This is a genomic window from Acidimicrobiia bacterium (genome assembly GCA_016650365.1).
GTDB lineage: Bacteria > Actinomycetota > Acidimicrobiia > Spongiisociales > JAENVV01 > JAENVV01.
This window is the reverse complement of sequence record JAENVV010000099.1, coordinates 1-41,556: the sequence shown is the minus strand read 5'-3', so window position 1 is coordinate 41,556 and position 41,556 is coordinate 1. Positions and strand designations below refer to the sequence as shown.

Sequence of the window (41,556 nt, the reverse complement as noted above, 5' to 3'; positions counted from 1 at the left end):
GAATTGCCTGGCGATGCTGGCGTCGGATGATGACTGGCGAGTTCGGAGCCATGACGTAGGGAGCGGCGGCCAACGTGACCGTCAGCTTGGGTTTCACCCAGAACGCCGACGAGGCGAGGATCCCGATGTGCGAGACCTGGCTGCCGAGCTTGCGGCCGACCAATAAGGCTATGGCCCCGCCCATCGAATGCCCGACCAGCACCGGATCGTCCAGCTCGGCATGCTTGATGATTCGGATGATGGCCTCGGCGGCCAGGTCGAGGGTGAAGGGCCCTCTGAGCCGCGAGCGACCATGACCGGGGAGATCGACCAGAACCATCGTCCGGTCGGTCTTCCAGACGATCGTCCACCAGGCCGAGTCACCCGTCCGTCCCCAACCGTGAATCAATACGAGCGGTGGTTTATGGGGATCTCCTGTGATTGTGCGGTAGGAGATGGTGCCGAAGGTGGTCGGAATCGTGTGCAGGGTTCCGGGGAGGACGGGCGACGCAGGCGGATATCGGTCGAGTTCATCGACCGCCTTCTGATATCGGGCCCAGCCGTAGGCAAACAGCATCGAAGGTATGGCAGTGATCGCCAGCGTCTTTTTCATACTCATCTTGTGGAAATTATCGACCATTCTCGGGCATAGCTGAGCGCTTATCGGTCATGGCTCTACGGTGACGTCCAAATCGGTAGGTCGACATCGCAGAGGGTGTTGAGTTCGTTGGCGAGTTTGGCGGTCGACCAGATTCCCGCGGTGAGCGTGACCTGGAGCTCGGCCCCGTATGCCACGAATGTCGCCCGGTTGATCTCGTCAAGCACCGATGCGTTCTCGGAGATGGAAACAACCACGGCCCGAACCGTGGCGATGTCTGATGGGTCGATTTGTTCGTAGGCGGCCGTGACCGGGTTGCAGAACGAAGCCCGGTCGACATCTGATGGTCCGGCTGCCGGTGAGTTCGAACAGGCGGCCAAGACGACGGCGGTGATCAGAAGGCATCGTTTCATGGACATAGCGTACGCCTGCGAAGAGCGCCGTCGGTGTCTTTCGGCGACTCGCCGTTCGGCCGAAACCCGCGGCCCTTTAGGGCAATGAGGCACTTCCGGGAGAGGTGACCATGGCATTTCCTGCCCGGGTAGCCGTATATGCGGATGTACGCATAGGTCCTTTGGCCTTACGACCTGGGCCGTTTTGGCGTAGTACTGGGATTGTAAATGATGCATAATTCAGCTTGTGAAATAAATCACAAAGTCATAGATCTCAACAGTAGATCGCAAGCGGTAGGAAAGGATCGCACCATGAACAGCCGCATGAAGAAGTTAGGTTATGTGCTGGCAGTCGTCGGCCTAGGATTTTTGATCGGAGCGGGAGTCGCTTTGAACATGACCATGGCCGGGAATCGCTCTTTGCAGAAATTCGCCGAGGCCCAGAACGTAACCCTGAGCTACAACGAAGAGGGTCAGCTAGTCGACCGGGGCGCCACCGAAGGCGCAGACGCCATCATGACGTTGCTCACCGATGACTGGGGCTACCCGGTCGTCATGTCGCAGCTAGACCCAGCCGACCCGCTCGTCAATACGCCGAGCGAGTACATGTACCAGATGGCCACCATTGGGTATCACACGTTGCATGGCTCGACCACGATTGTCCTGGACGAGGATGTTGAGTACAACGGCGAGACCTTCAAAGCTGGTACGTACGACGTTCCCACCGAAGGCAAGTACTGGACCGATTTCGACCGGGAGCACCCGCTCGAAGGACCGGCCCGTGCCGCGGTATGGACGGGTACGGCTCACGGCTTGATCGCTGAACTTGGCGTAGGCACCGTGACGGCATCGGCGCTACAACTTGCCACCGCTCTGGCTGGCTTGTTCGCCGGCGTTGGGTTGGTTTCGATGCTGACCGGTTTCGGCCTGGTCTGGGTTGCCAAGGAAGAGGGCAAGAAAGAGATCGTAGAGCCACGAGTTCTGGCTGGTTCAGGCGTCTAACGACGTCTCGCGATCCCGCTAGTGAGAATCCCGGGCCTGGCCCGGGATTCTCTTGTGTCTGCCCATCGACCATCATGGAGACATGCTCGACATCACCTACCCCGATCTACCGATCACCAACCGGCGCGACGAGCTTTTGGCGGCCATCCGTGACCATCAGGTCGTCGTGGTGGCGGGGGAGCCCGGGTCCGGAAAGTCCACCCAGCTTCCGAAACTCTGCCTGGAACTCGGTCGCGGGCAAAAAGGTCTCATCGGGCACACCCAGCCCCGTCGAATAGCGGCTCGTTCGATCGCTGAACGGGTGGCGGAAGAACTCGGCTCTCAGCTCGGTGACCTCGTCGGATATACGGTGCGGTTTACGGATCAGGTGGGAGATGCCACCCGGGTCAAAGTCATGACCGATGGGATCCTCCTCAATGAGACCCATCGCGACCGCTTGCTGTCCAGGTACGACACGATCATCATCGATGAAGCGCATGAGCGCAGCCTCAACATCGACTTCTTGCTCGGCTATCTCAAAACCGTGCTTCCCAAACGACCGGACCTGAAGGTCATCATCACGTCGGCCACCATTGATACCGAGCGATTCTCGGCTCACTTCAATGGGGCTCCGGTCGTGGAGGTATCCGGTCGCATGTACCCGGTTGAGGTTCGATATCGGCCACTCGACGACCCCGGCCGCGACGAGGTCCGTGATCAACCTGAGGGGATCTGTGACGCGGTCGTCGAGCTCGTCGCCGAAGGGGACGGAGACATACTGGTGTTCTGTGCCGGCGAGCGAGAGATCCGCGACGCCGTGGATGCCCTTGAGGAACTCGATCTGTCTCACACCGAGGTCGTTCCAATGTTCGGTCGGCTGTCGGCGGCCGAACAGCATCGGGTCTTCGAAGCGCACACCGGTCGCCGGATCGTTGTCGCCACCAACGTTGCCGAGACCTCGCTCACGGTGCCGGGGATCAGATTCGTCGTCGATTGTGGAACTGCCCGGGTGTCGCGCTTTTCAAAACGAACCAAGGTGCAACGGCTCCCGATCGAGCCCATCTCACAGGCGTCTGCTTCCCAGCGGGCCGGAAGGTGTGGGCGGCTCGGTCCGGGCGTTGCCATCCGGCTGTACTCACTGGATGACTTCGAGAGCCGTCCGGAATTCACCGATCCCGAAATCTTGCGGACCCAGCTGGCGTCGGTCATTCTTCAGATGGCGTCGCTTGGCATCGGGGAGATCGAAACATTCCCTTTCCTGGACCCTCCGGACGGCCGCACCATACGCGACGGGGTGGCTCTCCTCGTCGAACTGCAGGCGGTTGACCCGGACCGCATTGGCACGACCCGTTGGGTCACAAATGTTGGGCGGACCCTTTCCCGGCTGCCGGTTGACGTTCGGTTGGCAAGGATGTTGGTCGAGGCGGACCGCAACGGTTCGCTCAAGGAAATCCTCATCATCGTTTCGGCGCTCGCGATTCAGGACCCGCGCGATCGGCCGACGGGTGAGGAGGCGAAGGCAGATCAATTGCATGCTCGTTTTCGGGATGAGCAGTCCGATTTCGTGACCTGGTTGAATCTGTGGCGCCACCTCGGTGCGGAGCGTAGGAGCCGATCTTCCAATCAATTCCGCAAGATGTGTCGCGAGGAGTTCCTCAACTACCGGCGGGTTCGTGAATGGCAGGATGTCCACAGCCAACTAGCCAGGGCGACCGAGGATCTCGGGATGAAACGCGTCAAAGTTGCGGCGAGTCCCGAGCAGATTCATCAAGCACTGCTGGCCGGGTTGCTATCCCAGGTCGGCACGAAGGACCCGGAAAGCTACGAGTACCGCGGGGCGCGCGGGGTGAGATTTGCGATTTCCCCGGGGTCGACGTTATTCAAGCGCGGTCCGGCGTGGGTGATGGCGGGCCAGCTTGTCGAAACAGCCCGGATGTGGGCCCGTCAGGTGGCCGGGATCAGTCCGGAAGAAATCGAGAGGGCGGCTGGTCATCTGGTCAAACGAACCCACTCGGATCCGTGGTGGGACTCGACCCAGGGTGCCTCACTGACAAATGAGTCCGTAACTCTGTATGGCCTTCCCTTGCAGACGACCCGACCAGTTCAATTTGGTCGGATCGATCAGGAGCAAGCACGGGATCTGTTCATTCGTCACGCCCTGATCGTCGGCGAATGGGCCGCCACCCACGACTTCGTCGAGCACAATCATGCGGTCATGGCTGAAGCGCTTGAGCTCGAGCGTCGTTTCCAGCGGACCGACCTCCTCGTCACGGATGAAACGCTGGTCGCGTGGTTCGCCAGCCGCATCCCGAGCGACGTGACGACGGTGCGACATTTTGATCGTTGGTGGAAGGATGAGCGTCACCGGCGACCCCGGCTACTACACCTGAGTGTCAACGATTTGCTGGATCCGGATGTCGAGACGCCGAATGCTCAGGACTTCCCCCATACCTGGGTTTACGGAGATCTTTCGCTTCCCATCCAATACCTCCAGGACGGAGGAATCCAGGTTGAAATCCCGCTGACGGCCCTTGAGCGCGTCGAAGCGGGGGCTTTCGGATTTCTGGTTCCTGGGCTATTGCCGGAATTGCTCGACTCCATCGTTCGGGGACTTCCCAAGGGTGTGCGCAAAGTGGTTGCGCCCATCGCCGATACCGTCGAGGTCATGGTGGTCGCGGCCCGGATCGCTGACGCCGACCTGGCTACTTTCGTCCGGTCGGAGGTGCAGTCGAGGGCCGGGGTGGTCGTGTCGCACGACGACCTGGGTTTGTCTGCACTGCCAGATCGGCTCCGGACCACCTTCAGTATCCGCGACGACGAAGGCCGAGAAGTCGCCAGGGGATTTGATCTCGCCATGATCAAGGAAGAGTTACGAAGCCGTTCCCGCGCCCGTATGTCCGATAGTAATCATCCGCTGGAGCGATCCGGTGTCACAGCGTGGGACTTCGGCGAGTTGCCGAGGGAACTCGATCTCGGTGACGGAACCCTCGCCTATCCGGCGATCGTTGACCAAGCCGAGACTGTGGGTATTCGCCTCGTGGCCAGTCGCGACGAGCAAGGGGCAGCCAGCTGGGCCGGCATGAGGCGGTTGATGTTGCTGAGCCTGCCGCTGGCTCACAAGCTCATCAGGCTTACGAACGAGGAGAAGCTGGCTATTGCGGCGAGCCCGTATCGGTCGGTCGGGGCTTGGAGCGACGACTGCCTCCTGTCGGCGCTCGGATCGATACTCCTCGACTTTGGATCGATGCCTTTCGATGAGGCGACGTTCATGGGGCTGATCGATCATGCCAAAGACCAACTTGATGACGCTCTCACCGAGACCGTCGATGTGAGCCTCGTCGTGCTGGAACGGTATCGCTCGGTCCTCAGACAGCTCGCCCAGACCCCGGCCCGTTATGGCGAGGCCGTCAAGGACATCACCGACCAACTGGATCAGCTGGTTTATGCCGGGTTCGTAGCCGAATTGACGGTTGAACGAATCGGCCACATCGGCCGGTACCTCGAAGCTGTCGCCGTGCGGCTGAGCAGATTGGAAGGTAATCCAGAACGGGACCGCCGCCAGATGGGTCTGATCCAAGAACTCGAAGAAGATCTGGCGGCGGTCTCAGCGTCAGTAGGGGTTCACTGGCCGGGTCGGGAGAGTGAACTCGTTGATATCGCCTGGTCCATTCAGGAACTCCGGGTGAGCCTGTTCGCTCAGTCCATCGGAACCGATGGGCCGGTTAGCGAGAAACGAATCCGCTCCCGTCTGGATGACCTCCGTTAGTCGTCGCTGCCGTGGTCACCACCGTGATCATCGTCGTGATCATCGTCGTGATCGTCGTCATGGTCGTCGTCATCGTCAGAGCCCCGGTTGGATGAGTCGTCGTCATCATCGTGGTCGTCGTCGGAGTCATTGATCGATGAGTCGTCCTGGTTGTTGTCGATGTCATCGCTACTGTCGTCGTCGATAGTGGTGCTGGTGACGGTCGACGTGTCGGTCATGGCGTTTTCGACCATGGTCGTGTCTGTTGTGACAGTCGTCGTTTCGTCGTTGATTCGATCCCGAACCCGGATTCGTATCCCGCCGTCTTCGAGCTCCGCGTTGAATTTAATCTCACGGTTGCCGTTCGAGAAATTGACTTCGATCTCCTGGCCCGATGTCTGTTCGCTAAAGGCAGTCCACGGATCATTGGCATCCGCCGAAGTGAGCCTTAGCGATGAGCCGTCGTAATTGATCGTCACACTTCCGGCTTCACCAACCATATAGGTCGTGGGGCCGACCACTGCGGCGTCCAGAACGCTCGTGTCTGACGATGAGGTGGTCGTGACCGTTGATGTGTCTGGCATTGACGTGTCTGGCATTGATGTATCCGAGGCGAAGGTGATGGCGGTCCTGGCATTGTTGGTTGTGGCAGGCATCGCGTTGGCGATGCCGAAAACGAGCATGCTGGCAACTGCGGTCAGCACTCCGATGAGAGTCATTCTTCGATACATGTGTTTGCTACCTCCTGGTGGTCTATGGCAACAGAATGCCCTATCCAGGGTTTTCGAGTCCTCATCCGAACGTTAAGAAAACGTCTAGATCTGGGGGACCACGATTCGGACGGTCGTGCCTCCGGAGGAGCCTGACAACCATTCCGCCGAGCCACCGGCGGCTTCGGCTGTATTCCTCACGATGTCAATTCCCAGGCCAGTGGAGTCTCCGCTACTTCGCCCTCGTTCGAGCAAATCCCGATTTGCGACGCCGGGTCCGTCATCGGCCACCTCCAGTACTGCCATTCCACCGTGCTCGGTGACGGCCAGACGGTACGGGGTACCGACGGGAGTATGGGCAAAGATGTTGCCGATGACAGCATCGATCGCGGCGGTGAAGTCGGTGTCGCGACCGGCCACCCGACAGGGCACGGGGGGCAGGTCGACCTGCCATGGGCGCCCCTGGTCCTCGGCGAGGGCCCCCCAGTACTCGGCCCGGGCACCAACGACAGTCGTGAGGTCGGTTGTTGCCCCGCCTCCTTCGCGGATGGGTCGTCTTGCCTCGTTGATCAGATGGCTCACCGTACGTTCTAACTCATCGATGTCGTTCTGCAATCGAGACGTGTCTACTGCCGGCTCAAGCGCTTCTACATCGAGCTTGAGAGCCGTCAGAGGGGTACGGAGGCGATGTGATAGGTCTGCGATCGCCTCTCGTTCACCGGCGAGAAGTTGAGCTACCCGGTGGCTTAGGTGGTTGAAGGCAGCGCCGACCTGTACGAGCTCGGCTGGCCCTGAGGGGGTTACTGAAGCATCGAGTTCTCCAGACCCCAACCGTTCGGTGGCCCTGACGAGATCTTCGATTGGCTGAACCACCGATCGCCCCAAACGATCGGCCACGAGTGCCGCGACGGCGATGAGTGCCAACCCGAGAGCGGCTAGGACGACCCACGACGTAACGACATTCTCCATAAGGGCGGCGGTTGGAACGGTCACCACCACGATCCAGGAGCCCGTCTGTTTCAAGACCGGAACCACGACGGCCTGGCCGCCATCAATCGGTTGTCGTGATGCCTCGCCGAGCGTTGCAGCCTCAGTCAGGTCAAGGCCGGATGGCAGGGCAGCACCGATGATCTCTCCGGGGGCCAGCTCAAGCGAGACATTGGGAGGGAGTGAGAGGTTTAACGTGCGGATCGCTTCGGGGCTGTCGTCCAAGATGGAAGCTAGCTGGGCGACGGTCTGAGCATCCCTTTCGGCCGATGCCAGTGCCCGGTCGGCGGCGAGATCCCTGATCATCGCAGCCAAAGGAATAAGAAAGGCCAACACCACGATCGAGGTGGTCGCCACCGCCGACAGGCCCAGCCATCGTCTCACGAGGTCGGATCGACCAGCTTGATGCCAACGCTATGGACGGTTTGCAAATAGCGCGGTTCGGCAGCGCTTTCGCCGAGCTTGCGGCGAAGCACGCTGAGATGAACGTCGATCGTTTTGTCGGCGCCCCCATAGGGCTGGCGCCACACTTCTGCCAATAGGTCCCGTTTGGAAACGACCACGCCAACTCGTTCGGCAAGAAAGGCAAGGAAGTCGAACTCCTTGCGGGTGAGATCGATCACGCTGCCGGCCATCGAAGCCTCCCGTTTCCCCGTATCGATTGTCAGCGCCCCAACCTTGATCGGGCCGGCAGTCGCTCCCGAGTTGATGCGGCGCAGGATCGCGGTGATCCTTGCGTCGATCTGAGCTCCGGAGAACGGCTTGACGACATAGTCGTCGGCCCCGGCTCCGAGGACAGCCACGATCTGTGCTTCGTCGTCTCGGGCGGTGGCTACGACGATCGGCACGTCGCTCACGGCCCGGATCATCTTTAGGACCTGAGTCCCATCGACGTCAGGCAACCCGAGGTCCAGAACAATGATATCGAAGGCCGAGGACGTGGCTCGATGGACGGCGTCCATACCGGTGGCCGACGTCTCGATGCTGAACCCGCGGTCCGTGAGATACTCGCTCAGGCGTTGGCGGATGGCTTGGTCATCTTCGACGAGGAGAACAGAGGGCATACCGGTCATCCTATCGGCGGGGGAGGGGCGATCCTGGATCGTTGGGTCGGTTTACCAATTCCTAACCTTGGCCAGAGAGTTTCTGAAGACGGGTGGTGGCATACTTCCGGTATGCCCGCATGGACTCGACTTATCGGTGGATGGATTCTCGCTTTGATTGTGGCGTTGGCGCTCTCGTGGGGAGCCGTTTCGATGGTCCGGGGAGGGGTCATCGAAACGAGCGGGGCCGTACGCCGCACCGTTCCCAACGCGAGTGAGACGACGAGTATCGGCTCGTCCCTGCCGTCGACTTCTTCATCTTCGGTGTCCGTCGACATTCCTGGGACCATTGATTCGGCGCCCGATCCCAGCTCGACTACACGAGACACTGCACCAACATCGGCTCCACCGACCCCACTCACAACCAGGGCCTCGACCGGAACCAGTTCGACCACTGCGATCAGCTCTCCGACGAGTTCGTCGTCGACGAGTACCTCTACCTCGTCGACTACCAGCACCACGGTCAGCCAGGCATTGACGACCAAGACCTATCAATTGAGCGGCGGTAGCGTCACCATCAGCTTCGCCCCGGGGGTCGTGAACTTCAAGGCAGCGGTTCCACAAAGTGGTTATACGACCGATGTAAAAGACGTTGGACCCGACCGCGTTCGGGTCGAATTCAACAAAGATGGCTCGCACTCCAAGTTTCAGGCGGAGTGGGTATCCGGCAAGTTGGCGGTCACCGTCGAAGAGTAGGTCGAGGGGCGGCTTACGAGTTGTGGTCCGGCCTGGCTAATATTGCGATCTCTCGCCTTTTCGATTGGATTCACGATGCTTTCCGTTAATGCCTTCAAGGTTGCCGATCTGTCCCTGGCCGAACTGGGCCGCCATGAAATCCGACTCGCCGAGCACGAAATGCCCGGGCTGATGGCGCTTCGTGCCGAGTATGCCGATTCTCAACCGCTCAAGGGTGCCCGGATTGCCGGCTCGCTTCACATGACGGTTCAAACCGCGGTTCTGATCGAGACCTTGACTGCCCTGGGAGCCGATGTCCGATGGGTCTCGTGCAACATCTTCTCGACGCAGGATGAGGCGGCCGCGGCGATTGCGGTCGGCGACGGGACTCCTGATTCCCCGAATGGGGTCCCCGTGTTTGCCTGGAAGGGCGAGTCACTCGAGGAATATTGGTGGGCTACCTATCAGCTGTTTCGCTGGGCCGACGGTAAGGGACCCAATTTGATCCTTGATGATGGCGGTGACGCCACGATGATGGTTCACAAAGGTCTTGAGTTTCAGGAAGCCGGCGAAGTGCCAAAACCTGATGAAGGCGACTCAGAGGAATGGGGAATCTTCCTCGACCAGTTGCGGGCCATTCTGGATGAGGATCCGGAGTTCTGGACGGAGATCGCCGCAGGAATCCGGGGCGTCTCGGAGGAGACCACCACCGGTGTCCATCGTCTCTATCAGATGTTGGAAGCCGGCAGCCTTTTGTTCCCGGCTGTCAATGTCAACGATGCCGTCACCAAGTCGAAGTTCGACAACCTGTATGGGGTTCGCCATTCACTCATCGACGGCATCAACCGGGCAACCGATACGATGATGGGCGGGAAGCTGGCCGTGGTCTGCGGATTTGGTGATGTCGGTAAAGGATCGGCGCAGTCGTTGCGGGGTCAAGGCGCCCGGGTGGTCATCACCGAGATCGATCCCATTTGTGCCCTGCAAGCCGCCATGGAAGGGTTTGAGGTCGTGCTGCTCGAAGACGTGATTGAGCGGGGCGACATTTTCATTACGACCACCGGCAACCGCGACATCATCACGGCCGAAGACATGAAGAAAATGAAGCATCAGGCTATTGTCGGCAACATCGGTCACTTCGACAACGAGATCGATGTCGCCGGCGTGTATGCCCTACCAGGCATCGTCCGTACGACAATCAAACCTCAGGTGGATGAGCTCACATTCCCTGATGGCCACTCGATCATCTTGTTGTCGGAAGGCCGACTTCTGAACCTTGGTAATGCCACCGGACATCCCAGTTTTGTGATGTCATGCAGCTTCTCCAACCAGGTGCTTGCCCAGATTGAGTTGTATCGGAATGATCTGGACATCGACGTCATAACGTTGCCCAAGCACCTCGATGAGAAGGTCGCTAGGCTCCACCTCGACGCCCTCGGAGTCAAGCTAACGACCCTTACCGAGGCTCAAGCTGCTTACCTCGACGTTGCCGTTGAGGGACCCTACAAACCCGATCACTACCGCTACTAGGTGGTAAATGCCTGGACGATACGATGTCAATCAGTTTCTGGCTGATGCACGGTCTCGTATCGTCAGGTTGTCACCCCTAGAACTCCAAGACGCGATGGCCTCGGGGGCGGTGGTGCTTGACACGCGAAGCGGAGGTGATCGTATCCGTGAGGGAACGATCGCGGGATCCTTTCACGTGCCGCTGTCGTTGCTCTTGTGGAGGGTTGATCCGGTGGCTGAGTACTCAGATCCACAGATCAATGATCTCGATAAGCCGGTGGTGATTGTGTGCAGTGACGGTTACTCGTCGAGCTGGGCGGCGGCAACGCTCCTCGATCTCGGATTCTCCCACCCCATGGATCTGGCAGGTGGGTTTCGTGCCTGGTCGGCTGCTGGATTACCGGTCGTCAGAATCGCCTGACGATTCGAGTCCGAACTGGGCCCCGGTTGGTTCGTCAAACTGGGCCCCGGTTGGTTCGTCAAACTGGGCCGCGTAGAGGCTGGCGTACAGGCCCCGGGAAGCCAGTAGCCGATCATGGGTCCCTTCCTCGACGATTCGCCCTTCGTCAATCACGATGATGCGGTCGGCGTCGCGGATCGTGCTCAGGCGATGAGCGATGACGAGGGTCGTTCGCCCGACCATCAGTGCCTCAAGGGCATCCTGGACCAGGCCCTCTGACTCGCTGTCTAGTGAGCTGGTGGCCTCATCGAGGATGAGAATGCGCGGGTCCTTCAACAGGGCTCTGGCGATGGCTACTCGCTGCCTTTGGCCACCGGAAAGCTTTACCCCCCGCTCACCGACAATTGTCTGGTACCCGTTCGGGAAGGCCGAAATGAACTCGTCGGCGTGGGCAGCGTGCGCCGCGTCGATCAACTCTTCATCGGTCGCGTCCGGATTCCCAATCCGGAGGTTTTCGGCGATGGTCCCGCTGAATAGCTGGGTTTCCTGGGGGACGGCCGCCATGTGCTGGCGGAGTTCTCGAACGCCAATCTGGCGAACATCGACGTCATCAATCAGGATCCGGCCGGAGGCCGGATCGTAGAAGCGAGGGACCAGCTGCACCAGGGTCGACTTGCCGGCCCCGCTTGGTCCGACGATGGCAAGTCTCTCACCTGGTTCGACAACTAGATTGATGTTCCTGAGGACCGTGACATCGCGGTCCGTATACGAGAAGTTGACGTCTTCGAGGGTGACCTTTCCCAGCACCGCGGGCATGGCCACCGGACTGTCAGGTTCGGCGATTTCGTTGGTCTCTTCCAGCAGGTCGAAGATGCGACGCGAGGCTCCGAGGGCTTCCTGGAGTTGGCTGTACAGTCCGGTGAACGTCCCGATGGCGCCGGCCACCGCCAGCGTATAGAGCAAGAAACTGATCAGTTCGCCACCAGTAAGTTGACCGGCCAGAACCTGCCGGCCGCCCAGCCAGACGACCACCGCCAGGGTTCCAAAAGCCACAAAGGTGACAATCGAAATGAAGATGGCTCGCAACTTGGCTCGGCGCCTGGCCACCAGGTACGACTCATTGACCGCGGTCCCATACCGCTCCGCCTCCACCTGTTCGGCGGTAAACCACTTCACGACTCGATTGGCGGCGATGGCTTCTTCGGCGTAGCTGTTTGCTTCGGCGACCCGATCCTGAAAATCCGTCGAGATGCGGCGCAAACGTCTACCGAAGACGGCCGCGGCGACGATGGCTATTGGTAAGAACGATAGAACGGCGAGTGAAAGGGAGATGCTCATGACGATCATCAGGACGACGCCACCGATGAGCGTGACAGCCTGGGCAAGTGTCTGGGCGACGGATTGTGAAACGGTTGTCTGCACGACGGCCACATCAGATGTCAGCCGTGAGGTGATTTCCCCGGTTTTTCGATTGTCGAAAAACCGGACCGGCAGGGTCATGACCTTGCTGTACACGGCCCGTCGCAGGTCGGCAACCACGCCCTCGCCGGTCAGAGTTATGTAGTACGACCGGAGAAAGTTGAATGCTGCCTGTGCGGCGAAAACACCGATGAGCAGGAGAGCAACCCGGTCGAGTTGGCTGGTGCCTGCCGCGTTTGAGATGGCTTGATCAACGAGATCCCCGACGATCTGTGGGAATACGAGGCCGAGACCGCTCGCCACGACCGTCCCAAACGTCGCGACCAGAAGATACGTGCGGTAAGGGCGCACGAAACGCATGAGTCTGGCCACTTCTTGGAGGCCTTGTCGATCGATCCGGGGACGATCGTCTGCCTCTGTCGAAGGGCGCCGTGGGTTGCGAAGCATCAGGCGATGCTAGGTCCTGGCGGATTACCGGGCGAAGTCGGGTCGTTTCTGCTGCCGATCACCGGCCGCAGGAATCATCGGAGGTGGTCTCCTGTTCTCAGCCCGGGGCGTTTTTCTTCGCTACGCTTGGTGGTGCAGGCTCATGGGAGAGACCGATGAAACACCATATTGTTGCTCGTTTTCAGGACGGGACGGTCCTGAAGGGAACCTCGTCAGATTTCGTCCCCACCCGGGATCGATTTCATTTGCAGCCGATCGATCAAGCTGGCGTGGCGGCCGTTGAGGTCGACGATCTCAAGGGGGTCTTTTTTGTCAACAGCTTTGAAGGCAATCCAGATGAGCGTGGCCGAGCTGACGTAGATCGGTTCGGTCTCGGCAAGAAAATCAAGGTCGACTTCAAAGATGGAGAGACCATGATTGGATATACGTCCGGCTATTCACCCGATCGGAGGGCGTTCTTTGTCTTTCCGGCGGACCCGAAATGTAACAACGACCGGGTGTTTGTGGTGACGGCGGCTACCTCCGAAGTGGCATTCGTTTAGGCGGATCGGTCGGAAGGCTCCCGGCTAGCCCCCCAGTTGGGCAAGCGCGTCACGGAGCGCCTCAAGCCCTTCCCGGAGTGATTCGGCGAATACCGCCAGTTCTGTACCGGCGACGTCTATCTGCACGGGAACGGCCAGCGAGATGGGGACTTCGGTGTCGATCGGTATCGTTTCGTTCACCGCGATCGGAACCTCGATATCAACCGGGATGACGATGTCAACCGGTACCGAAATGTCCAGGGGTATGGCGGTTCCGAGCGGGCCATCGATCGTGATCGTCGTATCGATGGTCTGATTGATTGGAAAATTCGTTTTGATGGGAACGATCAGGTCACGTTGCAGCAGGAACTCGGTGCGGATCGGGACTGACTCGTCGAATTTGATGTCCATCGTGATTGTCGAGGTGGCAAATGCGTCTAGCCCGTTGATTGCATCGTTCAACGATGTGCTGGTCTCCGGGCCAAGGTCACCAAGTGCGGCTTCGAAGACACTCAACTGAGCTAGTGCGAATGCAGCTCCAGATTCGACCTCGGTGAGTTGGTTGCTCAGTTCCTCCACCCTCGCTTCTGCCTGGCGGACTCGCCCGAAGAGGACGGCCCCGAAAACCAAAGACAACACGAGAGCTGCCGAAACTGCGATATAGGCTTGCTTCACGTCTGGTCTCCTGGTGGGGGTGGTTGGATCGTAGACGGACTAGGTGGCTATTCGAAGGCTGCCCGGGGTTCAGACGCCTGGTGCCGGGGGAATACAACGGTTGGCCTCTATGGTTGGACCGGTACGAATCAACCACCTAGGAGCCTCCGTGCCTGCCGTCAACGTCGATGACCTTCTATCCCTACCAAGGGTGCAGACCCTGCCGGTCCAATCCATACCTCGTCCGGTGCGGTCTGTCACGACGGCTCCGCGCGGTTTTGAAGGGGAAGGTTTCCCGGTACATCGTGCGTTTGAAGGAGTCGACCTCGTCGACCTGGATCCGTTCGTCCATCTGGACCAGATGGGCGAAGTCGAATATGCGCCGGGGGAGCCGAAAGGAACGCCCTGGCATCCGCATCGCGGGTTTGAAACGGTCACCTACATGATCGACGGGATCATGGAACACCAGGACACCAACGGTGGTGGGGGAGTCATCACCAACGGCGACACCCAGTGGATGACAGCCGGCTCGGGCCTGCTCCACATTGAAACACCACCCGAGCATTTGGTCATGTCGGGTGGTCTGTTTCACGGATTCCAGTTGTGGGTGAATCTGCCGTCCGCAGACAAGTTCATTGCTCCGCGCTATCAAGATCTTCGAGGTGGTGACGTCGCGTTGCTGACGTCCCAAGATGGCGGAGCGATCATCAGGCTGATCGCCGGAGAAATTGGCGACGTTCGAGGTCCTGGCTCGACGCACACGCCGATCACGATGGCGCACTGCACCCTTCATCCCGGTTCCCGGTTGGAGGTACCCTGGCGTCCGGACTTCAACGGTCTCGCCTACGTCCTTGGCGGAAAGGGATCGGTTGGTATCGAGCGTCGCCCGATTGTCAGTGGTCAGCTAGCCCTGTTCGGACCGGGCGATTCAATCGTCGTTACCGCTGACTCCATCCAGGAGACCCGGAGCCCTGATATGGATGTGCTCATTCTGGGCGGCCGGCCGATTCGTGAGCCGGTGGCGTGGAGTGGGCCGTTTGTTATGAACACCCGGGACGAATTGGTGACGGCGTATGCCGATTATGAGGCCGGTCTGCTCGGGATAATTCCTGCACAACATTGACCTGGTTGCCGAGGCGTTGAACCGGAGAATGGCGGGGGTTCCCACTACGGACCCCCGCCATTCTTGGTTGTGTGAGCTCTACTGAGCGTGTCGCTTGCCGTGATCCCAAGTGAGTCCTGTCCAGTTTGAACCCGTCCAGGAATTGCCAGTCCATCTACTCGCCGACCAGGTGCTGCGTGACCAGGCAGAGCCGGTCCAGTAGGCATCTGACCACGTGGATCCTGACCACGTCGAACCCGACCAGGTGCTTCCGGACCATGTAGACCCTGACCAGGTACTCCCTGACCAGGTGCTGTCGACCACGTAGAGCCATTCCATACCCCACCGCTCCACGTTGATCCTGACCACGTGCTGTCTGACCAGGTCGAGCCGTCGAACGCCATGCCGAAGATGTCCATCTCCCCATTGAGGACGATCCCGGCATTCTCGAGGTGGTCCGTCCCGCGGGCGGCTTCCAGTGACCCGGTACCGGTTGCTGGAGCGAAGTTCTGAGTCGGGTCACCTTCGGCGGTCCATCCGGCAGCCGCCCCGATGTCGATCATGCCTCCCCCTGGCAGGTTGTCGAGCCTGACACCGGGGAGGCGGTCGCGATGAGTGCGGCCTTTACCTGGTCCCCAATGCTCTTGCAAGTCATATCGTCACTCTGAGTGGTTAGTTGGGAACCAAACTCTTCGGCACCTAACTGACTAGTCACTGCTGATCTCCTTCAAACGTGACTGAGCCCCGACGAGGCGAGGCTCAGCTGACCTTCTTTATTTGTCGGCTAGCGGATACGCTTTCCGTGGTCCCAGGTGAGGCCGGTCCAGTTCTTACCGGACCAAGTGCTGCCCGACCACGTGGATCCGTTCCAGGTGCCGCCGGACCAGGTCGATCCGTTCCAGTTGGCACCGGACCAGGTGCTGCCGCTCCACGTTGACCCTGACCAGGTGCTGCCGCTCCAGGTGCTGCCGGACCAGGTCGATCCGGACCAGGTGCTGCCCGACCACGTGGATCCGTTCCAGGTGCCGCCGGACCAGGTGCTGCCGGACCAGGTGCTGCCAGCCCACACCGGCGAACTGAACGGCTGACCGAAGATGTCGATCTCGCCTTGGAGGGCCACGCCATTGTCGGCGAGGTGATCGGAGCCACGGGCCGCCTCAAGCGAGCCAAGCCCGGTTGCCGGTGCCCAGACCTGTTGGATGGCGGTGCCAGGACTGGTGCTGGTGACAGACTGGAAGGCGGTAACCAGTCCGGATCCTTGGCACGTGGACAGGATGCCCCAAAGGCTCTTGGAGGTGCCGGTGATGACCCGCTTGACCTGATCTGGGGTGTACTCCGGGTGGGCATCGAGCACGAGAGTCGCAATACCTGAGACAACGGCAGCCGCTTGGCTGGTGCCGGATCCTTTGAACAGGTTGTTGTCAAGTCGGGCACCGGGATAGTTCACGTCGGCGTATGAACCCGGGACTCGCAACGAGGCGATCGTCTTGCCGGGAGCAACCACGTCGACAGAGCGGCTCAAGGTACCGCAGTTTGACCAATCGGGGACATAATCGTCGTTGGTGCGGGTGGTTCCACCGGTGGCGTCGGCGCCGACCGCGATGACGTACGGGTTGGTGGCTGGCGAGCGCAATGCGGAGCCGTTGGAGTCGTTGCCAGCGGCGACGACTACCACGATGCCGTTCTTCCAGGCAACCTGAACGGCGTAGGAGAGTGGGTCGATGGTGTAGGCCTGTGAAGAGTTCGTGCCGAACGACAGGTTTAGGACACGAACGTTCATGCCGTTGTCATTGCGGTGTTCGATGACCCAGTTGATGCCGGCTAGGACCTGGCTGACGTCGACGGCACCGTTGGCGGCTCCGACTTTGACGTTGAGGATTCGCGCGTCAGGAGCGACACCGAGAAAGCTCTTTTTGGCGAGGTGAGAGTAAACCTGACCAACGCCCGAAGCCCGACCGGCGATAATGCCAGCCATATGTGTGCCATGGCCGTAGGCGTCGAGGTACTGCATGCCGGCGTATTGTGAGTCGAACGAAAGGTCGGGACCGTTGATGATCTTGCCGGCCGTGGCCAGTCCCTCAACGGGGGTGACGCCGGAGTCGATGAGTGCCACGGTGACGCCATTACCGGTTGCTCCGTTGTCCCATGCGCTGCCGGCCTGGGTGACGTTGGCTACTTCGGCGAGGTTCGTGACGTCTTTGCCGTTGTCCCAACCGCCACCGGAGAGGTCGACGCTCGAGTCCTGAGTGACCGAAATGACGCTCGGATGGGCTTCGAGACGACCGATCGAGCTGGCTGGTACTTGGGCCGTGACCGAATCGATGGCTGTCATGGTGCCGGTGATGGTGCCGCCCATATCCTCAATGGTGGAAGCGACGGATGCACCCTCCATGGTCCGGATGATGACCTTGACCAAATCGGTTGACGGCGTGGCGGCTGGTGCGGCCAGCAGCGATCCGAACAGGGCAAAAACGAGAACGAGCCCGATGGCTCGTCCTTTCGTTAAAGCTGAGGTGATGCTCACGAGTTGTCCTTTGGAAGGTCCCAGTGTTCTTTGGTCTCTCATCGGTCACTCTCCGCGATCTCCCGCGAACCATCCTTGAGCAACGCACAATGACTAGTCATCATTCGAGCATCCGGCCGTCAGCCTCTGGCAATCTCCCAACCAGGGTTCGTCCGGCTAACTTGAGGGCATGCGCCGAACTCTTTTGCCTCTCCTTCTGCTTGCTCTCCTCGGATCAGCGTGTCAGGTGAAGGTCGATCAAACCACCCGGATCGAGGACGACGGCTCCGGCCAAATCGTTCTCGATGTCCTACTCGACGAAGAACTGAGAACTCTTACGGGATTCGAGGACGCTGCCGGCGCGTTTGAACTGGCCGGGGGAGTTCCGGAGGGATTTGTCGTGGAGGATCTCGTCGTAGACGATCTGGCCGGTGCCAGAGCGGTCCGAGACTTCGCCGATATCGATGAACTGAATACGGTCCTTCAAGATGCGACCGCCGCCGGCCTGGCGACCGACGTGACCGTCGTTCGAGAAGGCAACGAGTATCGCTACACAGCCACAATTGGCGATCTCAGCGCGGCCGCCGAAGGTCTGGGTGGGTTCATAACCGCGGATACGTTCGACGACTTCTTTGATATTGTCCTTGCGGTCCATATGCCAGGCGACGTCGTGGACAACAATGCCGATGTGGTGCGTGAAGATGGCACCCTCGTGTGGGAGATCGGCATCGATGACTCAGGCAAGACCATTTCAGCGACCTCACGGGTTGCGACGGATTGGGCTCCGGTGACGATTGGCGTGATTCTGTTACTGGCCCTCCTTGGAGGTGGGGTAGTGCTTGTGCGGAATCGCATGTCGAAACCCTCGCCGGACGCCCCACCGGCGGACGGCCCGTTCGAATCACCTACCATATAGGTTGCAATCAATTTTCTGGAGCATGAGTGGCAAAGCAAGAAGACGTAATTCGGGTCCAGGGTGTGGTCGTGGAGACACTGCCCAACGCGACGTTTCGGGTTGAAGTCGACGGTGGACTCGAAGTCTTGGCGCGGGCCGCAGGCAAAATGCGTCGGGGTCGTTACATCAGGATTCTGCCAGGAGACCGTGTCGACGTAGAGCTGTCTGCCTATGACCCGACCCGCGGTCGGATCGTCTGGCGTTACAAGTAAGCCTGTCTGCCATACTGCCCGGCTATGGCCGGTAAGATTATTCATGGCGAGAACCTCGCCGTTCTTGAATCGCTACCTGACGGTTCGATTAACCTCATCTATATCGACCCACCCTTCGGGACCGGGCAGGTTCGTACTCATCGACGGATCAAGACGGGGTCTGGCGAGGCAACTCGCTCGGGCTTCGGTGGTCGGACCTACCAGTATGAAACCGTTTCCGAGCTGGCGTACCGCGATGACATGCCCCTCGACGATTACCTTGCCTTCTTGCGAGTTCGTCTCATTGAGATGCACCGCGTCCTGGCGCCCGACGGTTCGATATACGTCCATGTTGACTTCCATGCCGTCCACCACATCCGGCTGATGATGGATGAGATATTCGGCGCCGAACGATTTCTCAACGAGATCATCTGGGCGTATGACTATGGCGGGCGTCACAGGGACCGATGGCCTCGAAAGCATGACAACATTCTCTGGTATGCCAAGGGGTCGACGTGGACGTTCAATCGCCATGACATCGACCGGATTCCGTATATGGCTCCGGGCCTGGTCGGACCCGAGAAGGCTGCCATCGGCAAACTTCCCACCGACGTGTGGTGGATGACGATTGTGCCAACGAGCTCGAAGGAACGTACTGGCTATCCCACTCAGAAGCCTCTCGGACTTGTGGAGCGAATCATCCGTGCGTCCTCAAACGAAGGTGACCTGGTGGCCGACTTTTTCGGCGGATCGGGGACCACGGCCGTCGCTACTCAACAACTCGGCCGGGAGTTCTTGTATGTCGATACGAACGAGGAGGCCGTGGCGATCGCCAGGGTGCGTCTGGCTTCAGGTTCGGCGGGCGAGGGCTAGCTCCATCAGGTGTCTCGCGGCGTCGCCCATGACCGCGAAACGATCGTCCTTGGTCTGTCCCCGCACATATCGAATGTAGATTTGCTGGACGATCACAGCCATCTTGAACGAACCGAATACGACGTAATAGTCAACGGTGTCGGGGTCGATTCGAGACCGTCGTGCATACCGCTCAATCGCGGCGCGCCGGTCCATGAATCCCGGTGCGCCGGTTGGCATCGGGTTGAGGGCGCTGGGGGCTTCGTCCTCGTCATACCAAACCGACAGCAACGTTCCTAGGTCGGCCAGCGGGTCTCCCTGAGTACACATGTCCCAGTCGTATACGGCAACGCACACGCCGGGATCGCTCGGCGAGACGGCCATGTTGTCGAGGCGCCAGTCGTTGTGGACCAAGGCTGGCGGAGGAGAGGCAGGCAACTCGGCTCGGAGCCAGGTGATCAATTCGTCGGCCACAGCCCAGTCGTGTTCCTTGGATCCGTGCCAGCGTTGTGCCCAGCCTTCTACCTGGCGTTCCAGAAACCCTTCGGGGTGTCCAAGATCTGCAAGCCCGGCATCAGCCGGTGCCACCGAATGGAAGTCGACCAGCGTGTCAATGACGACTTCGGATAACTTCCGATTGGCGGTCGGGTCCTGACCGCCCCCAAAGCCGTCAGGGACTTCGCGGCGAATGACTATTCCGTTCTTGCGCTCCATCACAAAAAATGGGCTGCCGATGATGGTCAGGTCCTCACACAACAAATAGCTGCGGGGCGCCTGGGGGAACGCTCTCCACAGACCCTTGAGAACGCCATGTTCTCTGGCCATGTCGTGCGAGCCGGGAGCGACCGGTCCGAGTGGAGGGCGTCGAAGCACGTATTCGGCGCCATCGGAATAGCGCAGCAGATAGGTCAGGTTGGCATGGCCGCCGGCGAATTGGCGAACCGTCAGTTCACCGTGATCGATATCAAGTCGATCTGACAGATACGCCGCGACCACTGCGGTGTCGAAGCGTTCGTCGGTCCGAACCGGGATGAGTTCTTGTGCGGCCATCTGGCAGCCAGCCTACCCGGCTACCCCTTACAGGCTGGTACCAGATAGGGATACGGGTTGACGGTTTCGGTGCGGTTCAGGGCGATCTCGAAGTGCAGGTGGGGGTTGGAGCCCTTGGCGTTGCCGGAGTCGCCAACGTATCCGATGACCTCGCCGGCTACGACCTGGCCTGACTTGCCGAAGCTGTCCATGTGCGTTCCGATGTACCTATTCCCGTTATCGCCTTCGAGTCTGAACTGAATGCCGCCGATGGTCCCCTCGATTTGATGGACAAATCCGCTGACCGGTGCCAGAACCGGAGTTCCGCGGGGCGCGAACAAGTCGTTTCCCTCGTGGTAACGACTGTCTGAGCGGGGAAAACCCCAGTCATTGAAGAACGTTGCACCGGGGACGGGGCATACAAACCCTCCGGTGCCGCTTACCTTGAGAACCTGACCAACGTAGATGCGGTCCGGGTTGGTAATCGCGTTGGTGCTGGCAAGGTCACTGGATTTCATACTGTACTTGGCGGCGATCTGGGAGAGGCTTTCGCCCGCCTTGACAGTGTGGGTGGCAGAACTGGTGGCGGTCGGGGAAGGTGCCGCCACGACGGGTTCTCCACTTACCCTCAGGCGAGTGCCGGCGTAGACGACATTCGGGTTGGTGATGCCGTTGAGTGTGCTGATTGCTGACACCGTGGTCTTGAACTTCCGGGCGATCTCGCCGAGCGATTCGCCTGGTTGCACGACGTACACGACCGCCGCGGCGCTCGAATTGGCCGAACTCGTCGGCACCTGGAGGACTTGCCCGACCCAGATCTTGTTCGGGTCGCTGATACCATTTGCCGATGCCAGGGCAGCCGTGGTCACGCCGTTGCTTGAGGCGATCTGCGACAACGTGTCGCCGGCTCTAACTGTGTACCCGGACGCAGCGGCCAGAACCGACAGGCACAGCACTATGAAAGCGGCAACGGGACGGCGATCAACGATCAGCCGTTTGAGGTATGCGAGCATGAACTTGTCTCCTGAAGCACCGCCCGCTTCCCTCGTACCCTATCGTCTCACAAGTTTGTAATTCAAGCTTTGAGCGGGATTCAGCGCTTGCCAATTTCGACTCGTTGTGCCGAGCCGCGTTTGGGTTCAGACCGGGCCCGGAGTTGTCCGCAGGCCGCGTCGATGTCCTGACCTCGCATGTGGCGCAAGGTGCTATTCACACCCAATCGGTTGAGTTCCGACATGAAGGACTCGATTCGCTCCGGTCGGGACGGACGGTCCGGGCTGAGCGGGGTGGGATTGAGGGCGATGACGTTGACGTGTGATTGCAGGCGTTCGGCGATCGGGGCAAGTTTGCGGGCCTGCTCAAGGGTATCGTTCACGCCGTCGATGAGCGTCCACTCAAGAGAGACCCGTCGGCCCTTGGCGTCAAAGAACTTGGCGGCGGCCGCCTCGACTTCGGCGATCGGATAGCGCTTGTTCAGGGGCACCAGGGTGGATCGAAGTTCGTCGTCGGCGGCGTGCAGGCTCACGGCCAGCGTTACCTGCCAGGGTTCCTCTGCCAAACGGAGCATGCCAGGGACCACCCCAACCGTCGATACCGTGATGGATCGTGCGCCAAGTCCCCGGACCTCGATGATTCTTCTCAGGGACTCCCGAACCCGGGTGTAGTTGGCGAGGGGTTCACCCATCCCCATATAGACGATGTTGGTCAGATGATCAGGGCAACCCTCAAGCGGCGATGCTGCCAGGTAGGCAGAGGCGTATGCGACCTGGGCATAGATCTCACCGGGTTCGAGGTGCCGGTCGAATCCGAATTGTCCGGTTGCGCAGAACGTGCAGCCGAGCGCACAACCCGCTTGACTTGAAATGCATAGGGTGTTGCGCTTCGGGTATCCCATGAGAACTGCCTCGATGGCGTTTCCGTCAGGTGCTCTGAACAGCCACTTCACGGTCGTCCCGTTGTCGGCAGTTTGCTCGGTCTCAACCGAGAATGGGAAGAGCTTTTCGGAAATCTCATCTCGCATGTGTGCCGGAAGGTTCGTCATCTGATCGGCCGAGAGGACGGGGTGCTCATAGAGCCATGAGCGCAACTGGTCGGCCCGGTATGAGGGCTCATTGGGGAACAGACTTCCCAGATCGTCCGGGTCGACCAAATAGGGCACGCTTCCATAGTAGGCGTCGCACCGGTGGCCCTAGGATGACAGTCATGGAGAGTAGGGAACTATCACCGGTCTCGAACCGCGAGCGGTTTTTCACCAACCCCGGTTTCGTGGCGCTCTGGGCCTCGCTCGGTATGGGGCTTCCCGCGGTCGCCGTTGGAGCCAGACTCGGTTCTGACCAGGCGATGGGCCTTACCTATATTCAGGTATTGCTGGTGGTCCCGATCGGGTTACTCATCGGCGGGGCGATTATCTCGGCGGTTGGGTGGATGGCCGCCGACATGGGCGTACCGACCGGCCTGCTGTTCCGGCCGAGCCTTGGAATGGTTGGCTCGTGGGCGGCCTCCGCCTTTCAGGCACTTCTTTACATTGGTTGGACCGCTCTTGAGATTCAGATCGGGGCGGCGTTCCTCGAGCGAGTAGCCAGTGAGGTGGACTATCCAATCTCGACCGGTGTCGCGATCACCATTGCGACGACCCTGGTTGCCGGGTTGGTGTGGATGGGCATGTCATGGGTTTCGGGGGTTCTCATCCGACGAGTTACGTTCTGGATCGCTCTGGCGGTGGTTATCTGGATGGTGGTCGATGTCGTCTCCGGCGCCGATCTGGCAGGTTTAAGCGACCGGGTTCCTGATCAGAGTCAGTTCTGGCTGGCGATCGACATGGTGGTGATGTTCACCATGCTGTGGGTTCCACTGGCCGGTGATACGGCCCGATTCGCCAAGGACACCAGTGCCGCGACGTCGGGCGTCGGGTTTGGTTTTGGTATTGGTTTCGGCGTCATGCTCCTGGTGGGAGCAATCGTGGGGCTGGCAGGAGAGATGGACGGAACGATGACTGGTTCGATCGATTTTCTGGTCGGCACGGCCGGGCCATTGGTCTTGTTGATCGGGGTCGCGTGGCTGTTGGCCGGCGAGATCGATCAACCGTTCGGGTTTGTATATGGTGCGTCGACGGCGCTGGCGACCACCACCCTACGCCGGGCTCCACTCTGGCTGTCTCTGCTCGTAGTGGGGTTGGGTGGCGTCACCTCGTCACTGGCCAGCGCCAGTTCGTTGCTCGGCGTGGGTAAGTTTCTGCTGGCGATGTTTGTCCCCCTTCTCGCCATTCTTATGGCGGACTTCTTCGTGGTGAGGCGCCGCCGTTACCTGACGGACGGTTTGTTCCAGTCAGATGGGGGACCATACGGCAAGGTGAACCTCTACGGTCTGCTGTCGTTCGTGGTGGCATTTGCGATCCAACAGTGGATCAATCCGTCCGGTCCGGTCCCATGGATTGAGATTGTGGAGCGGATTCCGGCGGCCGGAACCTGGGGGACGGCCGGGGTCCCGGCCATGATCGTCAGCCTGTTGGTCGGCTTTGGTTTGTATTCAGGTTTGGGTAGATGGAAGATCGAGGAGTGGGAGTCGGTTTCCCATATCAGGCTTTGACCTGATCTTGTAGATCAGGCTTTGACCTGATCTTGTAGATCAGGCGTTGACGAGGCGGGCGGCATCCTCAATCCATTTGCCAGCCCGGGCTTCGGTGACGTTGATGATCCCCGCCAATCGCCCCGGGGTGGCCCCTGCCAGGTTCTCGTAGGTGGCGATCCCGACTTCCATGAGGCGCCGTGCGAACACAGGGCCGATGCCGCCGATCACCGTTAGGTCGTCAGGATCAGTCGCCACCGAGTCTGGCGGCTCGGGTGGCAGGGTGAAGGTCGGGTGTTCAGGCTCCCGGCTGAGCGCCAGAGTTACGAACCGATCGCGCATTGCCCAGGCAACCGCGCCGATACCACCGACTATGCCAATAATGCGGGCCGCTTTTGCTAAATGCATCTCGCTAACCCCAGCAATGGGCGGATGGATTCCAGTGGCGCCAACCACCACCGCTGTAGACCAGCCAGGCTGCGACGGCCACGTTCGAGTCGGGGTCCAGGATGTTGGCACCGGCAAGCCCGGCTTTGGCCGACCGATCTTCCCAGAATTTAGGAAGATGCTGAAACAATCCCGAGGCGTTCGACGCACCATGGACGGCATTGGGATCGCCGCTGCTTTCACAATGAATAACCCACAGTGCTCGATCGACGTCCGCCGGTGAGAAATACGCCTCAACCAGGCTGCGCCACGGAGCGGCATCGGCGGGGATGTTGCTGTATTCACGAGGAGACGACGCCGGGACGGTCGTGATCGGCGCCTTGACTGTCGTCAATTTCGTGCGGGGGGCGGCTGAGGCGACTGTGGTTGTTGTTCGGTTGCTGGCAGCCTGGGCCGAGATCAGGGCGCTCACGTCAGGGGACTTCGCAACAGTGCTGTCGGTCAGGTCTACTTCCGGGGCGAAGTTCATGGCAGCCACCCGGCCGGCCAACAGTCCGACTGATGTGTCGGCTTGGCTCACAATCGAGTCGCTAACGACGGCGCCGGTTTCGTTTTGTGGCCCAACCGCGGCCACTGCCTCAATCGAAACGGCTGGCCCAGTGGTAGGGGCGAACGCAGCAAAGCCAGCTACTGCAAATGATGCCATCGCAGCCCAGCCCACGAAAGCGCCCAATCGAATAAGTCGCAATTTAACAATCCGCCCTTGACATTAAAAGGCTCCCAGCGAGGAGCTACCACAGGATAGAGGTTCGGGGTATGACTAAGCAAGCCACTTACATCCAAATAATGGAAATTGGCGAAGACCTACCGGACGGCGGCGCTGGCGGTTCCCACCCGCGGGTCACCGGCGCCAACTCGAAGACCGGAGGCGTTGACGCGAATGGCCGATACGGGGCCCCAACCGGCCTCCAGAGGCGCCCCCATTTCGATGTGGTGTCCGCGGGCTCTCAGCTCGTCCACGACTGCCGGGAGCATTCGCGACTCGACGCTCAACGTCGACGGGTGGCCGGGTACGAGCGACTTGGTTGTCCACCTCGGCTCCTGTTGTGCCGCTGATGGGGAGAGTCCGGCGTGGAGTAGGTGGGCGGCCATCTGGGTCAGAATCTGGGGTTGCTGATTACCCCCCCGGGTTCCGAGAATGAGCGACAACGCGTCGCTTTGGGTCCACAGGGAAGGGGCCAGCGTGTGAGCCGGTCGTCGCCCGGGGACCAGCTCGTTGCGGTGTCCTTTTTCGAGCGTGAAACCCGCCCCCCGGTTGTGCAAGAAGAAGCCGGACTCGCCGGCCCCGATGCCGCTTCCAATGCCATGGAAGTTCGATTGGATGAGCGACACCCCCATCCCTGACCGGTCGACGACCGATAGATAGGTGGTCCCACCCGGGCCGGGCGAAGGATGGTTCCAACTGCCTGCTCGGGATCGATCGATCCGGGCGGCCGCGGCTTCCAGCAGATGAGTGCCGAGCAGCTCCTCATGGCCGGCCGCCGTCGACGGGTCGGACAGTAGAGCGTCCCGCCCGCCCGCAACCGACCGATAGGCCTCGATCGTGAGATGGACGTAATCCGGATCGCCGGGATCGGTTGGCGGTTCACACAATTCGAAGATGCGGGCCGCCGCCAGGGTGAGGTAGCCCTGACTATTCGGTGGGATCGTCCATGCTCTATGCCCGAAGACATCAAGTGACATTGGCTCAACCCAATCTGGTTGATAGCCGGCAAGATCTTCGATCGTGATGTACCTGTGTACCGCAGCGGATATGTCAGCCGCCACGGTTCCCTCATAGAAAGCGCTGGCTCCCTCGGACGCAATACGGGTGAGGGTCGTTGCGAGTTGGGGTCGGTTGATCCACGTGCCTGGCGGCGGTGCCGACCCTTCCCGGTACAGAGGTCGAGAGGCCGACTGTGGAACCAGTTGTTCGGAACGATCGGTGAGGGCTTTGCTGAGTTCGACGCTGACCGGGAACCCGTTTCGGGCATAGAAGATCGCCGGTCCAAGAACTACGTCAAGAGGAAGCGCTCCGAGGTCCCGTGACAACCATTCCCAGCCCCGTACACAGCCAGGGATCGTGACTGACACCGGGTCCGTGATCGGGATGACGTAGCCGGTCAGATGATCGGCGTTCGCACCTGATCCGGCCCAGCCTGAGGCGTTGAGGCCGACTGGCTTCTTGTCGCCAGACCGGTGGACCAGGGCGAACAGATCGCCGCCGATTCCGCAGGTCTCGGGAGCAACGACTCCCAGCGTGGCGTTGGCGGCGATGGCGGCGTCGACAGCATTGCCACCTTTGCCAAGCATCTCCAAACCAGCCTGAGTAGCCAGTTCGTGAGAGGTGACGACAATGTCGCCGAAGGTTTGCCGGTTCACCGCTTGAGCTGCGGTACAACTCGATTGATCGCGTCGAGGGTGGCCCTGACCGCACTTTGAGCTTCGTCAGGGCCGACCAAAGCACAACCGACCAGAAGTCGTTCCTCGCCCCCTGAGACCATCACGACCTGGGCGATGGCCACCGGCCGGGATCCGATGGTCGGGGTTTCCAGGGCGGCCAGTGCGAGAGCAAAGTCCTCACCGAGGGCCTGCTCGACCGCTCCCAGCGTTGCCTCCCCGACGATCCGAACGCGCGACGTCGGACCGACCGGTCCGCTCGCCGACCCGACATACACTTCGTTCTTCCAGGCGAGGGTGACTTCAACCTGGGACTTGGCCCCTTCGGGGCGTTCGGTGATGTCGATTACGGCCGGCCGATCGCTCCGGCCCATCTCGTCGTTCTCGATCTGGACGACTGACACGATCCGCCGATCGATCGTTATTCCAAAAGAAGCCATCGCCAGGCTTTGGACGTCTCGCACGACTTGTTTGGCCGGCTTGCCCGGAGTGGCGAGGACGTGGACTTCGGCGATAGTGTTTCGGTCTCCCACCACTCGAACGGCATCGACAGTGGTCAGTCGGCACAAAGATTCTTCAAGTTCGGCGTAACGCATGCCGCAAACTTAGCCGTGATGGTGGCACTTTCTGTGGTTTGTCCTTGGGTTCTTGAATGGGTAACTGCTACATTATTTTGTACCCACCGTGGTTGGACCTCGGTGGGTGAGCTGGATTCGACAGGATGCTGACCCTGTTCCAGGCTCGGTGCGGGCTAATGGGAGCCACTGAATCGAATATGTTCGATGAGGTTTCCTCGGAAACGAGGGGAAAAGGAGTCTGCTGCCCAAGCCCGATTAGTCCCTGGACTTAACAACCCCCAGCGAAGCGGAATTTCTGGCCGTCCATCTAGCGTGACGCGCCAAAAAACTCAAGAACTGGGTGATGTCCCCGATGAAGATCAAGATTGCACGGATGGTCGCTGCTGCCAGTGGTTTGGCAGCAATGATTCTTGCCGGCAGCGCGTCATTGCGGATTAGCTAAGAAACAGTACGACGCTTGGGCAGCGGACCTTCTTTTAGGGGAGGATGCAATTTGCAGGCGGTGAAGGTCAGATTGGCCATCGCATATGCGGGCTTGGGGGCGGTGGCGCTTGGCGTCGCTGTGGCAACCCAGGAGTTTCCGCCGTTACGAGATTGGGCGCCGTTCGCCGTAGTGGCCTTCCTGACGGTCTATCACGCCGTTGAGGTCAACGATCACCTCACTGCCTCACCAGCCGCCATGATCTTCCTGGCGACGGCGGTCGCCTTCGGGGCTGGCCACGCCGCACTCGGAGCCGCTGCCATTTCGGCGGTCAGTCCGGTAACCAAGTCGGACATCGCCGAACGTCGAGTTGCCCTGTCCGTCATCAACTGGGGCCAAACCGTCGTGGCGGCGGTCCTGGCCGGTTTTGTGCTCGAACCGTTCTTTCCCGCCGGTGCTTGGAGCCAACGGGACTTTCCGCTGGTGGCGGTCGGCGCCATGTTGGCTTCCATGGTGTATCACCTCGTGAACTGGGGTCTGGTGAGCCTGGCGGTACGGATTGTGTATCGGAAGCGAGAAGTACGGCCTTGGTCACGTATGGGATCGATTCTCCGATCAACGGTCGTGATGGGGTTTGTCGGCGGCTTGCTCGGAGCGACCTACCATCTTGTGCCGGTGGCCTTGCCCTTCATATTCGCTCTGTTCGGGGTTGGTTATCTGGCGTTTTCGTCGCTAAGTGAACTGCGAGAAGCCCAGGAGGCCACGCTGCGAGGGTTCATCAAGGCGCTCGAAGCCAAGGATCTCTATACCCGTGGACACACCGAACGGGTGGCCTATTTCAGTCAGCTGATTGCCGAGCGGATGAACTATCGAGGCACGAGGTTGGAGCGGGTGCGCTGGGCTGCCCTCATCCACGATGTCGGGAAGTTGGCGGTGCCGCGAGACCTCATCCGAAAGCGCGGTCGTCTTGAAGACGGCGAGTACCAACAGCTGCAAGTGCATGCGCATGTGGTTGAGGACCTACTGGCAGAGGTCGAGTTCCTGCGGCCAATGGTGGAGATTGCCTCAGGACACCACTCACGTTTCGACGGAGGCGGCTATGGAGGCACCGGGCACGCCCATGGCAATCCTCCGTCCCAGGAAGCTCGGATTCTTGCGGTGGCCGACGCGTTTGACGCGATGACCTCGACCCGATCCTATCGGGTGGCCCTTAGCCAGGAATTTGCATTCCAGGAGCTGCGGGCGAACGCCGGCACCCAGTTCGATCCGGAGGTCGTCGAAGCGCTGGTTCAGAGTGTCGTCGAGACTGGCGAACGGTACGGGTCGCCGAACCTGGGATCAGAGGAAGCAGCCAGGCTGATCGCCGAAGGCAAGGGCAGGCCGTGACTCGTCTTCGGCACCTGGAACCGGTCCTATGGGCGCTTACCATGCTCGGAATTGCCTTTATCGGAGTCGGACAGTCCGATTCCTCGCTCGTGGCCGTGTCAATCGCCGGCGTGCTCATTGCGGGAGCGGCCCTGATAACCGTCCCTGCCTCGAGTGGCAATCGTTTCTCTCTCGCCCTGGCGGCCGCTACGGCGGTGCCGCTCCTCATCGGACCCATTTTCGACTTTGGAGGAGCGATCGGTGCGGTGGCGGTCGGGTTTCTGTCCGGATGGGTTGTCCTGCAACTCTTCGGGTCGGACGAACAAACCGCCACGGCCGACAGCGACTTTTTGCGGCAATCGTTTGGGGCATTTCTATTCGCGGCTTTCTACGTGGCCCTGGAGGGTGCGGCCGGTCTGTGGATCGGACCGGCCGGCGCCAACCTGGTGGCGGCGGTTGCGGCTGCCCTGGTCTGGTTCGGATTTGAGACCGGAGCCTGGGCTATGACGACGTACGATCGCGTGTCGCGCCGGTACCTGCTGAGGCTGGCGGTTGAGGATTGGCCGGTTGCCTTCAGCCTGTTCGCGGTTGGGGCTCTGTTCGCCTACGTCCTACCTGAGCTGGGCTGGTGGGCCCCGGTGGTGGCGTTGTTGCCCTACTCGTTTGCTCACATCGCGTTCTACCGATCGCACCTCGCCAGGGTGACCTATAGCCAGACGATTCGTTCCCTGGCCCGGATCCCTGAGGTCGCCGGCCTATCCCCGGACGGCCACTCTGACCGGACCGCTGACCTGTCGGTGGCGGTCGCCACCGAACTGGGTCTCAATCCCCACGAGGTCCGGATGGTCGAGTACGCGGCCCGGCTTCACGATATCGGGCGCATTACCCTCAACGAACTCAACATCATCAAGGTCGGTTTTACCGATGATGACATCGCCAGGTGGGGTTCTGAGATCATTTCGGAAGCACCGTTTCTAACGGAGGTGGCAGCTCTCGTTCGACAGCAACACGATCCATATCGCAGACCAGGGGAGCGAAAGGATCCGGATCTGCCCATCCCGTCCAAGATCATCAAGGCGGCCTCTGCCTACGACCATGCGACGTCTGAACTGGGGTTTTCGACCCTCGAAGCGTTGGAGGTCCTGCACCGAGGGGCTGCCTACGACTTCGATCCTGACGTGGTTGAAGGCATCCGCCACATCGTCATGTTGGGTGAGCCTCAAAGCTAGGTTCTGTTGGCCGATCCGGTCGGCGTGGTTGACGGTACCCCGTGTTTGAACCAACGGATCGGACGGCGCAACTCTGACTCGAGAAATCGGCCAAGGCCCACGGCGAGGAAGACGTCACCGAGCGAAACGACCGTTCCGTTACCCCAAAAGAATCGGACCGGAATCACGTCTGCCAGGAACATGAGGCGAGTCTCGGGGCCGAGTATGACGTGCTTGAAGTCGTTGATGACGATCTGGGCATTGAAGCCGCTGGCGGCCGTCGCAGCCGCCTCCAGGACCGGCATGGCCCCGTTTGCCGCGATCACGGAAAAGTTCATAAGAATCCCGAATCCGGCCAACCACATGCCGGGTCGTGACCGATTGGCGATCACGACGCTCAGGATGAACAGGTAGGAGACAAGGAGCAACGCAACCGCAGCCCCTGCCGACCACGACCGACCACTTGGAATAAAGCTCGAACCCGTTTGAACGACGAAGCCGATGATGAGAAGCGGCCACAGCCGCAGTTCGATTTCACCGAGATTTGCGAGGCGACCGCCCCGAATGATGGCAACCGCGATAGCGACAACCACGACGATGACGAGCCACAATCCACCTTCAGACATTAATTCGCACGGTACCACTCTGAGCGCATAACCACTATCTTCATGGCTAGAAATGTCCTTGTTGTTGAGGAGAGCCATGCTGCTGACAGAGCAAGCCGGACCGGTGCTCACGCTGGCCATCAATGATCCGGAGCGGCGCAACCCGCTCACCAATGAAGTTGTTGAAAGTATGACCGAGGCCATCGGGTCCGCCGGAGAATCGGTCCGGGTGATCGTCGTGACTGGGACAGGAGAGAAGGCGTTCTGTGCCGGCGGTGATCTGGCGGGCGGCTTCTTCGAGAACCCCATAGAGACCCATCGCCAGCGCGGGGGTCTTGCAGAGCTATTCCGATCGATGCGTCTGGCCAGGCAACCTATTGTGGCCCGGGTGAACGGGCACGCCCTGGCCGGGGGGTTCGGTCTCATGTTGGCGTGCGACATGGCCGTTGCCGCCGACCACGCCACGTTCGGAATGCCAGAGATCAATGTTGGCTTGTGGCCCATGATGATTTCAGCGCTGGTTCATCAGACCCTTCCCCAGAAGCTCGCTTTCGAACTCATGATGTCGGGTCGGCGGATGACTGCTTCTGAAGCCTTGGCAGCTGGTGCCGTCTCGAGGGTGGTGCCGGGCGCCGATCTTGTCATGACCGTCGAAGAACTGGTTGCTTCGCTGTTGGAGAAGTCGCCGGCCGTCCTGGCGCTCGGGAAAGCCAGCTTCTATTCGACCGTTGATATGGGGTTCGACGCTGCCCTCGACTTGTTGGCGGGCGGTCTAACTGCCGTGGCGCTTACCGAAGATGCCAGAGAGGGTACGAGGGCGTTCGTCGAGAAACGCCCTGCCAACTTCACCGGCCGGTGATTACGCAGGAAGGTGATAGGTTGGCTGCCGTATGAAACTGTTGCGAGCTGCCGGATGGACCATGATCTGGGCCGGGGTCCTCATCTTCGCGTTCCTGGCGTATCAGCTGTTCGGAACGTCGATTGCTACCAATCGCGCCCAGGTTGAGGCCGGAGAGCAGCTCGATACGATCTTTGAAGCCTCGATCGAAGAACTGGCCGCCACCGGAGTTACAATCCCGACCGATCCGACCGATCCGACCGATCCGACCGATCCGACCGATCCGACCGGCCCGATCGTCGTAGTTCCGACGCTCTTCCCAGAGCCGGTTCCGGTAGCGGGCCAGCCATTCGCTCGAATTCTGATCCCAGCAATTGAACTCGACCGGGTCGTGTGGGAAGGCGTTGACCGGGAAGACCTCAAGAATGGGCCAGGTCATATGCCGTGGACGACGCTGCCCGGCCAACCGGGTAACTCGGTTATTTCCGGGCATAGGACGACCCATGGGGCCCCGTTCTTCAGACTCGACGAACTGGTGGTCGGCGACAGCATCACGGTTGAGACGGCCACCGGATCGCACGTCTATGAAGTGCGCGAGATTCTCATCGTCGACCCGACAGCCGTTGAGGTCACCGAGTTCAGAGAAGGCGCCTGGCTAACCCTCACCACCTGCCATCCCGTGTACTCGGCCGCCCAGCGGTTGGTTATTCACGCCGAGCTGGTCGATGGTCCCAATTTCCCATTTGTTCAGAGCCAAACGACCGACTCGGAGGCATCGTGATGAGGAAGCTCTATAACCGTCTACCCGGTCCGGCTCCGATCCGGGTCTTGATTCTGCTCGTCCTCGCCGCAGCGATGTTCATACTGCTCATACCGCTTTTTGAGTGGGCCGGCACGTTCCTCGACGACGGTGGCGTGATCGGAGCTTGGGTAGACGTAGGGCCGGGTCTTCGGGTCTAGGGCGGACGAACCGGTGAGTTGACTCCGGCCCTACGTCATTGACTCTTTAACGTCGGGGATGGTGCGAACGGTTCCTTAGAATCCAAACGATCCGGCTGAGAGCTCACGAAGCTTTTCCAAAGAAATCTGTCCGGTTACTTGCTTCTTGACGGTTCCGTCTTGACCGATGAACCAGGTCGACGGCATCCCCAGCGGCGGGTAGCTAGCCGCCACCGTCTCAGGCGCATCGAACCCGAGCGCGTACGACACGCCGAGCTCGTCGGCCAAAGAGCGCGCCGGCTCTTCCCGATCGCTGACCGCCACGCCGATCACCATGATGCCGGGCTGTTCGACCTGAAATTGATCGAAGTCTGGCATCTCCGCCCGGCAAGGAGCGCACCATGAGGCCCAAAGGTTCAAAATCACCGGTCGGCCGTCGGTTGCCAGGTGCTCGGCAAGGTGGAACGTTGAGCCGTCGAAGAGTGTCACGGTGAAGTCCGGGGCAAGTGACGATCCGCTAGGTGGGACGTTGGCGACCGGTTCCCCGCGATTCGTGAACACCATGATTGCCGCGACGGCTCCCACCAGGGCGACGGCCATCAACACGACCAAACCAATCCGGTTCGTAGTTCGTTTCTCGGCACCTGGTTCCATCTAGTCAATGCTACCGGTGGTTCGTCGTTAGACTTTTTCGATGAGCTTGTTCAAACCGGGGAAGGTCGACATTGCCAAAGAGGGGATAGATCCCGCCCGGGTCCCGCCCGGGCAGTATGTGACTGATCGATTCCCGGTCCTCCATGCCGGGATCGTGCCGACAATTGATCTCGAACACTGGGATTTCAGGGTCGATGGCCTGGTCGCTGAGACGACGTCTTTTTCACTGGCGCAGATCAAGGCGATGCCGACAGTCGACGTCACGACGGACATTCATTGTGTAACAAAATGGTCCAAGCTCGACACGAACTGGCACGGGGTTCGGGTGGCCGACTTTCTTGCGAACGTGGAGGTGGCCCCGCAAGCCACGCATGTCCTGATCGGTGCTGAACATGGGTTCACGGCCAACCTGCCGATCGCCGATTTGGTTCTACCGGACAACCTGCTGGCCTGGGAGTTTGGCGGTACCGAGCTGGAGTTGGAGCACGGGTGGCCGTTGCGTCTGGTCGTTCCCCATCTCTACTTCTGGAAGTCGGTGAAGTGGGTCAGGTCCTTGACCTTTTTGGCCGCCGATCAGCCTGGTTTCTGGGAGCGCAACGGATATCACATGTACGGTGATCCGTTCAAAGAGCAACGTTATTGGGGCAGCTGAGGTTCCTGAAACAGGGCCGTCCGGTAGTAGCGGAGTTCTTCAATCGACTCCTGGATGTCAACCAACGCTCGATGTCCTCCACCCTTCACCGGAGCATCGGTGAGGCGGTCGGGCATCCAACGGCGAGCCAATTCTTTGAGGGTGGATACGTCGACGATGCGGTAGTGGAGATGATCGACCAGCTTCGGCATGTGTTTGACGAGGAATGACCGATCCGTATGGATGCTGTTTCCCGCCAGAGGGGCCACCCCCGGTTCGGGGATGTGCTGCTTGACGAAGGCCAGAACTTGCCGCTCGGCATCCTCAACGGTGAGGGTCGCCGCCAGGACCCGCTCCGATAGGCCAGATTTGGCGTGCATGTGTTTGACAATCGGAACCATGCCATCGAGCTGGGACTTTGAGGCAGAGATCACCAGATCAGGCCCTTCGATGCCGTTTTCAAGATTCCCGTCCGTGATGATTACGGCGATCTCGAGGATGGCGTCGCGTTCGACGTCAAGGCCCGTCATCTCAAGATCGATCCATACGAGCGGTTGTTCCATGACCGGTACGGTAGCCGCCGACCACGTTCCCCAATCGCGACTAGTGAGCAGCCGCCATCGCTTTGAGCACAGTGTGCAGGATGCCGCCGTTGCGGTAGTAGTCGACCTCAACCGGTGTGTCGATCCGACAGATCGTGGTGAAGCTGATTACAGAACCGTCTGTCCTGGCGGCGGTTACCTCGACATCCTGGCGCGGTTCGAGACTGTCATCGATCACAATCGAGAAGGTCTCGGTACCGTCCAGGCCGAGCGTCTCGGCCTTCTGTCCAGGGCGGAACGTGAGTGGGAGCACGCCCATCCCGACCAGGTTGGAACGATGGATCCGCTCATACGATTCGGCGATGACCGCCTTGACGCCCAGCAGGAACGTGCCCTTGGCGGCCCAGTCCCGCGAGGACCCCATGCCATAGTCCTTGCCGGCCAGAACCACGAGCGGCACCGCGGCAGCCTTGTATGACAGGCTGGCGTCGTAAATGCTCTTTACGGTTCCATCGGTGAAGTCGGTGGTCCATCCGCCCTCGGTGCCCGGGGCGATTTGGTTTCGGACCCGGATGTTGGCGAAGGTGCCTCTCGTCATGACCCGATCGTTGCCCCGACGTGACCCGTAGCTGTTGAAGAGGCGCCGCTCCACACCGTGTTCGGTGAGGTACTGACCGGCCGGACCATCGGCGGCGATGGAACCAGCCGGAGAAATGTGGTCGGTGGTGACCGAGTCGCCGACCTTGACGAGCACTCGAGCCCCGGAAATCGGTTCGATGGTGCCCGGCTCGGTCGTCAATCCCTCGAAAAACGGCGGCTCCTGAATGTAGGTCGACGCATCGTTCCATGCGTAAATGGCGGTTCCGACTGTCTCGATTTCCCGCCACTCGTCCGGACCGTAAAAAACGTTGCCGTACTGTTCGATGAATTGCTCGCGGGTGACCGCAGTTCTAACGATCTCGTCGATTTCGCTCTGGGTCGGCCAGAGGTCCCGCAGGTAGACCGGTTGTCCGTTCTGATCGGTTCCGAGTGGTTCGGTGGTGAGGTCGATATCGACCGTTCCCGCCAGCGCGTACGCGACCACCAGGGGAGGGGAGGCAAGATAATTTGCTTTGACGTGCGGAGAGATTCGCCCCTCGAAGTTGCGGTTTCCCGACAGCACCGATGTGACGACTAGATCGTCTTCGTCGACCGCCGCCGCGATCGGCTCGGGAAGTGGCCCTGAGTTTCCGATGCAGGTCGTGCACCCGTAGCCGACGGTATAGAAGCCGATGGCCTCGAGGTCTTCAGAGAGGTTGGCGGTGTCGAGATACTCGGTGACAACTTTCGAGCCGGGGGCCAGCGAGGTTTTGACCCATGGTTTGCGGGTCAATCCAGCGGCCCGGGCCTTTCGAGCGACCAGTCCGGCGCCGACCATGACAGCCGGGTTGGACGTGTTCGTGCATGACGTAATGGCGGCGATAACCACGTCACCGTGGTTCAACTCGAAGTTCTCACCGTCGTAACTGACCGGCGATCCCACCGGACCTGCATCGAGTTGGGCGGCTGGCCCGCCTTCATCGGCCATCGTTTCAACGGTGCCAATAGCGCTCGGTCCGGCCTTATGGAACGTGTTGACGAGATCCTGTTCCCATTGTGACTTCATACCGGACAAGAGGATGCGGTCCTGGGGGCGTTTTGGTCCAGCGAGCGCCGGTTCGACCGTGGATAGATCGAGTTCCAGTCCCGAGGAATACACGATGGTGCGGGACTCATCGCGCCACAGGCCCTGCTCCTTGTAATACATCTCGACCGTCTCAACGAGGGCTTCGTCCCTCCCGGTGAGTCGTAGGTAGGTGAGGGTTTGTTCGTCGACGGGAAAGAAGCCGACCGTTGCGCCGTATTCGGGGGCCATATTGGCAATTGTCGCCCGATTGGCGAGCGGCATGTCGGCCAGGCCGGGCCCGTGGAACTCGACGAACTTGCCGACCACTCCGTGTTCCCTGAGCATCTGGGTCACCGCCAAGACCATGTCGGTGGCGGTGGCCCCTTCGGCCAAACGACCGGTCAGCTTAAAACCGACTACCTCCGGTATGAGCATGTAGATAGGCTGGCCGACCATGACCGCTTCGGCCTCGATGCCGCCCACGCCCCATCCGACCACGCCGATCCCGTTGATCATGGTCGTGTGCGAATCGGTTCCCACCAGGGAGTCGGGATAAAGCTCGGTTCCATTGTCCCAGACGACGTTGGCGAGGTACTCCAGGTTCACCTGGTGGACGATGCCGGTCGCCGGCGGTACGACCCGGAAATTCGAGAAGGCCGACTGACCCCATTTCAGAAACTCGTAGCGCTCCTGGTTCCGCTCAAACTCGTGCCGGGCGTTGATTTGGAGGGCCATGCCCGAGTTGAAGGCATCAACTTGCACCGAGTGGTCGATAACCAGGTCGCACTGGACCAGGGGATTGACTTTCTGGGCGGCGGCTTCGTCCCCGGTCATGCGAACCATTGCCGAGCGCATGGCGGCCAAATCGACGACGGCCGGGACGCCGGTGAAATCCTGGAGCACTACCCGTCCTGGGGTGAAGGGAATCTCGGTCTCCCCGACCTTCGTGGCGTTGTATGAGGCCAGAGCGCGCACGTCCTCGTCCTGGACGATGTGGCCGTCGTAGTTACGGAGCACCGATTCGAGCAAGACCTTGATCGAGTACGGGATCGTTTCGATGTCACCGATGTCTTTGAGGGCGTCGAGTCGATAGATGGTACGTTCGCCGAGGGGCGTAGAAATGGTCGCCTTAGCTAGGAACGGGTCGGGTTTCATGTGGGTCATGCCTCATTTCTTGTTCTGGGAGCGATTGTAGACACCGGCCCTTGGCACCCGGAATCGCTTGTATTCGAAAAAAAGTGGCTTTCTTGCGTTGACGGGCAAAGAAACGCGAATGGTGGTCCCTACCCGACCCGACTGATCGTGACCTCGACGCTCGTCACGCAGTTCTCGTCGTCGGTGGCGTGCGGCTTGACCGTCGTGGTGCAGTCCGGGTCTATCGCTTCCATGAGGCCGTCAACGAGACCCTGGTCAAGGGAACAGATCACCTGGGGATGCGATTTGGCGGCATCACCGAATGGGCAGTGACTGGTGAGCAGCCCGGAACCGTCGGGAGACGGTGAGATACCGAAACCGACGCCAGTCATGGCCATGGCCACGGCGCGAACGGCCGAACCGTATCCTGAGTCGCCGGTGTCTCCGATCTCGGATGCCAATTCGAGCCCGTATTGGCGGCCAACCGCCCTGGCTGCCGCGGAGATATCCGGGTGATCAACCTCGCCAATGAGTCTGATGAGCAACTCGTTGAGGAGATCTCGCCTGGCGGATGGGAAGTGCACGTCGATCGTCTTGCTGGTAGCCATATAGCCCTTGGCGGGTCGCCCAGCCCCACCCGGAGGGCCGACCTTCGTGGTACGCAGATAGTCGTCCTCGACCAGACGATCGAGGTGGTGGCGGGCGACATTGGCATGGATGTCGAATAGCTCCGCCACCCGGCTGACCGTCATCGGAACCGCCGACTCTCGGACGGCAATGTAGATACCCCGGCGGGTGGGGTCGCCCAACGAAGCGGTGAGATCGCCAATCGTCTCGTCGAGGGAACGCGGATAAGTGGTCATTGACCATCACTATAGTTTCCCCGGTCCCTATTGCCCTGAGGAACGATGTCTGACGCCTCCGAAATCAAGTCCATTATCGGCGCTATCGACGATCCGGTCGTGCATCGACCGATCGGCGACATTGGCGTATTGACCAGGGTGGAGGTCGGTCGTCGTGGACTCGTGACGATTGAGTTGGCCATTCCGATCCCGGGATTGGTCGACTACGGGGACCTGAAAGCCACGGTTTTGGACACTGCGGCCGGTATCGATGACGTCAAGAAGGTCGAGATCGTCACCAACGACATGCGCGACGAGGATCGGGAAGCGATGATGGCCAGGGTTCTCCCGGCCGGGAAAGCCGTGGTGGGTGGCCCGGCCAGTCCCACCCGTGTAATCGGAATCGCTTCGGGCAAGGGAGGGGTTGGAAAATCATCCGTGACCACCAACCTGGCAGTAGCCCTGGCCAAGCTCGGACATACCGTTGGGGTCATAGACGCCGACGTCTGGGGATTCTCGATTCCTCGCATGCTTGGCGCCGGACCGGCGCCTGTGGTCATCCACGAGTCGATCATTCCGCCGTCGGCGTACGGTGTGAAAGCCATGTCGATGGACTACTTCGTCGGTGATGATCGGGCCGTTATCTGGCGTGGTCCGATGCTCCATAAGGCGATTGAACAGTTCCTGACCGACGTCCTGTGGGACGATCCTGACTTCCTGCTCGTCGACATGCCGCCAGGGACCGGGGACATAGCCATATCCCTCTCGCAGTTCTTGCCGAGAGCACAATTACTGCTTGTGACGACCCCCCAGCCAACCGCCCAGCGAGTGGCGCGCCGGTCGGCCTTGATGGCCGCCGAGGTGAACCAAGAGGTCGTTGCCGTCATCGAGAATATGTCCTATTTTGAAGGTGACGACGGTAAACGATATGAGATCTTTGGATCTGGCGGTGGAGCAGCACTCGCCGAGGATCTTGGGGTCCCGCTTATCGGTCAGATTCCGCTCCTCTCGGCCATGCGAGAAGGAGCCGACAATGCCCAACCGGTGTCGGTGGCTGCCCCTGACAGTGAGGCAGCTCGCGGTTTTATGGCGGCCGCCGAGGCTCTCCTCAAGATCAAGCCCCGGGTCCGGACGCATCCCGAACTGGTCATCCGGTAGCCAGGGTGGTCAAGATCCACGGCGGTCAGGTTATTGCCCGGGCGCTCCGTGCAGAAGGAGTTGATACCGTCTTCGCCCTGACGGGCGGGCACATTATTTCCATCCTTGACGGCTGTATGCAGGAGGGCATCCGGGTCATCGACGTCCGCCACGAACAGGCGGCCGCCCACTGTGCGGAGGCCTACAGTCGTTTGACCGGCCAACTCGGCGTGGCCCTGGTCACTGCCGGTCCGGGGGTAACCGACGCGGTCACCGGGGTGGCGAACGCCTTCTACTCGAACACCCCGATGCTCCTGCTCGGCGGCCGGCATCTGAAACGTCAAGAACTTATGGGCGGGCTTCAGGAGATGGATCATCCTCGGATGTTCCATTCAATCACGGCCTGGGCGGGAACTGCCTGGGAGACCAACCGGCTGGCGGATCACATAGCTCACGCCGCCAGGGCAGCTTTCGCCGGGCGCGGCGGTCCGGTATTCCTTGATATTCCGATGGACGTTGGCCTCGACATGGTCGACGAGGCCGAGGTCAACTGGCCCACCGACTATCGAGCCAACCAGCCCCGCCTGGCCGGACCTGACACCCTGGATGAGATTGTCAACCATCTCGCCGCAGCCTCACGGCCGGTGCTGTTTGCCGGGGGTGGATTCCACCCGTCGGGTGCCGAGGCCCTTCGGGTCGTTGCCGAGGCACTCCAGGCTCCGGTATATCTGAACAGTCGGGCTCGCGGCTCCCTGCCGTATGGTCACCCACTGCTTGGCAACCATGCCCGTACGCAGGCCTTCGCCGCCGCCGACCTCGTGCTCGGTCTGGGAGTTGATTGGGACTTCCGAACCGGATATGGCCGCAAAGTACATCCCGAGGCGACTGTGATCCAGGTCGACGCGGACGCCGGCAAGATCGGCTGGAACCGCCCGGCGCACATCGGACTCGAGGCCGACCCGGCCGCGGTCATCCATCAGCTTGCCGAATTGACCGACCGGCTGTCCGGCGAGGCGGCCTGGGCCGAGGAGATGCGCTCCATCGAACTCGGTAAACAAGCCGACTTCGATCTGCAGGCCGACGATGACGCATCGCCGGTGATGCCGCAGCGCTTCGGTCGTGATGTGGCGAGCTTTTTCGGGTCAGAGGCGATCGTCTCGGTTGACGGGGGAGACATCGTGTCCACGACGGCTCGGTGGCTCCAGGTCTCTCATCCGGGCCATGTCCTGGACCCGGGGCCGTTCGGGACTCTCGGCACCGGTGCCCCGTATGCAATTGCCGCCAAGGTCGCCTTTCCCGATCGCAGGGTCGGAATCGTCTTTGGTGATGGCGGATTCGGCTTCAACGGTATGGAATATGACACGATGGTGCGCCATGGCCTTCCCGTCGTCGGGGTGTTCGGAAACGATGGCGTCTGGTCCAACATCAAGACATTCCACCGGGCGTTCTACCCCGACCGACTCGTGGGCACGGACCTGGGGGTTCGTCGTTACGACAAGATGGTTGAGGGCCTCGGCGGTTATGGGGAGTTCGTTACCGATCCCAGCGAAATCCGACCGGCTCTCGAGCGCGCCGAAGCTTCGGGTCTACCGGCCCTCGTCAACGTCCATCTCGCAGAGACGGTGCGTGTGTCGAGTAATTACAGCCAGTAACGAGTCCGGTTGCCCGCCCGGGCAAGCCCTACTTCAGGAACTGTTCGATCTTGGTTGTTGCGGCTTCAGTAACCTTCTGTTGAAGTTCTGCCAGAGCCCGGGCGATTGCCAGTTCTTCGCCAACGACCGGCATCGGCGGGTCGATTGGATTGCGGCTGGCCGAACCGAGGCCTTCAAAATGATCGCCGCGCAGATCCAGGGTCGCGAAGGCCAAGGTGTTCTT

At 60.4% G+C, this 41,556-nt stretch carries 41 protein-coding genes; 19 read left to right on the top strand and 22 right to left on the bottom strand.

The window, feature by feature from the left end; genetic code table 11:
* Together JJE47_05815 and JJE47_05810 are read right to left on the bottom strand one after the other, a co-directional pair.
* Positions 1-598, bottom strand: a 598-nt coding sequence (locus JJE47_05815; GenBank protein ID MBK5266935.1) for an alpha/beta fold hydrolase, incomplete at its 3' end; no start/stop codon positions are given.
* A gap of 56 nt (positions 599-654) precedes the next feature.
* A complete protein-coding gene (locus tag JJE47_05810; GenBank protein ID MBK5266934.1) occupies positions 655-990 on the bottom strand; it encodes a hypothetical protein in 336 nt (111 codons plus the stop codon).
* A 291-nt stretch (positions 991-1,281) separates the two neighbouring features.
* Here JJE47_05810 and JJE47_05805 point away from each other — a divergent pair, with 291 nt between their 5' ends.
* Together JJE47_05805 and hrpA are read left to right on the top strand one after the other, a co-directional pair.
* A complete protein-coding gene (locus tag JJE47_05805; GenBank protein ID MBK5266933.1) occupies positions 1,282-1,971 on the top strand; it encodes a hypothetical protein in 690 nt (229 codons plus the stop codon).
* 82 nt (positions 1,972-2,053) lie between these two features.
* Entirely contained in the window at positions 2,054-5,716 is a 3,663-nt protein-coding gene (gene hrpA / locus JJE47_05800) for an ATP-dependent RNA helicase HrpA (protein MBK5266932.1), read from the top strand.
* Here hrpA and JJE47_05795 read toward each other — a convergent pair.
* The 3 genes from JJE47_05795 to JJE47_05785 all read right to left on the bottom strand — a co-directional run bounded on the left by JJE47_05795 (position 5,713) and on the right by JJE47_05785 (position 8,456).
* Positions 5,713-6,426 carry a hypothetical protein gene (locus JJE47_05795; protein ID MBK5266931.1) on the bottom strand — a complete coding sequence of 238 codons (714 nt, stop codon included), beginning with the start codon at positions 6,424-6,426 and terminating at the stop codon, positions 5,713-5,715. The two genes, hrpA and JJE47_05795, sit on opposite strands and share 4 nt — an antisense overlap.
* An 84-nt stretch (positions 6,427-6,510) precedes the next feature.
* The gene (locus JJE47_05790; protein MBK5266930.1) at positions 6,511-7,776 is read right to left on the bottom strand and encodes a HAMP domain-containing histidine kinase; all 1,266 of its coding nucleotides are present in this window, start codon (positions 7,774-7,776) and stop codon (positions 6,511-6,513) included.
* A complete protein-coding gene (locus JJE47_05785; GenBank protein ID MBK5266929.1) occupies positions 7,773-8,456 on the bottom strand; it encodes a response regulator transcription factor in 684 nt (227 codons plus the stop codon). The genes JJE47_05790 and JJE47_05785 overlap by 4 nt, the downstream gene beginning before the upstream one ends.
* A 111-nt stretch (positions 8,457-8,567) precedes the next feature.
* Here JJE47_05785 and JJE47_05780 point away from each other — a divergent pair, with 111 nt between their 5' ends.
* The 3 genes from JJE47_05780 (at position 8,568) to JJE47_05770 (ending at position 11,100) form a co-directional block, all read left to right on the top strand.
* Positions 8,568-9,191, top strand: a complete 624-nt coding sequence (locus JJE47_05780) for a hypothetical protein (GenBank protein ID MBK5266928.1) — start codon at positions 8,568-8,570, stop codon at positions 9,189-9,191.
* 75 nt (positions 9,192-9,266) lie between these two features.
* A complete protein-coding gene (locus JJE47_05775) occupies positions 9,267-10,700 on the top strand; it encodes an adenosylhomocysteinase (GenBank protein ID MBK5266927.1) in 1,434 nt (477 codons plus the stop codon).
* A 7-nt stretch (positions 10,701-10,707) separates the two neighbouring features.
* The gene (locus JJE47_05770) at positions 10,708-11,100 is read left to right on the top strand and encodes a hypothetical protein (protein MBK5266926.1); all 393 of its coding nucleotides are present in this window, start codon (positions 10,708-10,710) and stop codon (positions 11,098-11,100) included.
* Here JJE47_05770 and JJE47_05765 read toward each other — a convergent pair.
* On the bottom strand, positions 11,077-12,945 hold the full coding sequence (locus JJE47_05765; GenBank protein MBK5266925.1) for an ATP-binding cassette domain-containing protein: 1,869 nt from the start codon (positions 12,943-12,945) through the stop codon (positions 11,077-11,079). The two genes, JJE47_05770 and JJE47_05765, sit on opposite strands and share 24 nt — an antisense overlap.
* A 155-nt stretch (positions 12,946-13,100) precedes the next feature.
* Here JJE47_05765 and JJE47_05760 point away from each other — a divergent pair, with 155 nt between their 5' ends.
* A complete protein-coding gene (locus tag JJE47_05760; protein MBK5266924.1) occupies positions 13,101-13,487 on the top strand; it encodes a hypothetical protein in 387 nt (128 codons plus the stop codon).
* Between the two features lie 24 nt (positions 13,488-13,511).
* Here the strand turns inward: JJE47_05760 and JJE47_05755 are convergent, their stop codons facing one another.
* Complete coding sequence (locus JJE47_05755) at positions 13,512-14,141, bottom strand: hypothetical protein (GenBank protein MBK5266923.1); 630 nt, start codon at positions 14,139-14,141, stop codon at positions 13,512-13,514.
* A gap of 148 nt (positions 14,142-14,289) precedes the next feature.
* Here JJE47_05755 and JJE47_05750 point away from each other — a divergent pair, with 148 nt between their 5' ends.
* Positions 14,290-15,243, top strand: coding sequence for a pirin family protein (locus JJE47_05750; protein ID MBK5266922.1), 954 nt, complete (start codon positions 14,290-14,292; stop codon positions 15,241-15,243).
* A 44-nt stretch (positions 15,244-15,287) separates the two neighbouring features.
* On the opposite strand, the gene JJE47_05745 is transcribed toward JJE47_05750, so the two are convergent.
* Together JJE47_05745 and JJE47_05740 are read right to left on the bottom strand one after the other, a co-directional pair.
* On the bottom strand, positions 15,288-15,872 hold the full coding sequence (locus JJE47_05745) for a hypothetical protein (GenBank protein MBK5266921.1): 585 nt from the start codon (positions 15,870-15,872) through the stop codon (positions 15,288-15,290).
* A gap of 134 nt (positions 15,873-16,006) precedes the next feature.
* Positions 16,007-17,746 carry a S8 family serine peptidase gene (locus JJE47_05740; protein ID MBK5266920.1) on the bottom strand — a complete coding sequence of 580 codons (1,740 nt, stop codon included), beginning with the start codon at positions 17,744-17,746 and terminating at the stop codon, positions 16,007-16,009.
* Positions 17,747-17,915: 169 nt separating this feature from the next.
* Here JJE47_05740 and JJE47_05735 point away from each other — a divergent pair, with 169 nt between their 5' ends.
* The 3 genes from JJE47_05735 to JJE47_05725 are packed head-to-tail and all read left to right on the top strand — an operon-like array spanning position 17,916 to position 19,744.
* Positions 17,916-18,641, top strand: a complete 726-nt coding sequence (locus JJE47_05735) for a hypothetical protein (GenBank protein MBK5266919.1) — start codon at positions 17,916-17,918, stop codon at positions 18,639-18,641.
* 26 nt (positions 18,642-18,667) lie between these two features.
* Positions 18,668-18,892: a translation initiation factor IF-1 gene (infA, locus tag JJE47_05730; protein ID MBK5266918.1), complete on the top strand. Its 225-nt coding sequence runs from the start codon at positions 18,668-18,670 to the stop codon at positions 18,890-18,892.
* Between the two features lie 24 nt (positions 18,893-18,916).
* A complete protein-coding gene (locus JJE47_05725) occupies positions 18,917-19,744 on the top strand; it encodes a site-specific DNA-methyltransferase (GenBank protein MBK5266917.1) in 828 nt (275 codons plus the stop codon).
* Here the strand turns inward: JJE47_05725 and JJE47_05720 are convergent.
* The 3 genes from JJE47_05720 to rlmN all read right to left on the bottom strand — a co-directional run bounded on the left by JJE47_05720 (position 19,721) and on the right by rlmN (position 22,910).
* Complete coding sequence (locus JJE47_05720; protein MBK5266916.1) at positions 19,721-20,773, bottom strand: phosphotransferase family protein; 1,053 nt, start codon at positions 20,771-20,773, stop codon at positions 19,721-19,723. The genes JJE47_05725 and JJE47_05720 overlap by 24 nt on opposite strands.
* 20 nt (positions 20,774-20,793) lie before the next feature.
* Positions 20,794-21,765 carry a M23 family metallopeptidase gene (locus JJE47_05715; protein ID MBK5266915.1) on the bottom strand — a complete coding sequence of 324 codons (972 nt, stop codon included), beginning with the start codon at positions 21,763-21,765 and terminating at the stop codon, positions 20,794-20,796.
* An 80-nt stretch (positions 21,766-21,845) separates the two neighbouring features.
* Positions 21,846-22,910 (bottom strand): 23S rRNA (adenine(2503)-C(2))-methyltransferase RlmN, encoded by a 1,065-nt coding sequence (rlmN, locus tag JJE47_05710; GenBank protein ID MBK5266914.1) that lies wholly within the window; start codon positions 22,908-22,910, stop codon positions 21,846-21,848.
* Positions 22,911-22,954: 44 nt separating this feature from the next.
* Here rlmN and JJE47_05705 point away from each other — a divergent pair, with 44 nt between their 5' ends.
* Complete coding sequence (locus tag JJE47_05705; protein MBK5266913.1) at positions 22,955-24,337, top strand: cytosine permease; 1,383 nt, start codon at positions 22,955-22,957, stop codon at positions 24,335-24,337.
* 39 nt (positions 24,338-24,376) lie between these two features.
* On the opposite strand, the gene JJE47_05700 is transcribed toward JJE47_05705, so the two are convergent.
* The 4 genes from JJE47_05700 to JJE47_05685 all read right to left on the bottom strand — a co-directional run bounded on the left by JJE47_05700 (position 24,377) and on the right by JJE47_05685 (position 27,738).
* Positions 24,377-24,724 carry a helix-hairpin-helix domain-containing protein gene (locus tag JJE47_05700; protein ID MBK5266912.1) on the bottom strand — a complete coding sequence of 116 codons (348 nt, stop codon included), beginning with the start codon at positions 24,722-24,724 and terminating at the stop codon, positions 24,377-24,379.
* Between the two features lie 4 nt (positions 24,725-24,728).
* Positions 24,729-25,409 (bottom strand): transglycosylase SLT domain-containing protein, encoded by a 681-nt coding sequence (locus JJE47_05695; GenBank protein ID MBK5266911.1) that lies wholly within the window; start codon positions 25,407-25,409, stop codon positions 24,729-24,731.
* A gap of 158 nt (positions 25,410-25,567) precedes the next feature.
* Positions 25,568-27,124, bottom strand: coding sequence for a gamma-glutamyltransferase (locus JJE47_05690; GenBank protein MBK5266910.1), 1,557 nt, complete (start codon positions 27,122-27,124; stop codon positions 25,568-25,570).
* Positions 27,121-27,738: a hypothetical protein gene (locus tag JJE47_05685; GenBank protein MBK5266909.1), complete on the bottom strand. Its 618-nt coding sequence runs from the start codon at positions 27,736-27,738 to the stop codon at positions 27,121-27,123. Before JJE47_05685 ends, JJE47_05690 begins: the two co-directional genes overlap by 4 nt.
* A gap of 484 nt (positions 27,739-28,222) precedes the next feature.
* Here JJE47_05685 and JJE47_05680 point away from each other — a divergent pair, with 484 nt between their 5' ends.
* Together JJE47_05680 and JJE47_05675 are read left to right on the top strand one after the other, a co-directional pair.
* Entirely contained in the window at positions 28,223-29,527 is a 1,305-nt protein-coding gene (locus JJE47_05680) for an HD domain-containing protein (protein MBK5266908.1), read from the top strand.
* Positions 29,524-30,735, top strand: coding sequence for an HD domain-containing protein (locus JJE47_05675; GenBank protein ID MBK5266907.1), 1,212 nt, complete (start codon positions 29,524-29,526; stop codon positions 30,733-30,735). Before JJE47_05680 ends, JJE47_05675 begins: the two co-directional genes overlap by 4 nt.
* On the opposite strand, the gene JJE47_05670 is transcribed toward JJE47_05675, so the two are convergent.
* On the bottom strand, positions 30,732-31,340 hold the full coding sequence (locus JJE47_05670) for a DUF5317 domain-containing protein (protein MBK5266906.1): 609 nt from the start codon (positions 31,338-31,340) through the stop codon (positions 30,732-30,734). The genes JJE47_05675 and JJE47_05670 overlap by 4 nt on opposite strands.
* 76 nt (positions 31,341-31,416) lie before the next feature.
* Here JJE47_05670 and JJE47_05665 point away from each other — a divergent pair, with 76 nt between their 5' ends.
* The 3 genes from JJE47_05665 to JJE47_05655 are packed head-to-tail and all read left to right on the top strand — an operon-like array spanning position 31,417 to position 33,117.
* A complete protein-coding gene (locus tag JJE47_05665; protein ID MBK5266905.1) occupies positions 31,417-32,178 on the top strand; it encodes an enoyl-CoA hydratase/isomerase family protein in 762 nt (253 codons plus the stop codon).
* Between the two features lie 31 nt (positions 32,179-32,209).
* Positions 32,210-32,938, top strand: coding sequence for a class E sortase (locus JJE47_05660; GenBank protein ID MBK5266904.1), 729 nt, complete (start codon positions 32,210-32,212; stop codon positions 32,936-32,938).
* On the top strand, positions 32,938-33,117 hold the full coding sequence (locus JJE47_05655; protein MBK5266903.1) for a hypothetical protein: 180 nt from the start codon (positions 32,938-32,940) through the stop codon (positions 33,115-33,117). The genes JJE47_05660 and JJE47_05655 overlap by 1 nt, the downstream gene beginning before the upstream one ends.
* A gap of 75 nt (positions 33,118-33,192) precedes the next feature.
* Here JJE47_05655 and JJE47_05650 read toward each other — a convergent pair whose 3' ends face one another.
* Positions 33,193-33,750 carry a TlpA family protein disulfide reductase gene (locus JJE47_05650; GenBank protein MBK5266902.1) on the bottom strand — a complete coding sequence of 186 codons (558 nt, stop codon included), beginning with the start codon at positions 33,748-33,750 and terminating at the stop codon, positions 33,193-33,195.
* A gap of 40 nt (positions 33,751-33,790) precedes the next feature.
* Here JJE47_05650 and JJE47_05645 point away from each other — a divergent pair, with 40 nt between their 5' ends.
* Entirely contained in the window at positions 33,791-34,402 is a 612-nt protein-coding gene (locus JJE47_05645) for a sulfite oxidase-like oxidoreductase (protein ID MBK5266901.1), read from the top strand.
* Here JJE47_05645 and orn read toward each other — a convergent pair.
* The 3 genes from orn to JJE47_05630 all read right to left on the bottom strand — a co-directional run bounded on the left by orn (position 34,387) and on the right by JJE47_05630 (position 38,565).
* A complete protein-coding gene (gene orn / locus JJE47_05640; protein ID MBK5266900.1) occupies positions 34,387-34,944 on the bottom strand; it encodes an oligoribonuclease in 558 nt (185 codons plus the stop codon). The genes JJE47_05645 and orn overlap by 16 nt on opposite strands.
* Positions 34,945-34,984: 40 nt before the next feature.
* Entirely contained in the window at positions 34,985-37,732 is a 2,748-nt protein-coding gene (acnA, locus tag JJE47_05635; GenBank protein ID MBK5266899.1) for an aconitate hydratase AcnA, read from the bottom strand.
* 119 nt (positions 37,733-37,851) lie between these two features.
* Complete coding sequence (locus tag JJE47_05630) at positions 37,852-38,565, bottom strand: helix-turn-helix domain-containing protein (protein ID MBK5266898.1); 714 nt, start codon at positions 38,563-38,565, stop codon at positions 37,852-37,854.
* Between the two features lie 45 nt (positions 38,566-38,610).
* Between JJE47_05630 and JJE47_05625 the strand changes: the two genes are divergently transcribed.
* Positions 38,611-39,702 carry an Mrp/NBP35 family ATP-binding protein gene (locus JJE47_05625; protein ID MBK5266897.1) on the top strand — a complete coding sequence of 364 codons (1,092 nt, stop codon included), beginning with the start codon at positions 38,611-38,613 and terminating at the stop codon, positions 39,700-39,702.
* Positions 39,703-39,707: 5 nt separating this feature from the next.
* Entirely contained in the window at positions 39,708-41,333 is a 1,626-nt protein-coding gene (locus JJE47_05620; protein MBK5266896.1) for a hypothetical protein, read from the top strand.
* A gap of 28 nt (positions 41,334-41,361) precedes the next feature.
* Here JJE47_05620 and JJE47_05615 read toward each other — a convergent pair.
* Positions 41,362-41,556 (bottom strand): DUF1876 family protein (locus tag JJE47_05615; GenBank protein MBK5266895.1); only part of this gene is annotated, 195 nt, incomplete at its 5' end.

Coding starts and splice junctions, on each gene's coding strand:
- JJE47_05765 (MBK5266925.1), bottom strand. CDS start 12,945: ATGCTTCGCAACCCACGGCGCCCTTCGACAGAGGCAGACGATCGTCCC.
- hrpA (MBK5266932.1), top strand. CDS start 2,054: ATGCTCGACATCACCTACCCCGATCTACCGATCACCAACCGGCGCGAC.
- JJE47_05695 (MBK5266911.1), bottom strand. CDS start 25,409: ATGGCATCATTTGCAGTAGCTGGCTTTGCTGCGTTCGCCCCTACCACT.
- JJE47_05665 (MBK5266905.1), top strand. CDS start 31,417: ATGCTGCTGACAGAGCAAGCCGGACCGGTGCTCACGCTGGCCATCAAT.
- JJE47_05630 (MBK5266898.1), bottom strand. CDS start 38,565: ATGACCACTTATCCGCGTTCCCTCGACGAGACGATTGGCGATCTCACC.
- JJE47_05810 (MBK5266934.1), bottom strand. CDS start 990: ATGAAACGATGCCTTCTGATCACCGCCGTCGTCTTGGCCGCCTGTTCG.
- JJE47_05725 (MBK5266917.1), top strand. CDS start 18,917: ATGGCCGGTAAGATTATTCATGGCGAGAACCTCGCCGTTCTTGAATCG.
- JJE47_05685 (MBK5266909.1), bottom strand. CDS start 27,738: ATGCGTTACGCCGAACTTGAAGAATCTTTGTGCCGACTGACCACTGTC.
- JJE47_05770 (MBK5266926.1), top strand. CDS start 10,708: ATGCCTGGACGATACGATGTCAATCAGTTTCTGGCTGATGCACGGTCT.
- JJE47_05655 (MBK5266903.1), top strand. CDS start 32,938: ATGAGGAAGCTCTATAACCGTCTACCCGGTCCGGCTCCGATCCGGGTC.
- JJE47_05625 (MBK5266897.1), top strand. CDS start 38,611: ATGTCTGACGCCTCCGAAATCAAGTCCATTATCGGCGCTATCGACGAT.
- JJE47_05700 (MBK5266912.1), bottom strand. CDS start 24,724: ATGCATTTAGCAAAAGCGGCCCGCATTATTGGCATAGTCGGTGGTATC.
- JJE47_05720 (MBK5266916.1), bottom strand. CDS start 20,773: ATGGCCGCACAAGAACTCATCCCGGTTCGGACCGACGAACGCTTCGAC.
- JJE47_05670 (MBK5266906.1), bottom strand. CDS start 31,340: ATGTCTGAAGGTGGATTGTGGCTCGTCATCGTCGTGGTTGTCGCTATC.
- JJE47_05645 (MBK5266901.1), top strand. CDS start 33,791: ATGAGCTTGTTCAAACCGGGGAAGGTCGACATTGCCAAAGAGGGGATA.
- JJE47_05735 (MBK5266919.1), top strand. CDS start 17,916: ATGCGCCGAACTCTTTTGCCTCTCCTTCTGCTTGCTCTCCTCGGATCA.
- JJE47_05780 (MBK5266928.1), top strand. CDS start 8,568: ATGCCCGCATGGACTCGACTTATCGGTGGATGGATTCTCGCTTTGATT.
- JJE47_05775 (MBK5266927.1), top strand. CDS start 9,267: ATGCTTTCCGTTAATGCCTTCAAGGTTGCCGATCTGTCCCTGGCCGAA.
- JJE47_05705 (MBK5266913.1), top strand. CDS start 22,955: ATGGAGAGTAGGGAACTATCACCGGTCTCGAACCGCGAGCGGTTTTTC.
- orn (MBK5266900.1), bottom strand. CDS start 34,944: ATGGAACAACCGCTCGTATGGATCGATCTTGAGATGACGGGCCTTGAC.
- JJE47_05650 (MBK5266902.1), bottom strand. CDS start 33,750: ATGGAACCAGGTGCCGAGAAACGAACTACGAACCGGATTGGTTTGGTC.
- JJE47_05785 (MBK5266929.1), bottom strand. CDS start 8,456: ATGCCCTCTGTTCTCCTCGTCGAAGATGACCAAGCCATCCGCCAACGC.
- JJE47_05715 (MBK5266915.1), bottom strand. CDS start 21,765: ATGCTCGCATACCTCAAACGGCTGATCGTTGATCGCCGTCCCGTTGCC.
- JJE47_05805 (MBK5266933.1), top strand. CDS start 1,282: ATGAACAGCCGCATGAAGAAGTTAGGTTATGTGCTGGCAGTCGTCGGC.
- JJE47_05660 (MBK5266904.1), top strand. CDS start 32,210: ATGAAACTGTTGCGAGCTGCCGGATGGACCATGATCTGGGCCGGGGTC.
- JJE47_05760 (MBK5266924.1), top strand. CDS start 13,101: ATGAAACACCATATTGTTGCTCGTTTTCAGGACGGGACGGTCCTGAAG.
- acnA (MBK5266899.1), bottom strand. CDS start 37,732: ATGACCCACATGAAACCCGACCCGTTCCTAGCTAAGGCGACCATTTCT.
- JJE47_05795 (MBK5266931.1), bottom strand. CDS start 6,426: ATGTATCGAAGAATGACTCTCATCGGAGTGCTGACCGCAGTTGCCAGC.